The 54825-nt window shown below is 66.8% G+C and carries 58 protein-coding genes (2 of these 58 only partly in view); 21 read left to right on the top strand and 37 right to left on the bottom strand.

What is annotated here, in order from left to right:
- A protein-coding gene (locus AC0WR5_RS04630) for a thymidine kinase (protein WP_475867328.1) crosses the window boundary here: on the top strand, positions 1-476 show its 3' portion. Its footprint begins 115 nt before the window's first position; the window shows 476 of its 591 coding nt (coding positions 116-591); its start codon lies beyond the left edge, outside the window; its stop codon occupies positions 474-476.
- Positions 477-619: 143 nt separating this feature from the next.
- On the opposite strand, the gene AC0WR5_RS04625 is transcribed toward AC0WR5_RS04630, so the two are convergent.
- From AC0WR5_RS04625 to AC0WR5_RS04590, 8 genes are all read right to left on the bottom strand, one after another.
- Positions 620-2107 carry an aldehyde dehydrogenase family protein gene (locus AC0WR5_RS04625; protein WP_475867326.1) on the bottom strand — a complete coding sequence of 496 codons (1488 nt, stop codon included), beginning with the start codon at positions 2105-2107 and terminating at the stop codon, positions 620-622.
- Positions 2104-2448, bottom strand: coding sequence for a cupin domain-containing protein (locus AC0WR5_RS04620; RefSeq protein WP_475867325.1), 345 nt, complete (start codon positions 2446-2448; stop codon positions 2104-2106). Before AC0WR5_RS04620 ends, AC0WR5_RS04625 begins: the two co-directional genes overlap by 4 nt.
- Positions 2449-2452: 4 nt before the next feature.
- Complete coding sequence (locus AC0WR5_RS04615) at positions 2453-2809, bottom strand: cupin domain-containing protein (protein WP_475867323.1); 357 nt, start codon at positions 2807-2809, stop codon at positions 2453-2455.
- Positions 2806-4083, bottom strand: coding sequence for a nucleotide disphospho-sugar-binding domain-containing protein (locus AC0WR5_RS04610; protein ID WP_475867322.1), 1278 nt, complete (start codon positions 4081-4083; stop codon positions 2806-2808). The genes AC0WR5_RS04615 and AC0WR5_RS04610 overlap by 4 nt, the downstream gene beginning before the upstream one ends.
- Before the next feature lie 54 nt (positions 4084-4137).
- Entirely contained in the window at positions 4138-5193 is a 1056-nt protein-coding gene (locus tag AC0WR5_RS04605; protein ID WP_475867320.1) for an ABC transporter ATP-binding protein, read from the bottom strand.
- Positions 5190-5978, bottom strand: a complete 789-nt coding sequence (locus AC0WR5_RS04600; RefSeq protein WP_475867318.1) for an ABC transporter permease — start codon at positions 5976-5978, stop codon at positions 5190-5192. Before AC0WR5_RS04600 ends, AC0WR5_RS04605 begins: the two co-directional genes overlap by 4 nt.
- Positions 5971-6822, bottom strand: a complete 852-nt coding sequence (locus tag AC0WR5_RS04595) for an ABC transporter permease (protein ID WP_475867316.1) — start codon at positions 6820-6822, stop codon at positions 5971-5973. Before AC0WR5_RS04595 ends, AC0WR5_RS04600 begins: the two co-directional genes overlap by 8 nt.
- Before the next feature lie 73 nt (positions 6823-6895).
- On the bottom strand, positions 6896-7936 hold the full coding sequence (locus tag AC0WR5_RS04590) for a polyamine ABC transporter substrate-binding protein (RefSeq protein ID WP_475867314.1): 1041 nt from the start codon (positions 7934-7936) through the stop codon (positions 6896-6898).
- 193 nt (positions 7937-8129) lie between these two features.
- On the opposite strand from AC0WR5_RS04590, the gene AC0WR5_RS04585 reads away from it, so the two are divergent.
- Entirely contained in the window at positions 8130-9062 is a 933-nt protein-coding gene (locus AC0WR5_RS04585) for a GntR family transcriptional regulator (protein ID WP_475867313.1), read from the top strand.
- Positions 9059-10348, top strand: coding sequence for a nucleotide disphospho-sugar-binding domain-containing protein (locus AC0WR5_RS04580; RefSeq protein WP_475867311.1), 1290 nt, complete (start codon positions 9059-9061; stop codon positions 10346-10348). The genes AC0WR5_RS04585 and AC0WR5_RS04580 overlap by 4 nt, the downstream gene beginning before the upstream one ends.
- 99 nt (positions 10349-10447) lie before the next feature.
- Here the strand turns inward: AC0WR5_RS04580 and AC0WR5_RS04575 are convergent, their stop codons facing one another.
- A complete protein-coding gene (locus tag AC0WR5_RS04575) occupies positions 10448-12382 on the bottom strand; it encodes a TonB-dependent receptor plug domain-containing protein (protein WP_475867309.1) in 1935 nt (644 codons plus the stop codon).
- A gap of 277 nt (positions 12383-12659) precedes the next feature.
- Here AC0WR5_RS04575 and AC0WR5_RS04570 point away from each other — a divergent pair, with 277 nt between their 5' ends.
- The 5 genes from AC0WR5_RS04570 to AC0WR5_RS04550 all read left to right on the top strand — a co-directional run bounded on the left by AC0WR5_RS04570 (position 12660) and on the right by AC0WR5_RS04550 (position 18527).
- Positions 12660-13718, top strand: a complete 1059-nt coding sequence (locus tag AC0WR5_RS04570; protein ID WP_475867307.1) for a hemin-degrading factor — start codon at positions 12660-12662, stop codon at positions 13716-13718.
- Positions 13715-14566: a heme/hemin ABC transporter substrate-binding protein gene (locus AC0WR5_RS04565; RefSeq protein ID WP_475867305.1), complete on the top strand. Its 852-nt coding sequence runs from the start codon at positions 13715-13717 to the stop codon at positions 14564-14566. Before AC0WR5_RS04570 ends, AC0WR5_RS04565 begins: the two co-directional genes overlap by 4 nt.
- A 3-nt stretch (positions 14567-14569) precedes the next feature.
- Positions 14570-15628 carry a FecCD family ABC transporter permease gene (locus AC0WR5_RS04560; protein ID WP_475867303.1) on the top strand — a complete coding sequence of 353 codons (1059 nt, stop codon included), beginning with the start codon at positions 14570-14572 and terminating at the stop codon, positions 15626-15628.
- Positions 15625-16398 carry a heme ABC transporter ATP-binding protein gene (locus AC0WR5_RS04555; protein ID WP_475867301.1) on the top strand — a complete coding sequence of 258 codons (774 nt, stop codon included), beginning with the start codon at positions 15625-15627 and terminating at the stop codon, positions 16396-16398. The genes AC0WR5_RS04560 and AC0WR5_RS04555 overlap by 4 nt, the downstream gene beginning before the upstream one ends.
- 176 nt (positions 16399-16574) lie before the next feature.
- Complete coding sequence (locus tag AC0WR5_RS04550; RefSeq protein WP_475867299.1) at positions 16575-18527, top strand: response regulator; 1953 nt, start codon at positions 16575-16577, stop codon at positions 18525-18527.
- Positions 18528-18692: 165 nt separating this feature from the next.
- Here AC0WR5_RS04550 and AC0WR5_RS04545 read toward each other — a convergent pair whose 3' ends face one another.
- From AC0WR5_RS04545 to rocF, 4 genes are all read right to left on the bottom strand, one after another.
- Positions 18693-19028, bottom strand: coding sequence for a hypothetical protein (locus AC0WR5_RS04545; RefSeq protein ID WP_475867297.1), 336 nt, complete (start codon positions 19026-19028; stop codon positions 18693-18695).
- A gap of 92 nt (positions 19029-19120) precedes the next feature.
- Positions 19121-19540: a response regulator gene (locus AC0WR5_RS04540; RefSeq protein WP_475867296.1), complete on the bottom strand. Its 420-nt coding sequence runs from the start codon at positions 19538-19540 to the stop codon at positions 19121-19123.
- A 100-nt stretch (positions 19541-19640) separates the two neighbouring features.
- Entirely contained in the window at positions 19641-20714 is a 1074-nt protein-coding gene (locus AC0WR5_RS04535; RefSeq protein ID WP_475867294.1) for an ornithine cyclodeaminase, read from the bottom strand.
- Between the two features lie 15 nt (positions 20715-20729).
- On the bottom strand, positions 20730-21656 hold the full coding sequence (gene rocF / locus AC0WR5_RS04530; protein ID WP_475867292.1) for an arginase: 927 nt from the start codon (positions 21654-21656) through the stop codon (positions 20730-20732).
- Between the two features lie 116 nt (positions 21657-21772).
- Between rocF and AC0WR5_RS04525 the strand changes: the two genes are divergently transcribed.
- Positions 21773-22204: an Lrp/AsnC family transcriptional regulator gene (locus AC0WR5_RS04525; protein ID WP_475867290.1), complete on the top strand. Its 432-nt coding sequence runs from the start codon at positions 21773-21775 to the stop codon at positions 22202-22204.
- A 3-nt stretch (positions 22205-22207) separates the two neighbouring features.
- On the opposite strand, the gene AC0WR5_RS04520 is transcribed toward AC0WR5_RS04525, so the two are convergent.
- The 16 genes from AC0WR5_RS04520 to AC0WR5_RS04445 all read right to left on the bottom strand — a co-directional run bounded on the left by AC0WR5_RS04520 (position 22208) and on the right by AC0WR5_RS04445 (position 36896).
- Complete coding sequence (locus AC0WR5_RS04520) at positions 22208-23020, bottom strand: IclR family transcriptional regulator (RefSeq protein ID WP_475867288.1); 813 nt, start codon at positions 23018-23020, stop codon at positions 22208-22210.
- A 27-nt stretch (positions 23021-23047) separates the two neighbouring features.
- Positions 23048-23509: a flavodoxin domain-containing protein gene (locus tag AC0WR5_RS04515; protein ID WP_475867286.1), complete on the bottom strand. Its 462-nt coding sequence runs from the start codon at positions 23507-23509 to the stop codon at positions 23048-23050.
- 1 nt (position 23510) lies between these two features.
- Positions 23511-24758, bottom strand: a complete 1248-nt coding sequence (locus AC0WR5_RS04510; RefSeq protein ID WP_475867284.1) for an FAD-dependent oxidoreductase — start codon at positions 24756-24758, stop codon at positions 23511-23513.
- 9 nt (positions 24759-24767) lie between these two features.
- Positions 24768-25511 carry an SDR family oxidoreductase gene (locus AC0WR5_RS04505; protein WP_475867282.1) on the bottom strand — a complete coding sequence of 248 codons (744 nt, stop codon included), beginning with the start codon at positions 25509-25511 and terminating at the stop codon, positions 24768-24770.
- Positions 25508-27004, bottom strand: coding sequence for an aldehyde dehydrogenase (locus AC0WR5_RS04500; RefSeq protein ID WP_475867281.1), 1497 nt, complete (start codon positions 27002-27004; stop codon positions 25508-25510). The genes AC0WR5_RS04505 and AC0WR5_RS04500 overlap by 4 nt, the downstream gene beginning before the upstream one ends.
- Positions 27005-27011: 7 nt before the next feature.
- The gene (locus AC0WR5_RS04495) at positions 27012-27827 is read right to left on the bottom strand and encodes an aspartate dehydrogenase (RefSeq protein WP_475867279.1); all 816 of its coding nucleotides are present in this window, start codon (positions 27825-27827) and stop codon (positions 27012-27014) included.
- A gap of 3 nt (positions 27828-27830) precedes the next feature.
- Positions 27831-29501, bottom strand: a complete 1671-nt coding sequence (locus AC0WR5_RS04490; RefSeq protein ID WP_475867278.1) for a thiamine pyrophosphate-binding protein — start codon at positions 29499-29501, stop codon at positions 27831-27833.
- Positions 29502-29511: 10 nt separating this feature from the next.
- The gene (locus AC0WR5_RS04485) at positions 29512-30291 is read right to left on the bottom strand and encodes an SDR family oxidoreductase (RefSeq protein ID WP_475867276.1); all 780 of its coding nucleotides are present in this window, start codon (positions 30289-30291) and stop codon (positions 29512-29514) included.
- Positions 30292-30307: 16 nt separating this feature from the next.
- Positions 30308-31240: a VOC family protein gene (locus tag AC0WR5_RS04480; RefSeq protein WP_475867274.1), complete on the bottom strand. Its 933-nt coding sequence runs from the start codon at positions 31238-31240 to the stop codon at positions 30308-30310.
- Complete coding sequence (locus AC0WR5_RS04475; RefSeq protein ID WP_475867273.1) at positions 31237-32094, bottom strand: alpha/beta fold hydrolase; 858 nt, start codon at positions 32092-32094, stop codon at positions 31237-31239. The genes AC0WR5_RS04480 and AC0WR5_RS04475 overlap by 4 nt, the downstream gene beginning before the upstream one ends.
- The gene (locus tag AC0WR5_RS04470; protein ID WP_475867272.1) at positions 32094-32897 is read right to left on the bottom strand and encodes an ABC transporter permease; all 804 of its coding nucleotides are present in this window, start codon (positions 32895-32897) and stop codon (positions 32094-32096) included. The genes AC0WR5_RS04475 and AC0WR5_RS04470 overlap by 1 nt, the downstream gene beginning before the upstream one ends.
- Before the next feature lie 80 nt (positions 32898-32977).
- Entirely contained in the window at positions 32978-33973 is a 996-nt protein-coding gene (locus AC0WR5_RS04465) for an ABC transporter substrate-binding protein (RefSeq protein ID WP_475867269.1), read from the bottom strand.
- 57 nt (positions 33974-34030) lie between these two features.
- Positions 34031-34810, bottom strand: coding sequence for an ABC transporter ATP-binding protein (locus tag AC0WR5_RS04460; protein WP_475867268.1), 780 nt, complete (start codon positions 34808-34810; stop codon positions 34031-34033).
- A 32-nt stretch (positions 34811-34842) separates the two neighbouring features.
- On the bottom strand, positions 34843-35484 hold the full coding sequence (locus AC0WR5_RS04455) for a pentapeptide repeat-containing protein (protein ID WP_475867267.1): 642 nt from the start codon (positions 35482-35484) through the stop codon (positions 34843-34845).
- The gene (locus AC0WR5_RS04450; RefSeq protein ID WP_475867266.1) at positions 35484-36539 is read right to left on the bottom strand and encodes a Rieske 2Fe-2S domain-containing protein; all 1056 of its coding nucleotides are present in this window, start codon (positions 36537-36539) and stop codon (positions 35484-35486) included. Before AC0WR5_RS04450 ends, AC0WR5_RS04455 begins: the two co-directional genes overlap by 1 nt.
- Before the next feature lie 96 nt (positions 36540-36635).
- Positions 36636-36896, bottom strand: a complete 261-nt coding sequence (locus AC0WR5_RS04445) for a recombinase-like helix-turn-helix domain-containing protein (protein WP_475867265.1) — start codon at positions 36894-36896, stop codon at positions 36636-36638.
- A gap of 150 nt (positions 36897-37046) precedes the next feature.
- On the opposite strand from AC0WR5_RS04445, the gene AC0WR5_RS04440 reads away from it, so the two are divergent.
- The 3 genes from AC0WR5_RS04440 to AC0WR5_RS04430 all read left to right on the top strand — a co-directional run bounded on the left by AC0WR5_RS04440 (position 37047) and on the right by AC0WR5_RS04430 (position 39475).
- Positions 37047-37373 (top strand): hypothetical protein, encoded by a 327-nt coding sequence (locus AC0WR5_RS04440; protein ID WP_475867264.1) that lies wholly within the window; start codon positions 37047-37049, stop codon positions 37371-37373.
- Complete coding sequence (locus AC0WR5_RS04435) at positions 37370-37741, top strand: RidA family protein (protein ID WP_475867262.1); 372 nt, start codon at positions 37370-37372, stop codon at positions 37739-37741. Before AC0WR5_RS04440 ends, AC0WR5_RS04435 begins: the two co-directional genes overlap by 4 nt.
- A 252-nt stretch (positions 37742-37993) precedes the next feature.
- Complete coding sequence (locus AC0WR5_RS04430; protein ID WP_475867260.1) at positions 37994-39475, top strand: FAD-dependent oxidoreductase; 1482 nt, start codon at positions 37994-37996, stop codon at positions 39473-39475.
- Positions 39476-39630: 155 nt separating this feature from the next.
- On the opposite strand, the gene AC0WR5_RS04425 is transcribed toward AC0WR5_RS04430, so the two are convergent.
- The 6 genes from AC0WR5_RS04425 to AC0WR5_RS04400 are packed head-to-tail and all read right to left on the bottom strand — an operon-like array spanning position 39631 to position 45468.
- The gene (locus tag AC0WR5_RS04425) at positions 39631-41367 is read right to left on the bottom strand and encodes a nickel-dependent hydrogenase large subunit (RefSeq protein ID WP_475867259.1); all 1737 of its coding nucleotides are present in this window, start codon (positions 41365-41367) and stop codon (positions 39631-39633) included.
- Positions 41364-42725 (bottom strand): (Fe-S)-binding protein, encoded by a 1362-nt coding sequence (locus tag AC0WR5_RS04420; protein WP_475867257.1) that lies wholly within the window; start codon positions 42723-42725, stop codon positions 41364-41366. The genes AC0WR5_RS04425 and AC0WR5_RS04420 overlap by 4 nt, the downstream gene beginning before the upstream one ends.
- Positions 42722-43381 carry a nitrate reductase gene (locus tag AC0WR5_RS04415; protein WP_475867254.1) on the bottom strand — a complete coding sequence of 220 codons (660 nt, stop codon included), beginning with the start codon at positions 43379-43381 and terminating at the stop codon, positions 42722-42724. The genes AC0WR5_RS04420 and AC0WR5_RS04415 overlap by 4 nt, the downstream gene beginning before the upstream one ends.
- A complete protein-coding gene (locus AC0WR5_RS04410) occupies positions 43378-44520 on the bottom strand; it encodes a hydrogenase small subunit (RefSeq protein ID WP_475868882.1) in 1143 nt (380 codons plus the stop codon). The genes AC0WR5_RS04415 and AC0WR5_RS04410 overlap by 4 nt, the downstream gene beginning before the upstream one ends.
- Complete coding sequence (locus AC0WR5_RS04405) at positions 44520-44918, bottom strand: hydrogenase expression/formation C-terminal domain-containing protein (RefSeq protein WP_475867253.1); 399 nt, start codon at positions 44916-44918, stop codon at positions 44520-44522. Before AC0WR5_RS04405 ends, AC0WR5_RS04410 begins: the two co-directional genes overlap by 1 nt.
- Entirely contained in the window at positions 44911-45468 is a 558-nt protein-coding gene (locus tag AC0WR5_RS04400) for a hydrogenase maturation protease (RefSeq protein ID WP_475867252.1), read from the bottom strand. The genes AC0WR5_RS04405 and AC0WR5_RS04400 overlap by 8 nt, the downstream gene beginning before the upstream one ends.
- A 351-nt stretch (positions 45469-45819) precedes the next feature.
- On the opposite strand from AC0WR5_RS04400, the gene AC0WR5_RS04395 reads away from it, so the two are divergent.
- From AC0WR5_RS04395 to AC0WR5_RS04355, 9 genes are read left to right on the top strand one after another with little or no spacing between them, the layout of a single operon-like run.
- Entirely contained in the window at positions 45820-46086 is a 267-nt protein-coding gene (locus AC0WR5_RS04395) for a HypC/HybG/HupF family hydrogenase formation chaperone (protein WP_475867251.1), read from the top strand.
- Positions 46079-46447 (top strand): hydrogenase maturation nickel metallochaperone HypA/HybF, encoded by a 369-nt coding sequence (locus AC0WR5_RS04390; RefSeq protein ID WP_475867249.1) that lies wholly within the window; start codon positions 46079-46081, stop codon positions 46445-46447. The genes AC0WR5_RS04395 and AC0WR5_RS04390 overlap by 8 nt, the downstream gene beginning before the upstream one ends.
- The gene (hypB, locus tag AC0WR5_RS04385) at positions 46440-47177 is read left to right on the top strand and encodes a hydrogenase nickel incorporation protein HypB (protein ID WP_475867247.1); all 738 of its coding nucleotides are present in this window, start codon (positions 46440-46442) and stop codon (positions 47175-47177) included. Before AC0WR5_RS04390 ends, hypB begins: the two co-directional genes overlap by 8 nt.
- Complete coding sequence (hypD, locus tag AC0WR5_RS04380) at positions 47174-48274, top strand: hydrogenase formation protein HypD (RefSeq protein WP_475867246.1); 1101 nt, start codon at positions 47174-47176, stop codon at positions 48272-48274. Before hypB ends, hypD begins: the two co-directional genes overlap by 4 nt.
- Complete coding sequence (gene hypF, locus AC0WR5_RS04375; protein ID WP_475867244.1) at positions 48271-50502, top strand: carbamoyltransferase HypF; 2232 nt, start codon at positions 48271-48273, stop codon at positions 50500-50502. Before hypD ends, hypF begins: the two co-directional genes overlap by 4 nt.
- Positions 50499-51503, top strand: a complete 1005-nt coding sequence (gene hypE / locus AC0WR5_RS04370) for a hydrogenase expression/formation protein HypE (protein ID WP_475867243.1) — start codon at positions 50499-50501, stop codon at positions 51501-51503. Before hypF ends, hypE begins: the two co-directional genes overlap by 4 nt.
- Before the next feature lie 40 nt (positions 51504-51543).
- Positions 51544-51999 carry an Lrp/AsnC family transcriptional regulator gene (locus tag AC0WR5_RS04365; RefSeq protein WP_475867241.1) on the top strand — a complete coding sequence of 152 codons (456 nt, stop codon included), beginning with the start codon at positions 51544-51546 and terminating at the stop codon, positions 51997-51999.
- Between the two features lie 6 nt (positions 52000-52005).
- Complete coding sequence (locus AC0WR5_RS04360; RefSeq protein WP_475867240.1) at positions 52006-52638, top strand: LysE family translocator; 633 nt, start codon at positions 52006-52008, stop codon at positions 52636-52638.
- A 27-nt stretch (positions 52639-52665) separates the two neighbouring features.
- A complete protein-coding gene (locus AC0WR5_RS04355; protein WP_475867239.1) occupies positions 52666-53439 on the top strand; it encodes a lysostaphin resistance A-like protein in 774 nt (257 codons plus the stop codon).
- A gap of 6 nt (positions 53440-53445) precedes the next feature.
- Here AC0WR5_RS04355 and AC0WR5_RS04350 read toward each other — a convergent pair whose 3' ends face one another.
- Together AC0WR5_RS04350 and AC0WR5_RS04345 are read right to left on the bottom strand one after the other, a co-directional pair.
- On the bottom strand, positions 53446-54087 hold the full coding sequence (locus AC0WR5_RS04350) for an HD domain-containing protein (RefSeq protein WP_475867237.1): 642 nt from the start codon (positions 54085-54087) through the stop codon (positions 53446-53448).
- A gap of 71 nt (positions 54088-54158) precedes the next feature.
- Positions 54159-54825, bottom strand: the 3' portion of a protein-coding gene (locus AC0WR5_RS04345; protein ID WP_475867235.1) for a GNAT family N-acetyltransferase. It continues 152 nt past the right edge of the window; the window shows 667 of its 819 coding nt (coding positions 153-819); its start codon lies beyond the right edge, outside the window; its stop codon occupies positions 54159-54161.

Here is a 54825-nt window from a genome sequence, read left to right as displayed (position 1 = left end):
AATTCGACAACCGCGCCGGCGAGGGGCGGATCGGCTCGCGCATCGGGATCGGTGCCGACGCGGATACCTTTGCCGAGGGCGATGACCTCTTTGCCCGGATCGAGGCGCGGCTGGCCGAGGGGCCCTTTGCCTGCGTCTTCATCGACGAGGCGCAGTTCCTGACGCGCGACCAGGTCTGGCAGCTGGCGCGGGCCGTGGACGACCTGCGCATCCCGGTGATGTGCTACGGCCTGAGAGTGGATTTCCTGGGCGAGCTCTTCGAGGGCTCGGCCACGCTGCTGGCTCTGGCCGACGAGATGCGCGAGGTCCGCACCATCTGCCATTGCGGACGCAAGGCAACCATGGTGGTGCGCCGCGGGCCCGACGGAAAGGCGATGCGCGGCGGCAACCAGATCCAGATCGGCGGCAACGAAACCTATGTTTCCCTGTGCCGGCGGCACTGGCGCGAGGAAATGGGCGACGAGACCAGCGGCTGAGGCTGCGGGAGCCTCCGGCGGGGATATTTACGGCCAGATGAGAGAGCCGCCCCGCTTCCCGGTTAGCCGGCCCCGTCATCTGGCCAGAAATATCCCGGGGGAGACGCGCGGCACGCGCGGCGGGGGCAGAGCCCCCTCCCCCCTCAGACGTGTTTCCGCCCGCCCGACTGCAGGAACCATTCGTCGGGATAGGGATACCACCAGTCCTGCCGCACCGGCCTGTGATCCATGATCACCATCTTCGACCGGCGGAAGGCGTCGAGGCCCAGGCGCGAGAGCTCGCGGCCCATGCCCGAGGCCTTCCAGCCGCCGAAGGGCAGCGCGTCGTTGTCGATCATCGGGTTGTTGACCCAGACCATGCCGGCCTGCAGCCGTTCGGTAGCCTCCTGGGCCTCGGCCAGGTCAGTGGTGAAGATCGAGGCGCCGAGACCGAAGGCGCTGTCGTTGGCGCCCGCGATGGCGGAGTCGAAATCCGCCACCCTGCTGATCGCGGCGACGGGGCCGAAGCATTCCTCGTGCAGGATGTCCATCTCGGGCGTGCAATCGGTGAGGATAGTGGGGGCGTAGAAATAGCCGCTGGTCAGACCTTCGGGCATGCCGCCGCCGCAGACCAGCGTGGCGCCCTTGGCCAGCGCATCGGAGACCAGGCGTTCGACCTTGTCCCAGGCAGCCTGCGACACAAGCGGGCCGATCTCGGATTTCTCGAGCCCGTTGCCGACGCGCAGCGCCACCGTCTGGCGGCGGAACTCCTCGACGAATGCGTCGTGCACCGCATCGACCACGTAGAGCCGCTCGGTGGAGGTGCAGACCTGCCCCGTCAGGTGGAAGCAGCCGGTGACGGCGCCAGCGGCGGCCACTTCGAGCGGGGCGCTTGCAGTGATGATCATCGGGTCGGAGCCGCCGGCCTCGATCACCGCGGGTTTCATCCGGGCGCCAGCAGCCGAGGCCACGGCGCGCCCGCCCGCGACCGAGCCGGTGAAGGCCACGGCGTGGGTCAACTCGCTGTCGACCAGCGCGCGGCCCACCTCGGCCCCGCCGGGCAGGCAGGCCACGAGTCCCTCGGGCAGCCCGTCGAAGACCTTCATGAATTCCAGCGTCGAGAGCGTGGTGACCTCGGCCGGTTTCACCACGCAGCCGTTGCCCGCAGCCAGCGAGGCCGCGACCGTCCAGCACATCAGCAGCACGGGGAAGTTGAAGGGCATGATATGGGCCGAAACCCCCACGGGCTCGTAGCGCGCGTACTGGAAGCTGCCGGCCTGCGTCGTGCCGCCGATCTTGCCCGCGTCGTCGCGCGCCATCTCGGCATAGTAGCGAAAGACCGGGGCGACATTGGCGATCTCACCGATGGCATCAGGATAGGGCTTGCCCATCTCGCGGCTCATCAGGATGGCGCATTCGGTGAAATCGGCGGCGTCGATGCGGTTGGCGAGCTGATGCAGCGCCTGGGCGCGGGATTTCGCATCGAGCGCGGCCCAGCCCTTTTGCGCGGCATTGACGCGGGTGAGCACCCGCGTCAGCTCCTCGGGCGTGACCTCGGCGCGCTGGCCGACGATACCCAGCGTGGCCGGGTCGATCACGTCGTGCCGCTCGCCCTGCGAGGGGTGCAGGCCCGGTGTCAGGTAATAGCTCATCGGATCATGTAGACCTTCTTGACGGTCTCGTGGACGGTGCAGACGCCCTTCCAGTCCTGCGGAAAGAAGGCGGCGGTATCGGGGGTGATCTCGATCACCTCGCCGCTCTCGTGGACATAGGTGCAGCGCCCTTCGAGGAAGTGGCAGAACTCGTCGCGGGTGACGTGGCAGTTCCATTTGCCGGGGGTGCAGATCCAGAGGCCGCATTCGCTCTGCCCCTCGGGGCCCTTGTAGAGCAGCTTGCCGGAGGTGTGGCTCTCGCCCTCGATCATCGTGGGGATGATCCCCCAGTCGGTGGTCTCGGTGATCTCGAGGGGCTTTGTCATGACGGGTGTGGGCATGGGATCAGCTCAGCATGTAGATGTTGCGGATGGTATCGTGGATCGTGCATTCGCCCGACCAGCCGGCGGGGAAGAGCACGCAGGTGCCGGCGGTGACCTCGATCACCTCGCCCGCGTCGGAGAGGTAGGTCGCTTGGCCGGCCACGAAATGACAGAACTCGTCGCGCGGGATCGAGAGACGCCAGCGCCCGGGGGTGCAGACCCAGATTCCGGTTTCGGGGATATTGCCCGGCCCCTTGAAGAGGAGCCGGCCGGTGTTTTTCGACTGGCCCTCGATCATCTGAGGCTGATCGCCCCAGTCGAGGAGGTCGTCGAAGGTGGTTGCGCCGTGGATATGGGGGGCGGAGCTGTCCAGGGTCATTCGGCGAGGCCCACGAGGATCTTGGCGGCCTTTTCCTGGCCGTTCTGCGATTGCATGTGCGCGGAGGTGGCGGCGAGGCGCGCGGCCATGTCCTGATCGCTCAGGCAGGCCTCGATCTTTTCGATCATCTCCTCGTCGGTCCAGTCATAGCGCTCCGAGCGGAAGCCGTGGCCGGTTTCCTGCACCCGCATGGCGTTGTCGTGACCGTCCCAAACATAGGACATGATGATCGCCGGCTTGCCGAAGTAGAGGCATTCGGTGAAGGAGTTGTTGCCGCCGTGATGGATGACGGCATCGACCTGCGGGATGACCGAAGGCTGCGGGAACCAGCTGTCGATGATCACGTTGTCGGGGATGTCGCTGTATTCGTCCTTGTAGTCGCCGACATTGACCAGCGCGCGGTAGCGGGTCTTGCCGATGAGCGCGATCAGGCGCTTCAGCAGGTCGGTATCGCCGGCCCCGAGAGAGCCGAAGGAGACATAGAGCAGCGGGCCGTCGTTGTTGGCCTTGAAGGTCGGCACCTCGTAGGGGGCGTCCTGACGAACGCAGCCTTCGAGGTACTGGAATTGGGCCGGATCCAGCGGTGCGGAGCGGGTGTATTTCACCTGCTCGGGGTAGAGCAGCAGGTTCATGAAGGGCGAGGCCTCGAAGAACTGGCCGAGGGGGTACGGGTCTTCGCCGGTGGTGGCGAGGAAGGCGTTGAAATCATCGTGGATCGGCTTGATGACCTCCTCGAACTTCGCGCGGAAGGCGGCGTGTCCTGCGGTATCGGTCTCGGACATGCCCGACAGATGCGGCGGGATGTCGTCATCCTCGATCTCGTTCTCCGAGCAGGAGATGATGCGGACCCAGGGCACGCCGAATTGCTTGATCGCCGGGAAGAGGATGACGTTGTCGACGGAGATCACGTCCGGCTTGATCTTGGCCAGGATGGCGGGCAGGTCCTTCTCGGCCCATTTGGCGCTGTCGACGATCGCCTCCCAGCACTCCTTGACGTAGTTGTCGATCTGGTCGATCGGCGCCTTGCGGAAGTTGGGGATGTGGCCGTTGATGAAATCTTCCCAGAACTTAGCCATCTGCTCGGGCGGCATCGGCTCTGACAGGTTCACCGGGTGCGCCTCGAAGCCGTAGCCCTGGTAGACCTCGACAAAGCCGGGATCGGAGAGGAAGACGGCCTTGTGACCCATCCGCTCGACCGCCTGGGCGATGCCGACGGAGTTGAGGGCGGGGCCGAAGGCCGCTTCGGGGAAGAAGGCGAAGGTTTTCTGTTCCATGGTCGATCTCCTCTGTCGGGATGCCTCTCTGGCGGAGGCTGATGGTCGGGGGGCTCAGGCGGCAAAGACGCGGGTGTCGCGGGCGTGCCAGCCGAGGGTGACGGTATCGCCGGGGGCGAGCCTTTGCCCCTCGGCCAGATCGGCGGTGACACGCACCAGCACCGGCTGCGGCGAGAGCGGCGTTTCCACGTGCAACTGAAGATCGAGCCCGTGATAGGCCATGGCCGCGATGCGGCCGGTCAGCGCGTTTTCGGCGGCGTAATCGTTGAGCCGCAGGCGCTCGGGGCGGATGGCGGCCACCGCTGCCTCCGGCAGCTCTGCGGGCAGGGGCGCCACGATGGCGGTGCCGTCGCCGGCCAGCAGGGTGCCGGCCGAGTTGCGCACCGGCAGGAAGTTCATCACGCCGATGAAATCCGCGGCAAAGCGGCTGGCGGGATGCTCGTAGATCTGGTGCGGCGTGCCGACCTGCAGGAGGCCACCGTCTTTCAGAATGGCGATGCGGTCGGCCATGACGAGGGCCTCTTCCTGATCGTGAGTGACGACGATGAAGGTGATGCCGAACTTCGCCTGGATCCGCTTCAGCTCGAGCTGCATGTCCGAGCGCAGCTTCTTGTCGAGCGCGCCGAGCGGCTCGTCGAGCAGCAGGAGGCGCGGGCGTTTGACCAGCGCACGGGCCAGCGCCACGCGCTGACGCTGGCCGCCGGAGAGCTGATCGGGCTTGCGCGAGGCGAGGTGCGAGAGCTGGATCGTGGAGAGGATCTCTGCGACGCGGGCGGCGATCTCGGATTTCGGCAGCTTCTCCATTTCCAGCCCGTAGGCGATGTTCTTTGCCACCGACATGTGCGGGAAGAGCGCGTAGCTCTGGAACATCAGGTTGACGGGGCGGCGATGCGGCGGCGTGCGGGCGATGTCCTGCCCGTCGAGCAGGATCTGCCCGCCCGTGGGCATCTCGAAGCCCGCCAGCATGCGCAGCAGCGTCGTCTTGCCGGAGCCGGAGGCGCCGAGGAGGGCAAAGAACTCGTTCTCGGCGATGTCGAGGGAGACCCCGTCGACGGCGCGCATCTTGCCGAAGTCCTTTTGCAGGTCGCGGATGGACAGCAGGGTGCTCATTGGCCGGGAAGCCCCCCCTTGTTGAGGCGCTGGGAGAGCGTGAGGGCCACGACCGAGACGACCATGACCAGGGTGGCCAGCGCGTTGATTTCAGGGGTCACGCCGAAACGGATCATGGCAAAGATCTGCATCGGCAGGGTGATCGAGGCGCGCCCGGCCCCGGCGGTAAAGAAGGCGATGATGAATTCGTCCACCGAGAGGGTGAAGGCCAGCAGCGCCCCGGCGATGATCGCCGGCATCAGCACCGGGATCACCACCCGGCGCAGGGTGGTGAAGGTGGGTGCGCCGAGATCCGAGGAGGCCTCGACGATGGACCAGTCGAAGCTCATCAGCCGGGCACGGACCACCGAGCAGACGAAGGCCAGGTTGAAGACCACGTGGGCGAGGATGATCGTGTGCAGCCCCATCGTGACGCCGAGCAGCGAGAAGAAGCTGAGCAGCGCGATGGCCAGCACGATGTCGGGGATGATCATCGGCGCGAAGATGATGGTTTCGAGGAAGCGCCCCTTGCGGCGGCGGATCTCTACCCCGATGGCCAGAAGCGTGCCGAGGGCGGTGGCGACCACGGTGGAGACCAGGGCCACGATCAGCGTGTTGACAGCGGCATGGATGATGTCGCCGTTGCGGGCGAGCTCGCCGTACCATTTCGTGGAAAAGCCCGTCCAGGCGGTGGGCATGCCGCCCTCGTTGAAGCTGAGGGCGACGAGGACGGAGATGGGGATGTAGAGGAAGGCGAAGGTCAGGCCGAGGATCATCAACATGAGCGGCATGGGGGCGTTACGCATCAGGGCGCCCTCCCCCGGCCCGTTCGGTGGCGAAGGTCTGAAGCGTCAGCAGGCCCATCATGATGGCGATCAGGAACATCGAGAGCGCGGCGCCGAAGGGCCAGTCGTTCGCCGTGAGGAACTGGGCATAGATCAGGTTGCCGATCATCTGGAACTGGCCGCCGCCGAGCAGTGCCGGGGTGACGAAATTGCCGATCGACAGCACGAAGACGAAGACGAAGCCCACGGCGATGCCGGGAAAGGTGATCGGCAGGATCACCCGGCGGAAGGTCGTCCAGGCCGGGGCGCCGAGATCGCGGCTGGCTTCGGTCACCTCTGGGTTCAGGCGCGAGAGCGGCGCGTAGCAGGCCAGAATGACGAAGGGCAGGTAATTGTACACGAGGCCGATGACCACGGCGGTTTCGGTATAGAGCATCTGCGGCAGCTCGCCCTCGTAGCCCATGGCGCGGGCCAGGTGCACGATCAGCCCCTCGCGGTTCAGCAGCACCATCCAGGCATAGGTGCGCACCAGGTAATTTGACCAGAAGGGCAGCACCGCGAAGAAGAGCAGCAGCGGCTGACGCCGGCGCGGCATGGCGGCGATGGCAAAGGCCGCGGCATAGCCCAGGATACAGGCCAGCAGGGCCGCGATACCGGCGATCCAGGCCGATTTCAGGAAGATCCGACCATAGAGCGGGTCGAAGACGAGCCGCAGGTTTTCCGGCGTGAAGGTGTATTCGATACCGCCGTAGAGCCCGCGCCGGAAGAAGGCGAGCGCGAGGATCAGCAGACAGGGCACGACCATGAAGGCCGTGAGCCATGCCAGCGCGGGCGTCATGAGGAGGAGCGGTCTGCGGTCTTTCATGGGAGGCCTTTTGCCGCCCCGCCTTGGGCGCGGGGCGGCGTGACCCGGGCGGAAGGGACGCCCGGGCGGATGATCAGTTTGCCTTGATCTCGGAAACGGTGCGGGCATAGGCGCGCTGGCCCTCGCCCACGTCGAGAAGCTCCTCGTAGGAGGTGAGCTCCTCCGGCGTGATGCCCATGTTGGGGAAGCTCTCGATCAGCGTAGGGTCGAGGCTCTCCATCGCGGGCTTGTTCGGCACCTTGTAGAGGATGTTTTCGGCTGCCCAGGCGTGGTTCTCGGGCTCCAGCATCCAGTTGACGAAGTCGTAGGCCGCGTCCTTGTGCTCGGAGTTCTTGATGATGACCATCGTGTCGACCCAGAGGTCGGAGCCCTCTTTCGGGATCACGTACTTGATGTCGGTATTCTCGGCGATGCCGTAGTTGCACCAGCCATCCCAGGCCTGCACCATCTCGGCCTCGCCGGAGACCAGCTTGGCGTAGAAGGTGGTGTCGTCGTAGGAGAGCAGCGTCTCCTTGGCCGCGATCAGGTCCTGCTTGACCTTCTCCAGCTCGTCGGGATCGGTCGTGTTGACCGAAAAGCCCTCGGCCAGCTGAGCGGCGGCGAGCAGCCAGCGGTCGGTGGCCAGCATGGTGGTCTTGCCCTTGAGGTCGTCGGCGGGCGTCAGAAGGTCCCACCAGCTGTCGGGCGCATCGGCCAGCAGATCGGAGCGATAGCAGAGACCGGTGGTACCCCAGGCGTAGGGCACGGAGAAAGCATTGCCGGGGTCGTATTCAAGCTCGGTCGCGGCGGGGTAGAGGTTGGCCAGGTTCGGCAGCTTGGAATGGTCGAGCTCCTCGGCGATGCCGAGCTTGGAGAGCACCTGCGCGAAGGGGGCCGAGACGAAGACCACGTCATAGCCCGCGCCCTTGGAGGCGATCAGCTTGCCCATGATCTCTTCGTTGGTGGCATGCAGCACCAGCTCGGCCTCGTTGCCGGAGGCGGCATTGAAGGCATCGATGGCGTCGGGCGCCATGTAGCCATCCCAGTTGGAGATGACCAGCTCTTCGGCCTGGGCGACGCCGGCGGCAAGCGTCAGGCCCGCGGCGAGGGCCGCAAGGGACGTGGTACGGAGCATCGAGATGTCCTCCTGTTGAACTGTTGGATCGCTGCCCGGCACGATGACCAGGGCGGCGTTTTATGGGTGCGGTTCTTGTTGACCGCTATGGACGTCAGTATTCTTCGGTGCAAAAATACGTCAATCTGTATTCGCTGTTCTTTCTCACCCACCCCGGACAGGTGCCGGGATTTCACCCTCAGGACACATGCCGATGGCCGAGCCACGCAAGAATGCCCGCCAGAACCACCTGGCCCTGGCGAAACAGGTGATCGCCATCGCGCTGGAGCGTGGCATGAAGCCGGGCGAGCACCTGCCGGAACAGGCCTTCTCCGAGGCCTGCGGCGTGTCGCGCACGCCGATCCGATCTGCATTCAAGATACTGGAAGAGAATGAGATTCTGGAGCACCGCGAAGAGGAGGGCTATTTCCTCGACATGGGCGAGAGCGAGGGGCTGAGCGAGGCGGCGCAACGGTTGGAAGGCCTGGAAGACAGCCTTGCCACGCGGATCCTGGCAGATCGCGCCGCCCGGCGGATCAGTGACGTACAGTCGGTCAGTGCGCTTGTGCGAAGATACGGCACTTCGCGCACGACGGTACTAAATTCACTAAAAATACTATCCCGGGATGGAATCGTGACCCAACTGCCGGGTCGGTCCTGGGCCTTTCAGCCGATCCTGGACACCCCGAAGGCCATCGAGGAGAGCCTCTCCTTCCGCCTGTTCCTGGAACCGCAGGCCATCGAGGCGCCGGGCTTTGCGCTGGAGGCCAAGAAAGCCGGACTTTTACGCAGCCAGATGCAGGCGGCGCTGGAAATGGCCGAGGGACGCATCGGCAGCGGCAGCTTCATGCGGCTCGACTGCGAGTTTCACGGGCTGATCGCGGAATGCAGCGGAAACCGGTTTGCGCGCGGCGTGCTCATGGCCCATCACAACCTGAGGCGCGCGACCCAGAAAGACACCTCGATCCCGGATTTCAGATTGCGGCAATCCCTTGAAGAACACCTCGACATCCTCGATGCGCTGGAGCGCCAGCAATACGACATCGCGGCCGACCTGATGCGGCTGCACCTGCGCCGCTCGCGCACCCGCCGTCCGCAGGCCGCCAACCGGGGCATCATGCCCCTGATGCGGGGGCCCGGCGCATGAGCGGGCCGGTGGTGGCCTTCTTTCCCGAGGCGAGCTTCGGGGCCGCGCTGAACTGCGTAGGCATCGCGCAGGAGCTGGCGCGGATGGGGGCGGTGCCGGTCTTCCTCTGCCATCCGGGGTTCACCGGGGTCTTTGCCGATTACGGCTTCAAGGAATACCACCTGCCCGAGGCGCCCGGCGGAAGCGCGCAGGCCAATGCGCAGGCCAGCGAGGATTACTGGCAGGCCTTCATCAACACCCATCTGCCGCATTTCGACCTGTCTCCCCAGGCGCAGCTGGAAACCTACGTGGCGCCCACCTGGGAGGCGATCGTGGACACGGCGATCGCCGCGGAGCCGGGACTTCAGGCGCTGCTGGAACAGATCCGTCCCGACCTGATCGTGCTGGACAACGTGATCATGTTTCCCGCAATCGCGCGCGCCGGATGCCCCTGGGTGCGGATCGTCAGCTGTGCCGAGACCGAGATCCCCGATCCTGCGGTGCCGCCCTACCTCTCGGGGCTGGCCCCCGGCGCACCGGAGCGTCCGGCCTTCGAGGCGGCCTATCGCCGGGCGACCGAGGGCGCACACCGGCGCTACAACACCTTTCGCCGGCAACAGGGGCTGAGCCCTCTGCCCGAGGGGATCTTCCTTGAGGCGAGCGACCACCTGAACCTGCTGCTGTCACCCGAGGCGGTGCGCTACGACCGTGCAGAGCCGCTGGACCCGGCGCGGTTCAGCTACCTCGATGGCTGCGTGCGCGAGGAGACGCGATATGATCCGCCCGCCCTGCCCCGCGATGACGGGCCGCTGGTCTACATGGGCTTCGGCAGCCTGGGCGCCATCGACACCGACCTGACGCGGCGGTTGCTGGAGGTCTTTGCCACCCTGCCCGCGCGGTTCCTGGTGAACGTGGGCGGTTTCCTGGAGGCCTATGACCACGTGCCCGACAACGTCTACCTTGAGAGCTGGTTTCCGCAGCCGTCGGTGGTGGCGCAGAGCGCGCTGTTTATCCACCATGGCGGCAACAATTCCTTCTGCGAGGCGCTCTATCACGGGGTGCCGAGCCTGGTGATGCCCTATTGCTGGGACGGGCACGACAATGCCCGGCGTGCCGAGGCCACGGGCACCGGGCTACGGCTGGACCGGGCGAAATGGGATGCGGACAGCCTGAGGAGCGCGGTGCTGCAACTGCTGGACGACGAGGAGATGCGGGCGCGCCTGGCCGGGATCTCTTCGCGGATGAAGGCGCATCCGGGCACGCGGCAAGCGGCAGAGGCGATCCTGCGGCAGATGGCCCAGGCCTGAGACCTGCCCTGCCGAAGGCGACCGGAAGAATGCCCCCCGGAAACAGGAGGGCCCGGCCACCGAGGGGAAGCCGGGCCCGATCACACATGTGCGAAATCGTCAGAAGGATTTCGCCAGAGTGAAGACGAAATTACGCCCCTTGGCGTTATAGGTCGCCATGGCGGGCTTGTAGGTGACATCGAAGAGGTTCTCCACCCCGACACGCACTTCCAGACCGTCATAAATGCCGCCAAGCTGCGGCTTGTACGTGGCTCGCAGGTTGTTGACCGTATAGGCGGGATAATCGGTATCATCCAGCGTCAGATCGAAGGCATGAACAGTTTCCCAGCTGAGATCGAGCTGCTCGTTCCAGCGATAGCCGAGTGTGACCCGGACATCGTCCTGCGGACGATAGGACCATTGCTCCTCGGTGCCGCTCGAGGTGGTACCGATGTCGTCGATGAAGTTCGCATTGGCATCGACATAGAAGCCGTTCGCCATGGAATATGCGCCCTCGATCTCGATCCCTTCCATCTCGGCACTGCTGTAGCCGACGGCACTGGTCAGATCCCAGATATAGGTCTTGTAGGCGGTGACCTTCAGGGCCATCGCATCGCCGTCCGAGAACAGGTTCTCGCCGTCATAGGCAACGCCCAGCTCGAAATCCTGCGCCTTTTCCGGCTGGGTCATGAAGGCCGGCGTATCGTAGTCGTCGATGATCGGCAGGCTTTCGTTGTAGTAGGCACCACCGAAGAGCGCGAAGCCGTTGTCGAAGGTGTAATGCGCCGAGAGGCCACCGACGAGCGCGGTGTTGTGGTAATCGGGATCGCTACTGTCCGCCCCGTTCAGGTGCTGATCCTCGTAGCGGATCTGCGGCGACAGGGTGAGGTTTCCGATCGACATGTCGTCGACCAGATAGATCGCCCAGCGCTTGTCGCGCCCGCCCGGCGAGGCGCTGTCGGCATCGGCGCGCTTGCGGTCGATGAACTGTACGCCGGTGCGCAGGTCGTGATCGACGCCGCCGGTGGCAAAGAGCGCCTGGTTGCGGGCGGTGTAGGTGGTCGTCTCGTACTCGTGGGTCGAGTTGAGGAAGTCGTAGGTGAGGCCCGAGGTCGATTCGATCTGCTTGGTCTGATCGGAATAGGCCACGTCCGCGGTGATGTTGATCAGGTCGGTGGTGGGGCTGTCGTAGGTATAGCGCAGCACCGTGGTATCGTCGTCGACCCAGCGGTTCACGTTGCCGAAGAAATCGACCGAGCCGCTGAACATGTTGAAGGGCACGTCGAAGGCGGCCTCTTCGGTATGCGAGTACATCAGGCTGATGGCGTGCTCGTTGTTGTCACCGAAGGTGTAGCGCGCATTCACCAGCCAGGAGGGCAGCGTGTAGCCATTGTCGGTGCGATAGTCGCCGTTGCCGTCCTTGGTCTGATCCTCGGTGCGCCAAGTGTAGTTGGCGAGCACTTCGAACTGCTCGTCAAGCTGCCAGCCGAGGATGGTGGAGGTGGTGAAACCCTTGCCATTGCTGGAATATTGCAGCGTCTGCCGGCCGGCAAAGCCGGGTTCACCATTGGTGATGTCCGAGGCATTGATCGGCTCGAGCTCGATCAGGCCGCCGATCATGCCGGTGCCGTATTCGAAGGTACCGCCGGTACCGCGGGTGACCTTGACCTCGCGGAAGAGCATCGGGTCGGTATAGAGCTGTGTCGAGAGACGATAGATCTCCTCGCTGCCCTTGGTGGCGCCACCGAAGCTGATCCCGAGCTTCTGGTTGCTGCCGTAGGTGTTGGTGGCACCGAAGCCGCGGATCGAGATCCCGCCGCCGATGGGGCTGTCACCGTTGACCAGATTCACGCCCGGCGCGCTCTCGACCAGCTGAGCGATCGAGCCCGCCTGACGGTCGCGGATTTCCTCGATGTCGACGACGGTCACGGCATTGGCCGTATCCGTCTGTACCTCTCGTTTGCTGTCGACCACGATCGGGTCGAGCAGGATGATATCGTCGCTGTCCTGTGCCCGGGCCATCTGGGGGGCCATCATCAGGGGTGCCAGCGTCATTGCCGCACTGCTCAGGAGCAACGCGCGCAGGGGTCTGCGTGCAGGCATGTCCGTTCCTTCGGTTTTGTCTTTTTTGGGGGCGATGCTGGCAGATGCGCTGGCAATCTGACGGAGACGCAGCCTTTCGACGCGTCTCATCTCTTGCGCCGCGTAAAATAACCAATTAAATCTGTCAACTATATCGCCGCACCGCGGCACATAAATCGTGCCAGCGATGCCCTTCTGCATCGGCCAGCCAGAGTTCTCCCAGATCCGGCCGCCACAGAAGGACCAGAAAATGGACAAGACCCCGATATCCGCCCCCAGCCCGGAGATGATCCGCACGGCGCTGGCCGATACCACCCTGCGGCCTCGTGACCTGGCCGAGACGCTGGGCGTGGGCGAAGCCGCCCTGCTGGCGGCCCGCGTCGGCGCGGAGGTCACCCGGATCGAGGCGGACCCCGACCAGCTGATCCCCGCCTTCGAGCAGATGGGCGATCTGATGGCGCTGACCCGCAACGACTCCGTGGTCTCCGAGGTGACGGGCCGGTACCAGGACTATCGCCCGGGCGACCGGGCCGGTGGTGTCTTCGGGCCCCGGATCGACCTGCGGATCTTCCGGGCCCACTGGGTTCATGCCTTTGCTGTGGTGGCGCACACCAAGGCCGGCCCGCGCCTGTCGGTCCAGGTCTTCGATGCGGCCGGGGACGCCGTTCACAAGGTCTACCTGCCGCTGGGAGCCGATGCCGCCCCCTGGGAGGCGCTGCGTGACCAGCTGAAATTGCCGGATCAGTCCGACGCCCTGGCCTGTGCTCCGCGTCCGATGATCGAGGGTCCGATCATCCGCCCGGAGAGGGCCGAGGCCCTTGCTGCCGACTGGGACCGGATGTTCGACACCCACAAGTTCAACGCGCTGATCACCTCCTACGAGATCAACCGACTGGGCGCCTATCACATGGTGGGGGCGCCGCGGGCACGGCGGCTGGCGATTTCGGCTGCCTCGGAAGCGCTGCACCGGATGGGCGATACCGGGACACCGGGGATGATCTTCGTGGGCAACCGCGGTTGCATCCAGATCTTCTCCGGGCAGATCGGCCCGATCAAGACCATGGGCCCCTGGCTGAACGTGCTCGACCCCGGCTTTGACATGCACCTGCGCGGCGATCACGTGGCCGAGGTCTGGGCCGTGACAAAGCCCACCAACCGCGGCCCCGCCGTTTCCCTCGAGATGTTCGACCGGCGCGGCGCGCTGATGGCCCAGGTCTTTGGGCACCGGACGCTGGAGGTGGATCACAATGCCGCCTGGATGGACCTCGTGGCAAAGCTACCCGAACTCGACCTGGAGGCGGCGGAATGAAAGGGGGCATTCGCCTTGCCGCGGCCCTGATCGCGGCCCTCACGGCCCTGCCCGCCCAGGCCCAGGAGCAGCCGCAGCGGATCGTCTCGATCGGCGGCGCGGTGACCGAGATCGTCTTTGCCCTCGACCAGCAGCACAGGCTGGCCGCGCGCGACACCACCTCGACCTATCCGCCCGAGGCGGAGCTGCTGCCCGACGTGGGCTATATCCGGCAACTGTCGCCCGAAGGCGTGCTCTCGGTCAGCCCCGACCTGATCCTGGCCGAAGAGGGCGCCGGCCCGCCCGAGACGGTGGACCTGCTCGATCATGCGGGCATTCCCTTCGTGACGGTGCCTCAGGGCTATGACGCGCAGGCGATCCTGGACAAGATCACCACCGTTGGCGCGGCCCTGGGGGTGGAGGACGACGCCCGGGCGCTGGCCGACCGGATCGACGCCGAGCTGTCCGACGCCCAGGCTGCCGCGGGCGATACCGGGCTGAAGGTGATGTTCATCCTGTCGAACCAGGGCGGGCGTATCATGGCCTCGGGCACCGGCACCGCCGCCGACGGCATCATCCGGATGGCCGGGGCCGAGAACGCCTTTCCCGATTTCCCCGGCTACAAGATCCTGACCGACGAGGCGATCGCGGAGGCGGCACCCGATGTCATCCTGATGATGAGCGGCGCCGGCAGCGACCATGACACGGCTATCGACGAGCTGATCGCCAGCCCCGCCATCGCCACCACTCCGGCGGCCAAGAACCGCGCGGTGATCCGCATGGATGCCATGTACCTGCTGGGCTTTTCGGTACGAACGGCGGATGCGGTGCGAGACCTGAGCGCCGCCCTGCAACAGGCGGGCGGCTGAGCCATGGTGGCGATGACCGAACAGATGCCGCAAAGTGGAGACCGATCGCAGCGCGCGCGACGGGTGACCTGGGGCCTGCTCGCCGTGTTGCTGGTCACCGGCCTTCTGAGCCTGACGGTGGGGGCCGCCGGCACCTCTCTCTGGGCGGTACTGACGGGCAGCGACCAGGTAACGCTGGCCGATCGGATCGTGCTCTGGCAGATCCGGGCCCCGCGCATGCTGATGGGCATGGGCGTGGGGGCAGCACTGGCGGTCTCGGGGGCGATCATGCAGGGCCTCTTCCGCAATCCGCTGGCCGATCCCGGGCTGATCGGGGTCAGTGCCGGGGCAGGCCTGGGGGCCATCGTCGCCATCGTGCTGGGCGGGCTGCTGCCCGTCACCTTGACCGGGATGCTCGGCTATTACCTGATCCCCGTCGCGGCCTTCATCGGCGGCTGGGCCAGCACCATGGTTCTCTACCGGGTCGCCACACGGGCCGGGCGCACCTCAGTGGCGGTGATGCTGCTGGCGGGGATCGCCCTCGGCGCGCTGACCGGCGCGCTCTCGGGGATCCTGGTCTACATGGCAGACGACAAGCAGCTGCGCGACCTGACCTTCTGGAGCCTCGGCTCGCTGGCCGGCGCGACCTGGCCCAAGGTGCTTGCCGGGCTGCCGCTGATGCTTCCGGCTCTGGTTGCGGCGCCCTTTCTCGCGCGTGGGCTGAACGCGCTGGCCCTGGGCGAAGCGGCCGCGTTTCACCTCGGGATCCCGGTGCAGCGCACCAAGAACATCGCCATCCTGACCGTGGCGGCCGCCACCGGTGCAGCCGTTGCGATGTCCGGCGGCATCGGCTTTGTCGGCATCGTGGTGCCGCATCTGTTGCGGCTGATGTCAGGCCCCGATCACAAGCACCTGCTCTTCAACTCGGCCTTGCTGGGCGCCACGCTGTTGCTGGTGGCCGACATGATCGCCCGCACGATCATCGCCCCGGCAGAGCTGCCAATCGGCATCGTGACGGCGGTGATCGGTGGCCCGTTCTTCCTGTGGATCCTGTTGCGGCAACGCGGAGTGGTGGACCTGTGAGCCTGATCGGAGAGGAGATAACCGTTACCCGGCGCCGCAAGCAGATCCTGCACGGCGTCGATTTCGCGGCCCAGGCCGGCGAGGTCACTGCCATCGTCGGCCCGAACGGCTCTGGCAAGACGACGCTGTTGCGGGCACTGACAGGAGAGATGCGCCCCGATAGCGGACGGATCACGCTGGAAGGCGCAGTGGTCGAAGAGACACCGCCATGGCTGCTGGCCGAGATGCGGGGCGTGCTGCCCCAGGCGACACCGCTGGCCTTCCCCTTCAACGTGGCCGAGGTGGTGCGCATCGGCTGTGCCCCCGGCCACGATCCCGCCCTGCCCGCGCGTGCGCTGGCCCGGGTCGGGCTGCAGGGCTACGAGGAGCGGTTCTATCAGGAACTCTCGGGTGGTGAGCAGCAGCGGGTGCAACTTGCCCGGGTGCTGGCACAGGTGCCGCGGCCGGTGGAGGACGGACAGGCGCGCTGGCTTTTTCTCGACGAGCCCGTCTCGGCGCTCGATATCGGCCACCAGTTGCAGGTGATGCGGCTGGCCCGCCGGTTCGCCGACGAGGGCGGCGGCGTGGTGGCGGTCATGCACGACCTGAACCTTACAGCCATGTTCGCCGATCGCATCACCCTGCTGCAAGAGGGCCGGGTTCTGGGGGACGGACACCCCCGGGAGGTGCTGACAGATACCCTGCTGAGCCGCGCCTACGACTGCCCGGTGCAGGTGGGCGTCAGTCCGCCCGGGGGGCTTTTCCTGCTGCCGCAGAGCGCCGGGGCCTGAGGACAGGGCCACACGGGAATAATTTGCTGGCAACCTTTTGCGTGTTATGCCTGAAAGCGGAAGCGTGGTCCGGGAGGACCTTGCGCGTGCGAGAGACGCCGCAAGGGGACCACGATCTGCCCCGGGAGCATCGCACGATGCCCCGGGGCAATAGGCGCAGGAGGAAAGGACAACCGTTGAGCCATCCCCATCCGGAGGACGACCTGACGCAAGAGGAGCCGCCGCTCCGGATCCTGCAGCTGTTGCAGGCGCGTTGGATGCGTGCGGTGCTTCTGACTCTGGCCCTGATCTGCGTGCTGGCCATTCCGGCGCTGAACCTGCTGACGCGCAGCCAGCAGAGCGAGGGCCAGGTGGCCGCCCAGCAGCTGCCGGACGCCCTGCAACGGCTGGAGCGGTCGCTGGGCTATTCCGGGCTGATCCACAACTTCAAGAACGCGGTCCTGCGCCCGGACGAGATCAAGTATTACGAGGCAGCCGCAGCCAACTACGATACCGCCGTCGCTTCGCTGGACGAAATCGCGGGGCTGGTCGGCGTGCTGGGCCGCGATCTCACCTTTACATCACTGCGCCAGACCCTTGAGAATTACCGCCGCAACCTCGACGTGGCACGGCAGGCCGCCCTTGATGGCCTTTCGATCCATGCGGTCGACGAATTGGTGCGCATTCCCGACGAGGACGCGACGCTCGCCCTGGAGGGAATCCACGCCGAGGTGGGCGATGCCCTGCAGGACTGGCTTGCGAAAGACAACCGACGGGCCCAGCTGCAGATGGCGGGGCTCTCGGCCATGCTCTTCCTGGTCGCAGCCGGCGGGATCGTCTTCCTGCTCGTCACCTACATGGCAGAGCGCGAGCGCGAGCGGCAGGCCTATGAGCTGAACAATCGCCTGGCCTCTCTCGGACAGCTGACCTCGGGCATTGCCCATGACGTCAACAACATGCTGGCCACGATCTATTACGCGGTCGACCTGACCCTGGGCGACGATCTTCCGGAGACCTCGCGGACCTTTCTGAACAGCGCAAAGCGCGCGATCGACCGGGGCCGCGACCTGACCTCGCGGCTGCTCAGCTTTGCCCGGCCACAGCCCGGAGATCCGCAGGTCCTGCTGGTCGAGGAGATCTTCCAGAATGTCCTCGGGCTGGCAGAGCCGCAGCTCGGCCCGGACGTGACACTGTCAATCCGCCTGGAGAAACCCGGGCTGACGGTGCATTGCGATCAGTCGCAACTGGAAAATGCGCTGCTGAACCTGGTGTTGAACAGCCGCGACGCGATTACCCACTCCGGCACCGGCCATCAAATCACCCTGTCCGGGCGCCTCTTTGCCAGGGCCGATTTGCGCAGTGCCGGCCGGGAAGGCCTGTCGCAGGCGGGGCACTCCACCCAGTCGGGACGGCGGGCGATGGAGCAGCACGAATCGCATTTCGCGCTGCTTGCGGTCGAAGATGACGGCCCCGGCATGCCGGAAGAAGTGCGCCGCCGCGCGCTCGAGCCCTTCTTCACCACCAAGGCGGCGCATTCCGGCACCGGGCTGGGCATGTCGATCGTCTATGGCTTTGCCCGCGCCTCGGGCGGCGAGATGCAGATCCTGACCAGCGAGGGGGCCGGCTGTGCGGTGCGGCTGATCCTGCCCCGCGGCAGCGCCCGGCAGAGCACAGAGCCCAGCGGCTCGGTGGCGAAAGCTGGACCCCGGACAAGCCCCGGAAAGATCGCGGGCAAGGGCCGGCGCATCCTGCTTGCCGAGGACCAAGAGGGCCTGCGCAAGATGCTCTCCGCTTCGCTCCAGCAGATGGGTTACGAGGTACTGGAGGCTGCTGACGGGGTTGAGGCGCTGCAGCGCGCAAAGCGTGGAGAGAGGGTCGACCTGCTGCTGACCGATGTGGTGATGCCGGGCCGGATCGACGGGTTCGAGCTGGCGCGCAAACTCCGCGAGATGCATCCCGGCCTGCCGATCCTCTACCTGACCGGGAATGCCGGCCCGAACCTCGGCGCGCACGTCAAGGTGCAGGCCCCGGTGCTTCGAAAGCCCTGCCCGCCGGACAGGCTTGCCGCGGAGATTGCCCGCGCGCTGAAGGGGGAAGCTCAGGCGAGCGAGGCAGAAGACATGGCCGGACAGCAGCGCCGCAGGGGCTGAGCCTGAAACCTGTGATCAACTGCCGGCCAGCCAAGGGATCGCTTGGCCCTTGGGGGCCTGTCCGGGTGTGCCCTGTGCCGGCTCCTCGCCCATCATGCCAGCGACATGCGCGCGCAGCAGATCGGGCGCCACCGGCTTGGACAGGCAGAGGTCGGCCCCGATCCCTTAGGCGATCTGCAGGAAATGGCCCTGTCCTGCGCCCGCGACCAGATTGAAGCCCGATATGGCGATCACCGGCACATCCCGCGCCGTGCCGCCCTGCGGCGGCGCCAGGCGGTTGCGCAGATGCCCGATCAAGCGCAGCCCCCCGTTCGTGCTAAAAACGCCGTTATCCCTGACGAAGATATCGCTGATGACCAGGTCGAAGGCCACCTCGGCGATCACCTGCATTGCGATGTCCGCGTTTCGCGCGATGGTGATTTCGCGCCCCTCTGCCCTGAGGCATTCCCTGATCAACCAGGCCAGCTCCTGGTCATCTTCCATCAGCAGGATCTTCTTCATGTCCTCTCCGTCGCATCGCCCGAACGTCATTCCGGAACAATGAAGCGAAAGCTCTTAACTTATTGATAACGCTGATTTACCGCCGCAAACCCTTACTCATGCTCGGCAATGAGGCGATTGATCTGTTCAGCCAGGAACATCGGATCGAGCGGCTTGCGCAGGCGCAGATCCGCGCCAAGTTCGCCGGCCAGCTTGAGGAAATGGCCGTCGGACGGCCCACCCAATACGCCGGAGACCGCAATCACGGGCACGTCGAAGGCGGTGGCCTCGCTGCCGCTGCGCTTGCCGTTGCGAATAAAGCCGATCAGCCGCAGCCCGCCGTTGGCCACGAGCACCTCGCTGCGACGCACGAACAGGTCGGTGATGATCAGGTCGAAGGACTGCGCCCCGACCAGCGTCATCGCCTCGTCCGCGTCACCGGCCCGCGTGACGTCAAAGCCCTCGCGGATCAGGATTGCGCCCAGGAGCTCGGCCTGATCGGCGTCGTCCTCCATGAGCAAAATGCGTTTCATGGGCCCTCCGGCACTCGCTTTCCCCGAGCCAAGTCTAGGGCAGAGAAGGGCTTGAGGCCAGCCCTGACACCGCGGCAAGGCCCCCGTCGGGAAATACCCGTCAGGCGCTGCGCATCAACATCCCGAAGAGGTCGCGCGGATCATCGGGATCAGCCAGCATGTCGAGCGGCTGGGCAAAGCCCGTGCCTGCGACCCGGTCGAGGACGAAACGCAGCGCCGAGAAATCCTCGATGGCAAAGCCCACCGAGTCGAAGAGCGTTATCTGCTCCGGACGAAACCGCCCCTCTGCCTCGCCCCGCATCACCTGCCAGAGCTCGGTCACCGGATGATCCGGCGCAAGCTGCTGGATCTCGCCTTCGATGCGGGTCTGCTCGGGGTATTCCACGAAGATCGAGGCCCGGTGCAGGATGTCGGGATGCAGCTCGGTCTTGCCCGGGCAATCCCCCCCGATGGCATTCACGTGCACGCCCTGCCCCACCATGTTGTCGGTCAGGATGGTGGCATTGCGCTTGTCGGCGGTACAGGTGGTGATGATCTGCGAACCTTCGACCGCCTCGGCAGCAGAGGCACAGGCCGTGACCTCGAAGCCCTGCGCCAAGAGGTTGCGCCGGGCCTTTTCCGTGGCGGCCGGATCGATGTCGTTCAGGCGCAGCCGGTTGATGCCACAGAGGGCCCGAAACGCCAGCGCCTGGAACTCGCACTGGGCGCCATTGCCGATCAGTGCCATGACCTGGGCATCGCGCGGCGCGAGGTATTGCGCCACCAGCGCAGAGGTGGCTGCGGTGCGCAGCGCCGTAAGCACCGTCATCTCGGACAACAGCACCGGATAGCCGTTGGCGACCGAGGACAGCACGCCGAAAGCGGTGACGGTCTGATAGCCCTCGCGCATGTTCTTGGGATGGCCGTTGACGTACTTGAAACCATAGTTTTCGGCATCGGCGGTGGGCATCAGCTCGATCACCCCGTCGCGCGAATGACTCGCGATGCGGGGGGTCTTGTCGAACTCGGGCCAGCGCTTGAAATCGGCTTCGATATAGCCAGCGAGGCCTTTCATGAAGTCCTCGATGCCGGTCGAGAGCACAAGCCGCATCATGTTGTCGACGCTGACGAAGGGCACATAGGCCAGGGCAGAGGGCGCGGGGCGGTCGGTTGCGGTCATCATCTCGTCCTTCATGGCAATATCCTTTGGTCAGTAACTGCGGGTGATTCGATCAAGCACGCGACGGCCGAAGAGGCTCGCAGTGAGGTCGCACATCAGCCGCGCTGTGCGGCCCCGATCGTCGAGGAAGGGGTTCAGCTCGACCAGGTCGAGCGAGCGGACAAGGCCGCTGTCGCAAAGCGTCTCCATGATCAGATGCGCCTCGCGGAAGGTTGCGCCACCGGGCACCGTGGTTCCGACGGCCGGCGCGATCTCGGGATCGAGGAAATCCACATCGAAACTGACGTGGAGCAGCCCGTTGGCGGCGCGCACCCGCGCAAGGAAGGCTTCGAGCGGGGGCAGTACGCCGGTCTCGTCGATGCGGCGCATGTCGTGCACCTCGATCCCGCTGTCGCGGATCACCAGGGCCTCGGCCGGATCGACGCTGCGGATCCCCATCATGCAGATCTGAGCCGGGTCCACCGGCTGGACCAGCGGCGGATAGGCCTCGCAGCCGGGCCGCCCGGTGAAATAGGCCACTGGCGTACCGTGCAGGTTGCCACTCTCGGTGCTCTCGGGACTGTGCAGATCGGGATGCGCGTCCAGCCAGAGCACGAAAAGCGGCCGCCCCTGCCCCGCGGCATAGCGCGACATGCCGGCCACGGTACCGGCCGACATCGAGTGATCGCCGCCGAGGAATACCGGCAGGTCATGCGCGGTGGCGGCCTCGAAGGCGGCACGCTCCAGCACCTCGATCCAGGCCCGGGTTTCTGCCAGATGATGCAGCGCCGGGTTGGCGTGGCCTTGCGGCGCCTGGGGATTGATCGACAGATCGCCGAGGTCGGCCACCTGCCAGCCGAGCCCCGTAAGGGCCTCGGGCAATTCCGCGGTGCGCAGGCTCGCGGGCCCCATGACGCAGCCACGCTGCGAGGCTCCGGTTTCCACGGGAGCGCCGATCAGGCAACAGCTTCGGGTCATCGTCTCTCCTCTGGGCAGGTTTCACCCAAGAATGCCTTTGGAGAATGGCGATTTCGCGTGCTATATTGCTCTTATTGAGCCTTAATTCATCCATAGTGGCGGATTGATTTATCAATATGGCAAGTGAACTGACACAGACCGACCGGGCCCTGATCGGCGCACTTCGGGCCAATGCACGCGCCTCGGTGACCGAGTTGTCGCATCAGCTCGGCCTCTCGCGCAGCACTGTGCGCAACCGGCTCGGCCTGCTCGTGGCCGAGGGACGCATCCGGCGGTTCACCGTGGAAACCGATGTGGACGTGGAGGGCGAGGTCAGGGCAATATCGCTGATCGAGCTGCAGGGCAGCCTGTCGCGGAATGTCACGCGCACTCTGTCGCGCATTCCAGAGGTCGCGACGATGTACTCGACAAACGGTGCCTGGGACCTTGTGGTGGAGATCCGCACCGACAGCCTGGCGCGCTTCGATCAGGTGCTGAGGGAAATCCGCGAGGTCCCGGGTGTGGCCAACAGCGAAACCTGCCTGCTGCTCAGCCACGTGGCGGGCTGAGGCTCAGCGGGCGGCGCTCTGAAACCCGCTCCAGCCGAGATCGCCGGAGATGGCCGCCGCGCAGGCCCGGATCGCGGCCTCCGTCTGACGCGCCTGCTCTGTTCCGACGGTGAAATCGGTGTTTGACCCCGACAGGTTGATCGAGGCGATGACCGTACCGGTGTGATCGTGGATCGGCACCGCGCAGGATCCGATCATGGGCTCGAAGTTGCCGTCGCTCCAGACGATGCCGCGCGCCCGGTCCTCGCCCAACTGGCTCAGCAGATCCTGAAGCGTGGTGGCCGTGACCGAGGAATATTCTGCCAGGGTCTGATCCGCATACATCTCCACCACCTGCTCGAGCGGGAGATAGGCCAGCAGCATCCGCCCCATGGTCGTGGCATGGGCCGGCAAACGCGACCCTTCCTGGACGTTGCTGACAAGCCGGGCGCGCGGAACCTCGCGCAGCATGTAGACCACGTCGCGCCCGTCGAGCACCCCGAGATGCGCCGACAGATGCGTCTCATGTGCAAGCTCGGCCAGCCGCGGTCGGGCGGCCCGCAACACGTCCCGGTTCGAAAGGGCACCCACGGCAAGACCGAGAAGGCCGACGCCCAGTGCATACCCCTTGCCCTCGCCCTGCCACTCGATCATGCGCTCGTCCGCCAGCGTGTGCAGCAGGCGGATCAGCGTCGTCCGGTTGATACCAAGGGCCTTGGACGTCTGAGAGATGTTGGTGCAGCCATGGCCTTCGCCGATGTGACGCAGTACCTTGATCGCCCGCACGACGGGCGGGACGCTGTAGGTCGGGCTGCTGTCTTCGTCGTGGTCGGTCATGGCGCTCCTCCCGATCAGCTTCTCGTCTCAGCTCTCGGCAAAGAGCGCTTCGGCTTCCGCCAGGCGCGCATCGGCCCAGGGCAGCGCCAGGTCTTCGGCCATGTCGCTGCCCATGGCGTCGTGGACCGCGCGCGCACCCACCTGGGTGGCGCCGAAACGGGTGAGCAGGGCGGCCATCTTCTCCGATCCCTCGTTGTAGGTCTCGTAGCTGCTGTCGCCGAGCCCGAAAATCGCGAAGCGCACTTCGCTCCAGTCGGGCTTGGCCGCCTCTGCCGCATCGGCAAAGGGCTGGGCCGAGGCAGGCAGGTCGCCGTCGCCATAGGTAGAGCAGACCACGAGATAGAAGGTTTCCGGTGTCAGGTCTGCCGGATCGGTGTCTTCGAGGTTTGCCATGCTGACCACGTGGTCACCCTGCAGGTGCGCCTCGATATCCTCGCAGAGCATCTCGGCATTGCCGGTTTCGGTTCCATACAGCAGTTGGACTTTCATCTCAGCTCTTCTCCATTTGGCCCAGGGCATGGGCCAGCATCTCTTTCAGGTCGGTCAACTTGGCGCGTACCCGGCCGGGCGGGCCGGCTTTATTCTCTGCGGCGTCGATCCGCAGCCAGCCTTCGTAGTCCGTCAGGTTCGGGAAACGGGCCTCCAGGGCCTTGTGCCCCGCATGCTCGGCCTTCGGCATGGCGGCAAGATCGCTCATGATCCGGTCCGCCAGAAGCTGTGCCGCCTGCCGGTTCTCCGGAATGGTGCCGCGCGGTCCGCGACAGAACCAGCCCGTCAGGTAGAGGCCCGTCTCTACCACACCGGCATTGGCGTCCTGCGAACGCGAGAGCAGCGCATCGCGCACGCCCGGCGCATGGGCCTCGAAGCCGATGGCCGTGACGACCGTGTCGCAGCCGAGGCTCAGGGTCTCGTCGCCACGCCGGAAATCGGCACCGGCCACCCGGCCCTGCTCCTCGACGAACCGCTCTGGCGTCCAGCCGAAGTGGAAGGTGACACGATGGCTTGCATCGGCGACATCCGCAGGCAACGATGCCAGCGCCTCGAGCCGAGGATCCTCTTGCCCCGCAGAGAGCTCCAGCCCCTCCATGGCAAAGGAGACGTGCGGCAGCCTGGCCAGCTCCTTGACCATGACCGGGTCGAACTTGGCCAGGTGAGCCGGCGAGCGGCCGAAGATGTCGATCTGCTGGACGCCGGAATTGGCGATATGATCGCTGTGGCGCTGGTGCAGGTCGGAGCCGTGGAAATCGGGTTCCCGCTTGGACAGGATGCGCAGCACGTCCATCGCGACGTTGCCCTGCCCCACGATCGCCACGCGCTCGCCCAATTCGGGCAACGCGCCGACCTCGTCAGGATGGTCGTTCCAGTGACGGGTCAGCTGGCCGGCACCGATGACACCGGCAAGGTCCGCGCCGGGCACATCCGGCACCCGGTCCCTGGACAGGCCAAGCGCCAGGACAACGACGTCATAGGCCGCGCGCAGGTCCTCCAGAGGCAGCCCCTCGTCACCCAACATGACGTTGCCGATGAAGCGCACGCCCTGCTTCTCGAACAGGCGCGCGAACTGACGGGTCACACCCTTGGTACCCTGGTGATCGGGCGCCACGCCATAGCGGACGAGGCCATAGGGCACCGGCAGGCGATCGATGATGTCGATCTCAACGTGCTTGTCCAGCTTGCGCAGCGATTGTGCCACGTAACAGCCCGACGGCCCCGAACCTACGATCGCGATCTTGGCCATGTCTACTCCCTATCTCAGGTGGAATCCGTGATCGACCGGCAGTATCTGACCGGTCAGCGTGATTGCGGACTCCGTTACCAGAAAGGCTGCGACATCCGCCACCTCGCCGGTGCCTTGCTTGCCGGGAACGGCGCGGCGTGTCTCATAAAGCTCATGTCGTTCGGCGGGCACGTAGTCGGTGCTCTCCGTCGTCAGGATGCCGGGCGCGATGGCGGTGACGCCCACGCCCTCCGGCCCGAGCTCGCGCGCCAGCGAACGGGTCATCGCCATCACGGCGCCCTTGGAGCTGGTATAGCTGAGCAGGTTCGGCGCGCCCCAGAGAGCGGTATCGGAGGCGAGGTTCACGACCCGCCCCGAGCCGCTGGCGATCAGCGCGTCGGCGCAGGCCCGGATCATCAGCCAGGTGCCGCGCACGTTGACCTGCATGACCTTGTCCCAGGTGGCGATGTCGATATCGCGGAACCCGATACCGCCGATCCCCGTGGCAATGGCGCCATTGTTGATCAGCCCGTGCAGGGGCATGGTCAGCCCTGAGCCAAGGGCCGCGATGGAGGCCGGATCCGACAGGTCGGCCAGCCGCAGCTCGCCTCTACCGCCCGCCGCCGTCAGTGCATCGAGGCTCGCCTGCCCCAGCTCTTGGTTGAAATCCGACAGGATCACATACGCACCCTGCCGGGCACAGGCCAATACGATGTCACGGCCAAGGCCGCCCCCGGCACCGGTAACGAGGATGTTGCGTCCGGTCAGGTTCATTTCACGATCCTCGCCCATGGATGCGGTTCGCCGGTCAGATCCGCGTAGATGCCCTTCTGCCGCTGCCAGGCCCTCAGGCCCTCGCGGCCCTTTTCCCGGCCCATGCCGGAGGCCCCATCGCCGCCGAAAGGCGTGGAGATCGAGAACTGCTTATAGGTGTTGATCCATACGGTGCCGGCGCGGATCGCGCGCGCAATGCGCCAGGCCCGGGGGAAATCCTTCGTCCAGATACCGCAAGCCAGGCCATAGTCGTTGTCGTTGCCCTGCGCGATCACGTCGGCCTCGTCCTCGAAGGGCAGCACCACGAGGACCGGACCAAAGATCTCCTCGCGGCAGGTCCGGGCGTCATTGCCAAGGCCGGCGATGATCGTGGGGCGCAGGTAACTGCCCTTGTCGAAGGCCGGGCCCTCGGGGCGGGTGCCGCCGGTCAGGATCTGGCCACCCTCTTCGCGGGCCGTTGCGATATAGCTCTCGACGTTGGCACGGTGTTCTTCGCAGATCAGTGGCGCCACCTGGGTTGCCGGATCGTCGGGCGCGCCCACGACCAGCTTCTCGGTCGCGGCCACCAGGTCCGCAACGAAGCTGTCATAGATGCTCTTCTGCACGAAGAGGCGCGAGCCGGCGATGCAGCTCTGCCCCGACGAGGAGAAGATGCCGAAGAGGATCCCGGCAAGGGCCAGGTCGCGGTCGCAATCGTCAAAGACGATGGTCGGAGATTTGCCGCCCAGCTCGAGGCTCATGGGCATCAGCTTCTCGCCCGCCTGGGCGGCCAGCCGGCGCCCCGTGACCGTTCCACCGGTAAAGGCCACGCGACCGATGTCACGGTGTTCGACCAGCAGGCTGCCTACCTCGCGCCCTGCCCCCGGCAGCACCGAGAGCAACCCCTTGGGCAGGCCCGCCTCCTCGCAGATCTCGGCAAGGACGAGCGAGACCATCGGCGACCAGCTCGAGGGTTTCAGCAACACGGCATTGCCTGCAGCCAAGGCAGGCGCGACCTTCTGCGCATCAGAGGCGATGGGGGAATTCCATGGCGTGATCGCCGCGACGACACCGATCGGTTCATGCAGGCTCGCCGTCATCGCGGTGGCACGCTGAACCGTCAGCTCGTCGTCCGCGGTTTCCAGCACGGCGGCAAAATAACGGAAGGTGCCCGCGGCACTGGCCGCCAGCGCGGCAGTCTCGCCGCGGGTCTTGCCTGTATCGCGGCTCTGGACGTGGGAAATCCGCGCGATGTTCGCCTCGATACCATCGGCAATGGCATGTAACAGGCGCGCCCGCTGATGGGGCAGCATGTCACGCCAGGCCGGGTCCTGCTGCGCCGCCCTGGCGCGGGCGATGGCCCGTTCGCCATCGCTGCGCGAGGCGCCTTTCAGCACCAGGTTGACCGATCCGTCATGCGGGTAAACCGAGGTGATCTCGGCCCCCTCGCCGGTTTCCCACACGCCCCCGATGAAGAGGCGGCCGTCGGGCAGTTGATGATCCATATCCTTCATGACGTCCTCATACGGTGATCGGGGTGACGTGGTTCAGCACGTTCCGCGCCAGGGCATAGACCGTGGACACGGATGTCTTGGGATTGTCCGGAGAGGGCTTGCCCTCCAGCGTCACCGAGAAATCCAGCGCCCCCGAGCGCACCGTGAATTCGTGAATATTGGCCGAAACGTCCGGGTCCGCGACCATGCGCACCCGAGTGGCCGAAAACCCGGCGCCGGCCAGGGCGATGGTGGCCGCAACATTGGCGTTCTTGGGATAATCAGTGGCGGCCTCGCGGGCCGTGCCCTCGTAGAAGGTGGTCGCCTCGCTCAGGGCGTCCAGGTCCAGCAGTTTTTCGGCCGGGGTGCCCTTCCAGGCCATCGGCGGCTTGCGCGAGGTGTATTCCACGCTGTCGATGCCGGAGAGCCGCGCGGCGGCGAGCATGTCGATACCGCCGACGGCGCCGGAGCTGAGATGCGCCTGTGTGCCCCCCTGTCGTGCGGCCTCGCGCACCCGGGCAACCGTCTCGGGATCGGCCAAGGCACCAACCGAGACGATGAGCACGGGCCGGCCGGCCTTCAGGCAATCCAGCACCGAGCTGCGCACCGCGGCATGGGTGGCCGCCTCGACCACCAGGGCCGGGCGGGAAGCGAGGAAGCTCTTCACATCCTCATGCACCTTTACCGGCAGCTCGCCCGCGACCGTGTCAAAGGCCGCCCGCGCCACGTCGCCCCGACCGGGGCGCGCCAGCACATCGACACGTGCCGGCGGCTCCCCCTCTGCGTCCAGCACCTTGAGCAGCGTGGTGGCGATGTTGCCGTATCCGATCAATCCCAGGTGCATGGCCTACTCCGCCTTGCCTGCAGCACCGGCCGGCGGACCGGCAAAGGCGCGGGCAAAGGGCCCGATGGCAGTCATGTCGACCTCGAGCACAACCGGGCCGGGTCGCGCGACGGCCGCATCGAAATGTGCCTCGAAGTCCTCGATCGCGGCGACCTTCATGTGCGGCATGCCAACAGAGGCACAGAGTGTCTCGAAGCAGGGCGTGTTCAGTGCCGAATAGTGCCGCCGCCCCTCGTATTGCGCATCCTGGATGTTCTGGATCACGCCGTATGCGCTGTCGTTCATCAACACGTAGACCAGCGGCGCCTCTTCCTGCACGGCAGTGATCAGCTCGGCGATGCCCAGCATCGCACCACCGTCCCCCACCAGCGTCACCGCCTTGGGACCGTCAGAGGCGAGCGCCGCACCGATCCCCATGGCGATGCCCTGGCCGATCCCGCCGCCAAGGGCATGGACGCCCAGGCGCGGTTCGGCGATCTGCACGTAGCGGTTGCCGAAAGTGGAATTGGAGATCGTCACGTCGCGCACCCAGGGGTGGGCGCCGTTCAAAACCCGCTGGTGCAGCACATCGGCCACCTGGCGGTACGGGCCAAGCATGGCGCGCAGTTCGCCCTCGGCCGTGGCGCGCGCCACGGCGATTTCGTGCGAAAGGTTCGGATCCGTGTCGAGCTTTGCCGGCAGCAACGCCAGCAGGCGGGTCAGCGTATCGCAGGCATCACCGTGGATCATCGCCTCGACAGGGTAGTTCCGGCCGCCCTGGCTGGCTTCCGCGTCGATCTGCCATATCGGCGGCAGCGGCATCAGGTTGTCCTTGGTCTCGTTGCCGCGCAGGCGCGACCCGACGACGACCATCAGGTCGCAGGTTTCATAGAGACGGATCGCCTGGGGCGTCATGTTGAAGGCGCCAAGGGTGGCCTTGTGCGTCTCGGGCACCACACCGCGACCGTTGGTCGAGGTCACGGCACCCATGCCGCGGTCCACCAGTTCGGTTGCCGGTGCCTCTGCCCCGCGCGCGCCGCCGCCCAGCCAGATCATCGGGCGTTTCGCGCCCTTTATCGCCTCGGCCAGCGCCTCGATCTCGGACTGGTCCGCGATGGGCCTCACCACCGCAGGCGTGCCGATCTTCGCGCCGCCTGCCAGCGGGCTGCGCTGAACGTCCACCGGCACCTCGAGGCTGACCGGACCGGAGGGCGCGGAGAGCGCGGAGCTGACGGCGGCCTTGATCACGCCGAGGGCCGCGTGGGCGTCCCAGATGCGGAAGGTCGCCTTGCTGACACCTTTCAGCATCTCGCGCTGGGTCGGCACGTCATGGATCGGCGCGCGGTCGCGGTCGGCAAACTTGGTGTCGACCTGGCTGGTGATGTGCAGAACGCGGCTGCCTGCCGTCAGCGCCTCGACCTGGCCGCCGGCCGCATAGCCCGCCGCGGTTCCGGTCGATGTCATCACCACGCCAAGGCCACCCGAGACACGGGCAAAGGCATCGGCCATGTTCATCGCCCCCGCCTCGCCACGCGCCGGCACGAAGCGGATCCGCCCCTGCCGCGCAACCGCATCGAGGATGGGCATGTTGTGGATCGAGATGACCCCGAACAGGGTCGTCACGCCGAGATCCGCCAGAGCCGTCGCGATCAGGTCGCCCACGGTCTCGGGCAGGGCCGGTGCTGCGGCAGGCATCGCCGCCACCTCAGATGTATCTTGAAACGCCGCCAGAGATTTCAACTTGAGCTCCTGTGATATAGGACGCGGCCGGCGAGGCCAGGAAGACCAGCGTACGCGCTGCTTCTTCCGGCTTGCCAAGACGGCCAAGAGGGATTTTCTTCTTTGCGGCAAGAGCCGCGAACCAGTCCTCGCGGCTCTGGCCCTGATCTTCGCGCGCTTCGAACCGGCGCTGCCACTGGTTGCTGTCCACCAGACCGACGAGGATGGAATTGACCCGGATATCCGGCGCCAGTTCGACCGAGAGCGATTTCAGCAGGCTCTGCACCCCGGCCCGCGCAGAGGAGGTGCAGACCATGTGCGGCTCCGGCTGATAGGCCAGCAGCGAATTGGTGGCGACGATCGCGCCCGCGCCGCTGGCCTTCAGCATCCCCTGAAAGGCCCGCACAGGGCGGATCTGACTGAAGTACTTCAGCTCGAGTTCATCGCGCCAGGCTTGGTCATCGGTATCGGCAAAGGTAGACACCCTGCCCTGGCCAGCGTTGTTGATCAGCGCCACGGCACCGCCGAACCGATCCTCGACGGCGGCTGCAAAGGCACTCACCTCCTCCGCCTTCAGCACATCGACGGGCCGGTGCAGCACACGCTCGGCGCCATGGGCATCCGCCATCGCCTCGGCCACCGCCTCGAGCCGCTGGGCGCCGCGGGCACAGAGCGCAACGTTGGCGCCCTCAGCAAGCAGCTGCCATGCGGTCGCGAGACCGATGCCAGAGGAAGCCCCCGTGACCACGACGGTCTTGTCGGTCAATCCAAGATCCACAGGCTCACTCCGCGCTCTCGGGCGGAAAACCCGGATCGGGCCGGCCCATCATGCAGGCACGCTGCGCCGCGGTCGGCGGGCCGGCGGTCATCCATTGGTCCATCTTCTCGGGATCGTCGCGCGACCAGACCTGCGGCTCGTGGGTCACCTCGTCGATCTTCTGCACTTCGGAAGTGAACTCGATCACGAAGCCTGAGGGCGAGACGAAATAGGCAAAGCAGTTGTCGCCCGGCCCGTGGCGGCCCGGTCCCCAGGTTGGCACCACGCCGTTCTGCCGCATCCGCCCGATCGAACGCATGTACTCGTTGATGTCGCCGGTCTCAAAGGCCACGTGGTTGACGCTGGCATAGGGCGCGCGGACGAGCGCGATGCAATGGTGATCAGCCCCCTCTTCCACGTCCGCCGCTGCGCGCAGGAACACCATCTGGTCGGCGGAGTAATCGCTGACGCGGAAGCCCAGGACGTCTTCATACCAGGCCTGCACGCCCTCCATGTCGGGGGTGTTCAGCACGCAGTGTGTGATCTTCTGGGGATGGGCGTACTTGTCCTGCTTCTCCAGCATCTCGAGATCGCAGGTGAAACGAAGCCGGCGGAAATCCGGGTCCAGCATCTCGAAGCCATAACCGCCGATCACGTCGTCGAACATGCCCGGCGCGCTCAGCACATGGGCACCCTTGGCCGTGACCTGCGCATGCAGCGCATCCATGCTGCCGCGGTCGGGCATGCCGAGGTGGATGTATTCGATGCCATAGTCCTTGCCGTCCTTCAGCGCATAGATGAAGGGTTCGGTCCCGGTGCCCCGCATATAGATGATGCCGTCGGCCTGCTTGGCGACACTCAGGCCCCAGCTTGTCTCGTAGAATTTCACCGTGTTGGTCATGCCCGGCGCGCGCATCACGACGCTGCGCAGATGACCTGCCCTGACAATATCACTCATGAGGCCCTCGTCTTTCCTTCGGTCTTCTCGGTGTCCAACTCGGACAGGATTTCTATCAGCGCGGCGGCGAATGCCTCCGGCGCTTCGGCGTGCAGTGCGTGGCCCGCACCCGGGATCACCCGGAGAGGCGCCCCTTTCAGGGCCGCCAGCGCGCGGTCGGTCTGGGCGCGCGGTGTGACCACGTCGCCAGCCCCCCAGATCACGCCCGCCGGCGCGGTGACCTGCTGCAGGCTCTGTTCCAGCCGGCCCGAGGCCAGCATGCGCACCGCCTGACCGTAGCCCGGCATAGTCACGGCCGCCATCGCGGCCTGCACGCGCGGCAGGGCCTCCGGATGGGCGTCCTTTTCGGCCACCAGGCGCGGCGCGCGGGCGGCGGCAAAGGCCGCGGCCCCCTCACGGTCCAGCGCCTCGAGCCGGTCGGCCGCCGCGTCGGACAACGGGCCCCCGACGGGGAACCCATGACCACAGGCCGCCGCGCCGAGGATCAGTGCCTCGACCCGCTCGGGGTTCTCGGCCGCGAAACGTGCCGCCATCAGCGTGCCGAGCGAATGACCCAGCAGGGTGACCCGTTTCAGCGCCAGCGCATCAAGCAGCGCCAGCAGCGCCGCGGCATAGGCGCCCTCCTCCGGCCATTCGGCGGCGAGCGGATCGGATCCGGCATAGCCCGGCGCGTTCCAGGCGATCACGTCCCAGTCGCCCGGCAGATGGGGCAGCATGGGCGCGAAACTCTCGCCGCGCGATCCGATGCCGTGCAGGCAGACCAGCGCCCGCCCCGGGCCCCGGCGGCGCAGGTAGGTGATACGCGCCGCCTTGCCGGTCTCGAACACCGTGGGATATGTGGCCGTGACGGCCATCACTGATCGCCCCGGTCAAGGTAGTGCAGCACCCGCTTTTCGATATAGGCGACCACGAAGTAGAGCAGGATGCCGATGATGGTCAGCAGGATGATCGAGTCGAAGACCATCGCCGTGTTTGCCTGGCCTTCGCCATAGGTCAGCAGGAAGCCGAGGCCGCTGTTGCCGCCCACCAGTTCGCCCACCGTCACCCCGATCACGGCCAGCGTCGAAGAGATCCGCAGACCGGCAAAGAGGTTGGGCAGCGACCAGGGCATCTCGATCTTCAGGAAGATCTTCCAGCGGCTCATGGAATAGACCTTGGCAAGGTTCACCAGGTCCTTGTCGACCGTCTTCATGCTCTGCAGCACGTTCACCAGGATCGGGAAGAAGACGATCAGCACGGTGACCAGCAACTTGGGGATGGCGGTATAGCCGAACCACATGATGAACAGCGGCGCAAAGGCCACCTTGGGCGCGATCTGAAGCGCAAGGATATAGGGCGAGAGCACGCGCTCCCAGAGCCGGGACATGCCCAGCAGGTAGCCCGAGACGGCGCCGAGAATGCTGCCGAGGGCAAAGCCGATGATGGCCGAGACCAGCGTCGACATGAAATTCGCAAGCAGGCTGTCCTGCCGCCACATGCGGCCGAATTCTTCCATGCATTGTGTAAAGGTGGGGATGATGTACCGCGGAATTCCCAGAGCGGGCGGAAGGAACTGCCAGATCGCCAGAAAGATCAGGCCGAAGCCGACCATCAGACCGATCTCGAGAGAGGAGCCGGATCTGCGGCGGGCCGCGGGATTGGTCGCGTTGGTACTCACGCTTCTGTCCTTTTTGGAGGTCTTGGAGGAGCGCCCCACGGGCCGCTCCGTGCTCAGGGTTTCTTCCGCGGTAACGCTCATTACTCTGCTGCCGTCACGAAGGTGTTGTCATAGTAGTCTTCCGGATCCTCGATCGAGCCGACGATGTCGTGCTGCAGGTAGAACTCGGATACGGCCTTGACCCGCGCGGGGTCGAACTGGCCCAGCATCGACATGTCGTCGACGGCATAGACCTGCGTGCCATAGCGCTTCATAACGTCGGTCAGGAAAGCTTCCTTGCCTTCGAACTGCGGCATGGTTTCCGCCAGAAGCTTGGCCGAACCCTCGGGGTCGGTCATCACGTCCTGCAGGCCATGCAAAGTGGCCTGAACAAAGCCACCGACGACTTCCGGGCGTTCCTCTGCGGTCTTCTCCGAGGTCAGCACGGCCTGTGCCATGGCCGGGAACATCTCGTTGATCGAAATCGTCGTCAGGTCGACGCCAGCCCCCTCGATCGAGGCGGCCCAGTCCGGGGTGCCCGAGATCGCGTCGAGATCGCCCGAGATCATAAGCTGTACCATGCCGCCGGCGCCCACGGCCTCGATGTCGACGTCATCCTTGGACATGCCGTTGGCCGCCAGGGCTGCCAGCAGGTTGTAGTAAGTGGTGTCCTGGTAGGCCAGAACGCCGATCTTCTTGCCGGCCAGGCTCTTCATGTCGGTGGCTCCGCTGTCGTTGCGGATCAGCATCTGCGTCAGGGCCTTGCCCCCCAGCAGCAGGACGCCCTCGACCGGCAGGCCATTGGCGCGCACGATGATCGGCGTGTCGCCAATGCCGCCGCCGAGGTCCGCGTTGCCCACGGCAACCTGCTTGGCCACGTCCGCGCCGCCCTTGCCGATCACCCAGTCCACGTCGAGGCCCGCATCTTCATAATAGCCCTTGGCGCGGGCCACCTGGAACGGCGTGAAGGCCGGCAGGAAGTCGGGCGCCGGGAAGAGATAGGTCATCTTCTCCAGCTCCTGGGCCTGCGCCGCCGGCACGACCGCCAGCGAGGTCAGAGCGGCCACGGCGGCTGCCTTGATGAAAGTCATTTTCATTTCGGAGGAACTCCCTGTGTGTTCTCTGTTGGTTTTTCTTCTTCTGGTCTTCGGGTCTCAGGCGTCTTCGTTTTCCAGATGCAGCGCATCGAAGAGCCGTTTAACGTAGACGCCCGCCTGCGGTTCCAGGCTGCGTTTCAGCGGATCCGTGCGGTGCGGCAGGTCGATGGCGAACTCGTCGATCACCCTCCCCGGACGGCCCGACAGGACCACCACGCGATCCGACATGATCACCGCCTCGTTCAGGTCGTGGGTGATCAGCACGCTGGTCACGCCGGCCTCAGCGATGATACGGGCAAAGTGGCCTTGCAGGCGCAGCTTCGTCTGCGCGTCCAGCGCACTGAACGGCTCATCGAGCAGCACCAGCTCGGGCTCGATCGCCAGCGTCCGGGCCAGGGCCGCCCGTTGACGCATACCGCCCGAGAGCTGGTGCGGATAGCTTTCGGCAAAGTCCGACAGGTGCATCCGCTCCAGCTCGGCCATGGCACGCCGGCGACGCTCGGTGCGGTTGAACTTCTTCTCCTCAAGGCCGAATTCCACGTTCTTGACGATCGTGCGCCAGGGCAGGAGCAGGTCCTTCTGAAGCATGAAGCCCACCTCTGGGCGGGTGCCGGTGACCAGCTCGCCATCGATGCGCACCTCGCCCTCGGTCGGCCCGTAGAGCCCCGAGACCATGTTGAGGATCGTCGACTTGCCACAGCCCGAAGGCCCCACCACCGCGACCAGTTCCCCCGGCGCCACCGAAAAGGACATGTCGGTCACGGCGGTCACGGAATGGCCGGTCTTGTGGTCGGTAAAGACCTTGGTGATATTCTTCAGTTCGAGACTGGATGTCATTGTTGTACCGCCCTTTTCATGTTGGGGTTCCGTCAATTCCAGACGTATCCGAAGCTGCGGATCTGGCGCGCCAGCGGCTGGGCCGGCGGCGCGGAGGGGCCGGCGGGCGCGACAGTGATGCCGCGCAGCCAGTTGCGCCCGTGAACTTCCATGCCCTTGGCCGAGACCCGGCCGAGGAAGGCCGCCCCGTCGCCCCAGAAGCCGCCATAGGCCTCGGTGCCATCGAGCGAGACCGGTCCTTCGAACCGGGCGCCGGCCATCGAGAAACTGCCCAGCACCTGCACCCGGTCCAGCCAGGCCGGTCCGTGGCAGGTGGCGGCATCCAGCACCAGCGTGCCGCGGCTCTCGGCCCGCGTCAGTGTCAGTTCACCGGCAAACTCGGCGCCGTCGAAACGGGCATCATGGGCAAAGAGCGCCTCGCGCGCCTGCACAGGCGCGGTGAAGCGGCAGTCGCGGAACCAGGTCAGCCCCCGGAACACTGCCGCTTCCAGCTTGACCGGTCCCTCGAAGACCGAACCCGTCAGGTCGAAACCGCAAGGTTCCCGCCCCGAGAGGTCGAGCGCCCCGGTCACCCGGCTGCCCGTCAGGTCCACCGCCCGACCGGCCTGAAACGGAGCGGATATCGCCTCGATCAGGGCCTCGGGGGACAGGTCTTTCAGGCCGTCGCGTGCCATCAGGCGGTTTTCTTTCCTGCCGCCTCGCCCGCATCCAGCGCCTTGAAATGCTCCTTGGCGCGGCGCACCATCATCTGCCGCTGACGGCTGACGCCGATGTCGTGCTGATAGAGCATCTCGCGGCGCCGTGCGTCGGCGGGAATGCTCTCCAGCATCACGCGGTCCTGCTCCAGGACGAACCAGTGACGGTCTTCCAGGAAGGCGCGATACAGGAAACGCCAGCTCTCGGCGGCCAGCCCCTTCACCTGCCGGCAGCGCCAGAAGAAGGAGTGATGCGTATCCTCGTCGATTGCCGTGGCAAAGCCGATGATGCGGAAGGGACCACCCGGACCGGCCCCGTCGGGATAGGGAATGTCGAGGCGGAAATACATCACGCCCTCGTCCATCACGACCTCGGTCTCATCGAGGTTCACGCCCTTCTGACCCATGCGCTCGATGCGGAAGCCCTTCTCGGTGCGTTCCAGGTTCATCGTGTCCTGCTTGGCGCCGTACTGAAGCGTGAAGCTGTCGGAATGCAGGTAGATCGCGTGCATCGGGTCGGCCGCGTTGTCGAGGCTGAAGCGATAGGAGCAGTCCCATTTCACCATGCAGGGAAAGACCTCCCATTCGCCGTTGGTGAACTCGACCGGCGGCACGAACTCGGGCGCCTCGGGGCGGTCGGCAGAGGGCAGGTAGATGAAGATCGCACCGCCGGCCTCGGCCGTCTCGTAGGAGGTCAGCGCCTTTCGGCCTTCCAGCGCGCAATCGGGCATGGCGGGCACGCGGGCCACGGTGCCCTCGCCATCGACCATCACGCCGTGATAGCGACAGGCGATATTGCCCTCCTGCACGACACCCAGGCTCAGCTTGGCGCCGCGGTGGGGGCAGAAATCCTCGACGCAGCGCACCTTGCCGGCACCGTCGCGCCACATGACAAGGTTTTCGCCCGCGATCTTGCGCGCCAGCGGCTTGCCTGTCTTGACCTGAACAGAGGTCGCAACAGGCGTCCAGAAACCCCGCAAACCCTTGTTGATGCACTCGTCCACGCGGTCGCGCGATCCGGTTGCTGCTTCCATCGTGCTGTCTCCCTGGTTCAGGCCCCGGCGCCGTCGTCAGCCCCGCCCTGTCTCGGTATGGCTTGCTTGGTATGGCTTGCTTGGTATGGCTGGCGCTCAGGCGCCTATCCCGTGTTCGGCATGGGCCGCGTCGTGGCTGGCGTTGATTGCCTTCAGCTCTGCCTCGAACACCGCGAGCGTCCAGGCGCCGGCCTCTCCCGAGGGGCGGGCATCGCCGCGTGCGTTCAGCTTTTCCACGACCTCTGCGAAGTCATGGCAGCCGGTTTCGTAAATGCGTTCCAGTGCTTCGGCGAAGGTGGCCTCGGCCTCGGTCAGCGGGCGGCCCTTGGATTGCCCCTTCAGTGCAGGATCCTGCATGTCGCTCCCCCGTCAATTTGAGCGTGTTCCCGTGGCCGACAGCTTAAACTGTTCAATATAGACCACTGTGTTCCTATTTGAAATTAATCCGATTCAGGCTATCGTTGGCAAGAACTTTCCGAGCGAGCCGCTCAAAAAGCAGGAGGCCCCATGTCCGAAACCGTGATGCTCACCGTGTTCCTGAAACACGATCAATCCAAGAATCTTGAGCAAATTCAGAGCCATCTGTCCGAGCAGGATTGGTGGCAATCCTTCCCGCCCGAGGGTGCCGAAATTCTGAGCTGGAACGTGGTGATGGGCATCGGGCAAGTGGTGACGCTGCGGATGGCGCCGGAGATTTTGCCGAAAGTGAACGTCGAGCTGGAAAGACGGGCCTGGGGAGTCTTCGAGACGGAGTTCTATCCGACCTATGATTTCGTGCCGGTGAGAGAGCGCCTGGGACGCGAGGATGCGGCGCGCAAGGAGGCCGCGAAATGAGGGAGATCACCGCCGAGACGGTGCCCGGCGCGGTGCCGGGGCTGTTCACCAATGCCATCGAGGTGGACGGGATCGTCTATATCTCCGGGATGCATGCAGGTGGCGCCGAGGTGCCCGAGGACATCGGCGCCCAGGCCCGTATCGCCTTGAAAAGGGTAACGGATCTGGCCGAGGCCGCAGGCAGTGCCCGGATCGTCAAGATCACCGTCTACGTCACCGACATGGCCGATCGTGCCGCCGTGGCCGAGGCCCGGAGGGAGGCTTTCACCCAGGCCCCCCTGCCCGCCGCGACCATGTTGCAGGTCAGTGGATTCATTGATCCCAGGCTGAAGATCGAGGTCGAGGCGGTGGCCCATCTGCCGCGCTGAGGCCACTTTGCGCCGCAGCGCAGCAAGAGTCTGAAAAAGCGGCGAAAACCCCTTGCGGTATCGCGTCGGTATCACGTCGGTATCACGTCGGTACTGCAGTGCAGCATCGCTCGGCCGGAAATGGCCGACGCCTCCCTGGGCGACGCCCTTCTGCGGCGATGCCTGCAATCGATTGCGCCAGATCAAGGCAGCACTCCGTCACAGCGCGTATCATTCATCTCATATACCGATATTCATCGAAGGAGTGAGGATATGGCTAGCGAAACGAGAACCTGTGATGTCCTGGTTCTGGGCGCCGGTGCGGGCGGCCTTGCCGCCGCGCTGACGCTGGCCATTGCCGGCAAGAAAGTCCTGGTGCTGGAAAAGACACCGGTCACCGGCGGACGTGCGAATTACGCCGAGGGCGTGTTCGGCGTGGAAACCGAAATGCAGCGCGAGAACTGGGTGAACCTGAAGCGCGACGAAACCTATCGCGAGGAAATGGAAGAAACCCGCTGGTCGGCCAATGCGCCGCTGGTGCGCCGCTTCCACAACAAGTCGGCCGAGACGATCGACTGGCTGATGGAACAGGGCGTGGAATTCGAAGGCCCGGAAACCATCGAATGGACGGCCAACCGCACCTGGCACATCGCCAAGGGCCACGGCCGCGAGCTCTGCAAGAAGCTCTTTGAACGGCTGGAGACCTTCCCCAACGCCGAGCTGATCCGCAACATCTCGGCCAAGGAGCTGATCACCGATGACGCCGGCCGCGTTGTTGGGGCCAAGGCCTATACCAAGGACGGCGACGAGATGGTCGTGACCGCGCCCGAAGGCGTGATCGTGGCCACCGGCGGCTTTGCCAACAACCCCGAGATGATGGCGAAATACACCGAGGCCCCGAACCCGGTGCAATATGCCCCCATCGGATCCGAGGGTGACGGCATCAACATGGTGCAGGCTCTGGGCGCAGACCTCGATTCCATCGGCGCCACAATGCTGCTGCCGGCGCTGGATCAGCACGTGGCCAAGATGGGCTGGGAGCAGATGAACCTCTGCATCCTGGGCTGGCAGCCGCGGGCAATCTGGGTCGACCTGCAGGGCGAACGCTTTACCGCCGAGGACGTGGCCGTGGATTTCATCCATGCCGGCAATGCCGTGCACCGGGTGAAACACTCCTGGACCATCATGGACGAGGCCACCCGCGACTACCTGATGAACAAGGGGCTCGACGTGGGCCTTGGCGTTCTGGTGCCGGCCACGACCAAGGTCGGGGATTTCGACAAATTCGTCGACTATGGCCTGAAGAATGCCGAGGGCGCCGTGGTGGTGGCCGATGGCCTCGAGGACCTGGCGAAACAGACGGGCATGCCGCTCGCCGCGCTGAAGGACACCTTCGAGACCTACAACTATGACGTCGACCACAACAAGGACAGCGGATTTGCCAAGGACGAACGCTACCTGACCAAGCTGGAAACCGGCGGCAAGCTCTATGCCTTCCGCATGACCTACGGCATCCTGACCACGGTGGGCGGCATCCGGATCAACAAGTTCCTGCAGCCCGTGAAACCCGATGCCACGGTGATCGAGGGCGTCTGGGTCACCGGCAACGACGCCGGCGGCATCTCGGCCCGCGACAGCTACACGCTCGGCGCGGCCTCGGGCACCAGCTTCGGCTTTGCCGTCAACGGCGGCCGGATGGCAGCCCAGCAGATCATCGAGCAGACGACCAGCAAGGTATCCGCCGCCGCGAAGTGATCCGGGCCCCCTGTGGCCGGTCCCTGTGGCAAGCCCCTGTGGCAGGCCCCTGTGGCAGGCCCCTGTGGCGAGACAGAAAAAGACCCCCGCCGGAGCGATCCGGCGGGGGTTTTCGCATCCGGCCGAAAGGGAAACGGACACCGGATGGAAAGCGGTCAGACCAGCTTGACGCGCACGATCTCCTGGCTGTCGGCGCCCAGCACATGGGCGGCACAGGCCATGCAGGGATCGAAGCTGTGGATGGTGCGCAGCACCTCGAGCGGCTGATCGGGTATTTCCAGCGTATGATCATCGAGCAGCGCCGCCTCGTAGGGCCCGTGCTGCCCCATCGGGTCGATGGGCCCGGCGTTCCAGGTGGTGGGCACCACGGCCTGATAATTGGTGATCTTTGCGCCGTCGAAGGTGATCCAGTGCGCCAACGCGCCGCGCGGCGCCTCGACATAGCCCACGCCCTGGGCGCTTTCGGGCCAGTCGGCGGGGCGCCAGGCGCGGCCGTTGAACGTGCTGACATCGCCGGCGGCGATATTGGCGAGGAGTTTCGTCAGCCAGTCCTGCATCCGGTCGGCCATCATCCGGGCCTCGATCCCCCGGGCCAGGATCCGGCCCATGGTGGAATACATGGCATTAAAGGTCAGCCCGAGCGGTTCGAGCACCGCATCGGTCACCTTCTGCGCCTTCTCGTTGCCGCCCGCGCGCATCAGCACGATGCGGGCCAGCGGGCCCACCTCCATCGGCTTTTCACGCCAGCGCGGCGTCTTCAGCCAGGAATAGCCCTTCTCGGGATCCAGGTTCTGGAACGGCGGCTGCGGCCCGTCGTAGGAGAAGGTCGTCTCGCCCTTCCAGGGATGCAGGCCTGCATCCTTGCCCTCGGTATAGCTGTACCAGCCGTTGGAGATGTACTCCCTGATCTGGTCCTCTGCGCCCAGGTCGATGGGATGGATGGTGGAAAGATCACGATCGAGCACCACGCCGCGCGGTACGCCGAAGCCGTTGTCGATCGTGCCGCCGAAATCGCCATAGGCGAGGAAGTTGCGCGTGCCCTCGCCGCGGGTGAACCACTCCGGGTAATAGGAGGCGATGAGCTGCAGGTCCGGCAGGTAGACCCGCGAGACGAAATCGCTCATCTGGGTGATCAGCTGCTGCACCTTTTCCAGCATGGTCAGGTTGACGGCGGTGCCATCGCCGCCGCCGGGCAGGTCGCCCTCGCCGGCGGAAATGGCACAGGGCACGCCGCCCACGACAAGGTTCGGGTGCGGGTCCTTGCCGCCGAAGACGGTCATGATCTTGCCCACCTCGCGCTGCCATTTCAGCGCATCGAGGTAATGCGAAACGGCGATCAGGTTGACCTCGGCCGGCAGCTTGTAGCCCGGGTGATCCCAGTAGCCATTGGCAAAGATGCCGAGCTGACCGGAGGTGACCAGATCACGGATCTGGGCCTGGACGGCCTTGAAATGGCTGAGGGAACTCGCCGGATAATCCTGCGCGGCGGCGATGGCGGCGGCCTGCGCGGGGTCGGCATCCAGCGCCGAGACCGGGTTGATCCAGTCGAGCCCCTGCAGGTGGTAGAAGTGGATCACGTGGTCCTGCACCAGCTGGCAGCCGGCCATCAGGTTGCGGATCAGCTCTGCGTTCTCGGGGATGGTGAGGCTCAGCGCGTCCTCGACCGCGCGGACGGAGGCCAGCCCGTGGACCAGGGTGCAGACGCCGCAGATCCGCTGGGCAAAGGCCCAGGCATCGCGGGGGTCGCGGCCCTTGAGGATGATCTCGATGCCGCGCACCTGGGTGCCGGAGCTGAGCGCCGAGGTGACGCGGCCCGCGTCGTCGACGCCGGTCTCGATCCTCAGGTGCCCCTCGATCCGGGTCAGGGGATCGATGGTGATGGTCCTGCTCATGTGGTCTCTTTCTCGTCAAGCTGTTCGGCCACCAGGTCGAGCAGGCTGCCGACGCCGGTGTCGGTGCCGGCGTCCTTGAAGCCGTGCTGGAAGGTCTGGCGGCAGCCGGTGCAGGTAACATAGACCGTCTCGGCGCCGGTCTCCTTCACCTGCCGTTCCTTGATGGCAAAGGCATGGGCGCGCAACGGTTTCGCCCGCCCGATCAGCGCCACGCCGCCGCCCCCGCCGCAGCACCAGCTGTCGGGGCCGTGGTCGGCCAGCTCGTGCAGATCGAGGCCCAGCGCCTTCATGATCGTGCGCGGCGCATCCGAGCGCCCGGAGCGGCGCGACACCTGGCATGGGTCGTGGAAGGTGATGGGGCCGCGCTTGTCGGCATCGACCGGATGCACCTTCAGGCTGCCGTCGGCCAGGCATTCGGCCAGGTATTCCGACATGTGCAGCACCCGGAAGGGCAGCTCGTGGCCGACGGTATTCGCGGCCTCCCAGCGCATCTCGGTATAGGAGTGGCCGCATTCCGGCATGATCAGCACCTTGGCCCCCACCCTCGTGGCGGCCTCGACGATGGCTTCGGTCACCAGCTGCTGGCCCACCCGGTCACCGGCGGTGAGCGAGGCGTTGTCGGCGTCGAAGCCGTCAGTGCGGAAACACCAGGACACGCCGATATGGTTCAGCACCTTCGCCGTGGCAGCGATGGACTCGGGGTACATCTTGACGTCGATGGAGGAGATCGTTGGCACCACCTCGGCCTGGTCCAGGTCCACCGGGATCTCGACGGCGTATTTCTCGGCGATGCCGGCCAGCATCTCGTGGAAGCCGTCGGTGGTGATCCGGTAGGGGCTGCCGGTCTCGCGCTCGCCCTCGGCCAGGGCGCCCAGGTAATCGGAGGGCACGAGGCCCGCGTCGAACATCCCGTGGCGCGCCTTTTCCACCAGGTCGGCGATGTCGATCCCCGCCGGGCAGACGAGCGAGCAGCGCCCGCACATGTTGCAGCTGTCGTAGAGCAGTTCCTGCCACTCCTCGAGCTGTGCCAGCGAGACCTTGGGCGTCAGGCCGAACAGGCGGAAGAAGGGCGCAAAGGGCCCCATCTGCCGGTTGTAGGCCTGCTTGAAGGGCTCGATCTTCCAGATCGGGGTGTATTTCGGATCGCCGGTCTCGACATAGAACTGGCAGGCCTCGGCGCATTGGCCGCAGTGCAGGCAGGCCTCCATGTAGGTGGCCGCCTCCGGCCCGAAATCCGAAATGAAGCCGCGCATCGCGGCATCGAGGCGGGTCTGGTCCTCCTGCTCGCGGCTCTCCTTGATCCGTCGGGTGCCGCTGCCGATGTTCGGCGCGATGGACGGTGGCATGTGGCTGCTCATGTGGTCGCCCCCCTCTTGCCCAGCTTGGCACCGGAGACGGCCCGGCCCGCAAAGACGAAGACCACATGCGACAGCTTGCCGAAGGGCAGCCAGATCATCAGCGCCTCGACCGTCAGGATGTGCCAGGTCAGCAGCGTGGTGTAGGAGACGATGGTCTCCTCGGCCAGCAGGATGCCCGTCAGCACCGGCAGGAGCGTCAGCAGGATGCTGAGGTAGTCATCGAAGTTCGACAGGAGCCGCAGCACCGGGTGGGTGAAGCGGCGGATGAAGACGAGAAGCAGCGTGACCAGCGTAACCGCGCTGGCGATTGCCACGATCCCCTTTGGCAGCGAGGGCCAGCCGAGGCCCGTGGCCTGTTCCACCAGCAGGATGTGGGGCGCCCCGCCGAGCAGGATGATCATCAGCCCGAGGTGCATCGCATAGCCGATGAAGACGGTCACGAAGGTGCGGCCCACGAAGGCCCGGCGCGGGATGGAGCGGGTGAAGATCTCGTTCACCGCGCCGCCGAAACGGCCGCGGCTGCCCGCTCCCGGCGCAGAGAGATCGGGCCGGCGCGGCAGCAGCAGCACGCCGGTGATCCGCCAGAGCAAGCCGCAGATCATGATCAGGGTGGACCAGTAGAGCGCCGGCCCGCGCGCAAACTCCAGCAGGGTCATTCCTTGCCCCCCTCTTTCTCCGCCTTCCATTCCAGCGCCAGCTGCCGGTCGACGCTGGCCCGGGCGCGCCGGGCGGCAAAGGCCGCGGCCCCGCCGATGCCCACGCCCACGGCCGCCGCCGCCCCCACCGCGCCCCAGGGCGGCCCCTCGCCGCCCGAGAGCGAGGTGTAAAAGCTGCCCTGATCCCAGAAATCCGGCTCGGAACAGCCAAGGCAGCCGTGCCCGGACTGGATCGGAAAGGAGGTGCCGCCGTTCCATTTCAGGCTGGCACAGGCGTTGTGCGTGGTGGGGCCCTTGCAGCCCAGTTCGAACAGGCACCAGCCCTGCTGGGCCCCCTCGTCGTCGAAGGAATGCGCGAACTTGCCCTGATCGTAATAGGGCCGGCGATAGCATTGATCGTGGATCGAGGTGCCGAAATAGGCCAGCGGACGGCCAAATTGATCCAGGTCCGGCAGCTTGTTGAAGGTGAGATAGTTCACCAGAACGCCGGTCAGCACCTCGGGGATCGGCGGACAGCCGGGGATGTTGACGATGGGCTTGCCCTGCACCAGGTCCACGACGCTGACGGCGCCGGTGGGATTGGGCGCGGCCTTTGGCAGCCCGCCGTAGGCCGCACAGGTGCCGATGGCCAGCACCGCCGCCGCGCCTTCGGCCAGCTCGGCCAGCATGTCGATATTGCTGCGTCCGCCCGACATCGAGTAGACGCCGTTGTCCATCACCGGTACGGAGCCGTCGATGGCCAGCAGGTATTTCCCGTGATTGGCGGCGGCGGCCTCGCGCAGGGTCTGCTCGGCGGCTTCGCCCGCGGCGGCCATCAGGGTTTCCTGATAATCGAGCGAGATGAACTCGAAGATCAGCCGGTCGATGCTGGGCGCCTCGCTGCGCAGCAGCGCCTCGAGGCAGCCGGTGCATTCCTGGAAGGACAGCCAGATCAGCGACTGGCGACGGGCCTGCGAGAGCCCCTCGGCAATCGCCGGGGCCATGCCGGGCGGCAGCGCCAGGCTGGTGGCCATGGCGGCGGCGAATTTCAGCAGGCTGCGCCGGCTGATGCCCCGGCGCGCCAGGTGGGCGCCGAGGGTTTCCCCGCTTTTGTCACTGCACGTAGCATTCACGTCTTTCCGGAGCGGCTCGCGATCCATCACAGTCCTTTCCCGCTGGCCGGCCCGGTCAGCCGCACCACCGTGTCTTCCATGTCCGTCTCGGCGGCCATGACGATGCCGGGCACCGCCGCCGCCTCGATCAGCCGCGCCACCATGCGCCCGCTGCGATCGCGGTGCTCGATCAGCCAGAGGCCCGGGTGGGCGGTCTCGCGGATCATGCTCTCGCCGTCGATCTGCAGGGTGATGGTGATCTCTCCACGGCCCAGTGCCTGATCCAGCGCCGAGAGGTCGTCCTGCGACATCGGCAGGCGCATCAGGTCGATGCTGCCGCGCTTGCCCTCGCGCAGGCAGTTCTTCAGCAACAGCCCGGCCTCCATCATCAGGGCGCGCACCATCGGCGGCTTGCCGTGCAGGGCGGTGGGCGTCATCTCATCCATGGGCAGGGTCCTTCATCGTTTCTTGCCGGGGAGCATTCTGTGAAACCTTGGGGGAAGGCCTGGGCAGGCTGGCGCCTTCGGCCTGGCCCTCGGCGCCCCACTCGCTGACCAGGCGGACGATCTCTGTCACGGCCTGCGGAATGGCGGCGGCCACCGGATCGGTCAGACTCTCGCCCCAGTCGGTATTGCCGGGCTGCACCGCCACGATGGCCAGGCGCGCCGGCAGGGCGCCCTCCAGCCGCACCATGCCCAGCAGGTCGATCAGCCCGGCCTCGTGGGCCGAGCTGCGCCCGCCCCCCTCGAACCAGCGCTGCAGGTCCTGCGGCAAGAGGGTGCGCACCGTGCCGGGCGCAGCGCCCAGGTCGGCCGCGTCGACGAGGATGCAGGCGCGCTGACCGGCGATCAGCCCGGCCAGACGAAAGCCCATGGTGCCGCCGTCCACGGGCGTCATCCCCGGCAGGTCGGCCGCGCGCAGCGCCTCGGTGACGCGCACCCCGATACCATCGTCGCGCAGAAGGGTATTGCCGATTCCGATGACCGTCACGCTCATGCCACACGCCCTCCGATCACGAGGGCACTGCCGCGCAAGCATAAGGAGAACCCCTTCGGCCCCTGCCCCCGTCGACACGGGAGAGGGGCGGAAAAATGAGCAATCGTGCGCACGATTGTCTCCTTCGGGACTGTGACTGTGGCTCCGGGTGCAGGGGGCAAGAGGCCCCGGATGCGCCTGCGGCTCCGGCAAGGCTAGCACTGTGGCGAGAGGATACGTTGATCTGGGTCAAAGCAGAATCCGGCCGATGGGCAGAGGCTAGCACGCGAAATATGGTGTATCCGTATGAAATGTCCTAAAGCATAGTGACGCAAGCGAAATTCCGCCTCAACCGCAGGACGAAAACCGCCGATGTGCCTCGCCATCCCCATGCAGATCACCCGTATCGACGGGTTCACCGCGCGCTGCGCCATGCAGGGCGTGGAACGCGATGTCAGCCTTTTCCTGATGCAGGAGGAGCCCGTGACGGTGGGGGATTACGTGCTGGTGCACGTGGGCTATGCGATCCAGCGGGTCTCGGCCGAGGAGGCGCAGACGAGCTGGGAGCTCTTCGATGCGATGCTGGCGGCCGAGGACACCGCCCGGGACGAAGCCGCCAGAGAGACCAGCGGTGCATGAGCTCTCGATCTGCCAGGCGCTGATCGCCCAGCTCGAGGCGCTGCCGGAGGCCGGCCGGGTGAGCGCCCTGCGCCTCTCCATCGGGCCGCTCTCGGGCGTCGAACCGGCGCTTCTCTCCCGCGCCTTTCCTTTGGCCGCCGCCGGCAGCCGCGCGGCGGGCGCCCGCCTCGAGATGGAAACACCCCCCGTCCGGATCCGCTGCCGCAGCTGTGGCGCGACGGGCGAGGTGCCGCCCAACCGTCTGCTCTGCCCCGCCTGCGGCGACTGGCACTGCAGCGTGACCGGCGGAGACGAGATGACGCTGCTCTCGGTCGAGCTGACCGAAGCGGCGCCGCAGATGAAGGAGACAGACAATGTGTGACAGCTGCGGATGCAACGTGACCCCGGGCAATGCCCAACTGGCCCATGACCATTCCCATGCCCATGGCACCAGCGCCGTCGAGGTGCTGAGCGGGTTGATGGACGCCAACGACCGGGCCGCCGCCCACAACCGCGCCCATTTCGACGCCCATGGCCTGCGGGTGATCAACCTGATGTCCTCGCCCGGCTCGGGCAAGACCGCCCTGCTCGAGGCCACGATCCGCGCCCGCCCCGATCTGCGCATCGCGGTGATCGAGGGCGACCTGGAAACCGAGAACGATGCCGCCCGGATCCGCGCCCAGGGCGCCGAGGCCGTGCAGATCACCACCGGATCGGCCTGCCACCTCGATGCCCACATGGTGCACGAGGCGCTGCACCGGATCGACCTGAGCCAGGTCGACCTGCTGTTCATCGAGAATGTCGGCAACCTGGTCTGCCCGGCGGGCTTCGACCTGGGCCAGCATGCCAACGTGGTGCTGCTCTCGGTGACGGAGGGCGACGACAAGCCGGCGAAATACCCGGTGATGTTCCGCGCGGCCGACCTGCTGCTGCTGACGAAAAGCGACCTGGCCGAGCATTTCCCCGATTTCGAGAATACCCGCGCCGAGGGCTACCTGAGGGCGCTGGCCAATCCCGCGCCGGTGCTGCCCGTGGCCGCACGCACGGGCGCCCTCTCGGCCTGGCTCGACTGGATCGACGGCATGACCGCCGCCGCGAAAGCCGCCGAATGAAGAGCGAAGACCCGAAACTCTGGCTGGAACGCATCCGCGCCCTGTCCCTGCCGGACCGCGTGCGGATCATGAACGTCTGCGGCGGGCACGAGCGCACCATCGCCATGGCCGGCATCCGCTCCGTCCTGCCCGAGGGGGTGGAGCTGATCGCTGGGCCGGGCTGTCCGGTCTGCGTCTGCCCCGAGGAGGACATCTACGACGCCATGCGGCTGGCGCTCGACCACGACGTGATCCTGGTGGCCTTCGGCGACATGCTGCGGGTGCCGGTGAACGCGCCGAAGAGCGGCCCGCGCTCGCTCGAACAGGCCCGCGCCGCCGGTGCCGACATCCGCCCCATCGCCTCGCCCGCCGAGGCGCGGCGCATCGCCGAGGCCAACCCCGATCGCGCCGTGGTCTTCTTTGCCGCCGGGTTCGAGACCACCATGGCGCCCGTTGCGGCGCTCATGGCCGAGGGGCTGCCCGACAATCTCTCGATGCTGCTCTCGGGGCGGCTGACCTGGCCCGCGGTCGAGATGCTGCTTGCCTCCGGCGAGGCCAATTTCGACGCGCTGATCGCCCCCGGCCATGTGGCCACGGTGATGGGGGCGGCGGAATGGCGTTTCGTGCCAGAGGCTTACCTGATCCCCACCGCCGTTGGCGGGTTTTCCGCCACGGCGCTGCTGGTGGCGATCTACTCGGTGCTGCGGCAGATCAGCGAGGGGCGCTGTTTCCTCGACAATTGCTATCCCGCCATCGTGCGCGAAGATGGCAACCCCGCCGCCCGCCGCATGATCGACAGCCAGATGCAGATCACCGACGCCCCCTGGCGCGGCATCGGCGCCATTGCCGCCTCGGGCTATGCGCTGCGCGACCCCGCGTTCGACGCCCATGCCCGCTTCGACATGACGCGCGACGAGACCCGTCGCCGTCTTGGTGAAATGCCCCCGGGCTGCGATTGCGCCGGCGTCGTCCTGGGCCGCATCCGGCCCAGCGACTGCCGCCTCTATGGCCGCGCCTGCACCCCGGGCAATCCGGTCGGGCCCTGCATGGTCTCCGACGAGGGCGCCTGCCGCATCTGGTGGCAATCGGGCGCGCGTCCCGCGCTGGCGGCAAAGTGAGCGAAACCCGGCTCTGGCGGATCGGCGGGCGCGTGCAGGGCGTGGGCTATCGCCCCTTTGTGGCGCGCCTCGCGGCGCGACTTGCCCTCTCGGGCTGGGTGCGCAACCGCATGGGCAGCGTCGAGGTGCTGGCCCGTGGCGCGCCTGATGTGCTGGACGTTTTCGCCGCCGCATTGATCCATCAGGCCCCGCCGCTGGCCCGGCCCGAACTGCTCGGGGTAGAGGCCGCGGCGGAGATCCCCAAGGGCTTCGAAATCCGCGAGAGCACCGCTGGCCCGGCAGAAATCCACCTGCCGCCCGACAGTTTCTGCTGCCCCGACTGCCTGGCCGAGCTTGCCGATCCCGGCGCCCGTCGGCACCGCTATCCCTTCGTCACCTGCACCCAGTGCGGGCCGCGCTACACGATCATCCGCGCCCTGCCCTATGACCGCGCCCGCACCGCCATGGCGGGGTTCCCGCTCTGCCCCGATTGCGACGCCGAATACCACGACATTACCGATCGCCGCTTTCACGCCGAACCGCTCGCCTGCCCCGCCTGCGGGCCGCAGATCCGCATGGGCGATGCGGTGGGAGAGCATGCCCTGCAGGCCGCGCTGGCCCTGCTGCGGGCGGGCGGCATCCTCGCCATGAAGGGCTTGGGCGGCTATCTCCTGCTCTGCGATGCGGGGGATGCCTCCGCCGTCGCCCGCCTGCGCGCGCGCAAGCACCGCCCCGCGAAACCCTTCGCCGTCATGGCTTCGGACATGGCCGCGCTTGCCGCCTGCGTGGCTGCGACACCCGAGGAAGAGGCCCTGCTCACGGGCCCTGCCCGGCCCATCCTGCTGCTGACGAGGCGCGAGGGCGCGCCGCTCGCCCCCGGCATCGCGCCGGGCCTTGGCGATCTGGGCGTGATGCTGCCCCCTTCGCCGCTGCACCTGCTGCTGGCCGAGGGCTTCGGCGCGCCCCTCGTGGCCACCTCCGGCAATGTCTCGGGCGAGCCGATCTGCATCACGGAAAGCGAGGCAGAAGAGCGGCTTGGCAGCATTGCCGACGGTTTCCTGCACCATGACCGCCCTATTCTGCGCCCCGTCGACGATCCGGTGTTTCGCCCCCTCGGCGGCAGGCTCCGCCCCCTTCGTCACGGCCGCGGCACGGCCCCGGTCGAGCTCGACCTGCCCTTTGCCCTCGACCACCCGGTGCTGGCGCTCGGCGGGCAACAAAAGGTCACGCTCACCCTGGCCTTCGGGCGCCGCGCAATTGTCTCCCAGCACCTGGGCGACATGGAGAGCGCCGCCGCGCAGGACCTGCTCTTGCGCACGGCAGAGGACCTTCAGACGCTTTACGGTGTGCGGGCCGAAGAGGTGATCCGCGATGCCCATCCGGGCTATGCCACCAGCCGGCTGGCAGAGGGCTTCGGCCTGCCGGTCACGCCCGCATGGCACCACCATGCCCATGCCGCAGCGCTGGCCGGAGAGCATGGAGCCTGCGATGATGAAGCAGACGCGCCCTGGCTGATCTTCACCTGGGATGGCACGGGCCTCGGTCCGGACGGAACCGTATGGGGCGGTGAGGCCCTGCTGGGCCGCCCCGGCGCCTGGACCCGCGCCGGAACCCTGCGCCAATTTGCCCTGCCGGGCGGAGACACCGTGGCCCGCGCGCCCTGGCGCGCGGCCGCCGCGCTACTCTGGGAGACGGGCGCGGATCACCACCCGCCCGAGGATCCGGCGGGCCTGCTGCACGCCGCATGGGCGCGTGGGATCAATGCGCCGCGCAGCTCCTCTGCCGGGCGCCTCTTCGATGCTGCCGCCGGGCTGACGGGGCTCTGCCGCACGGCGAGTTTCGAGGGCCAGGGCGCCATGGCACTGGAGGCCGCCTGCACCGGCCCCGCAGATCCGGTGGCCCTGCCGCTCAGCCGCAAGGGCGGAACATACGTCACCGACTGGTCGCCCCTGCTGCCGGTATTGCACTCGGGCCTGCACTCGGGCCTGCCGGTGGGGGAGCGCGCCGCGATCTTCCACGCCAGCCTTGCCCGCGCCTTGGCCGAGCAGGCCCGCGCCATCACCCGCGAGCACGGCCCACTGCGCCTCGGCCTGACCGGCGGCGTGTTTCAGAACCGCCGCCTGACCCGCTTGATCCGCAACGACCTCGCGGGCGAAATGGAGGTTCACCTGCCCCGCTTGATGCCGGTCAATGACGGCGGCCTCAGCTTCGGACAGCTTGTCGAGACACAGTGGAGAAACCCGCGATGACAGACCGCCACATCACCCTCGCCCATGGCAACGGCGGCCGCCGCATGCGCGCCCTGATCGAGGAGGTCTTTCGCCAGGGCCTGGGCGCCGCCGCCCCCGAGAGCACGGATGACGCCGCCCCCTTCGCCATGCCGCCGGGCCAGCCGGTGATCACCACCGACGGCTTCACCGTTCAGCCACTGGAATTCCCGGGCGGCGACATCGGCGCGCTGGCGGTGCATGGCACGGTCAACGACCTCGCCGTTTCAGGCGCCGATCCGGTGGCGCTGACGCTCGATGCCTTCATCGAGGAGGGCACCGAGATAGACCTGCTGCGCCGCCTCACGGCCTCCATGGGCCGGGCCGCGCGCCATGCCGGGGTGCAGGTGCTGGCCGGCGATACCAAGGTGCTGCCGCGCGGTCATGGCGGCGGGGTCTACTTCGCCACTACCGGCGTGGGGGTGCGGGCCCCCGGCCTCGCCCTCGGCACGGCGCACATACAGCCCGGCGACGCGATCCTGGTCTCCGGCCCCCTGGGCGATCACGGCACCGCGGTGCTGCTGGCACGCGAGGATTTCGGCCTGTCGGGAGAGTTGCGCTCGGATGCCGACAGCGTGCTGCCCCTGACCCGCGCCATCCGAACCCTGCCCGGCCTGCGCTTCATGCGCGATCCGACGCGCGGCGGGCTGGCCACCGTGCTGCACGAGGTCGCCGCGGAAACCGGCCTGAACCCGCAGCTGAGAGAGGAGGCCCTGCCGGTGCGCGCCGCCACCCGCACCGTCTGCGAGATGCTGGGCTATGACCCGCTGTTCCTGGCCTGCGAGGGCCGCGTGGTGGCGATTGTCGCCGCCGATGCGGCCGAGGAGGCCCTGGCGCTCTGGCGCGGCCTCGACACCGGACAGGACGCGGCATTGGTCGGTCACATGGCACCGGGCCCGGCGCGCGTCACGCTGACCACGGCCCTGGGCGGCACCCGGGTGATCCAGGAGCTGGAAGAGGATCCCCTGCCGCGAATCTGCTGATTTTCTTGCAAATCAAAACCAAACCACACATATTGCGGTAATGGACGATATTGACCGCATAATCATCACCCTTCTTGCACAGGACGCACGCCGATCCCTGGCCGATATCGGCACCACGGCGGGCCTCTCGGCCTCGGCGGTGAACGAACGCATCCGCCGACTGACCGCCAGCGGCGCGATCCGCCGACTTACCGTCGACGCCGACCCGGAGGCGCTCGGCCTGCCGGTGCGCGCCTTCGTCTGGGTGGCACTGGCCCCCGAGGCCGAGGAAGGCGCCTTTCGCGCCCTGGCCGAGAGCCACCCGGCGATCTCGGAATGCCACCACGTGACCGGCGCCTGGAATTACCTGGTGCAGATCCACGTCGCCTCGCTGGCGGGCGTCGAGGCCTTTCTCGACGAGCTGAAATCGCACCGCCTGCTGGCGCGCAGCGAAACGATGATCGCGCTTTCCTCGCCCGTCCCCGGCCCCTATGCGCCGAAAACGCCACCGCCATGACTGACCATGACTGATCCCGCACTCTTGCCAAAGGCGCTGCTGATGGGCCTCGCCGTGGCGGCGCCGCTGGGCCCCATCGGTGCTCTTTGCATTACCCGCACGCTGGAGCGGGGCCTTGCCGCGGGTCTGGCCGGCGGTGTCGGCACGGCACTGGCCGATGCGCTCTATGCCGCCGTGGCCGCCGCCGGGTTCGCGGCCTTCGCCGCGGCGCTTCAGGCGATCGACCTGCCGCTGCGCCTGCTGGGCGGCGCGGCGCTGATCTGGCTGGGGCTGCGCAGCCTGCGCCCCTCCACCGCACCCGCGGCCCGGGCGCCGAACCGCGCGCTCCTGGGCACCGCTGCCACCACCTTCCTGCTGACCCTGGCGAACCCGGCGACCATCCTGACCTTTGCCGCGATCTTCGCGGGCCTCGGCCTGGCGAACAGCCCCGGCGCTGGCAATGCCGCGCTGGTGACCCTCGGCGTCTTCCTCGGCTCGCTCGCCTGGTGGGTGCTGCTCTCGGGGGGCGTGGCCCTGGCCCGGCACCGGCTGCCGCCCGCCTTCGCAACCTGGACGGCCCGGGCCTCGGCGGCGATCCTGACCGGCTTCGGCCTCTGGGCCATCGCTTCGGTGCTGGCGCCACTGTTGCTGTCGCGATAACCTCGGCGGAACCCGAAAGGAGCGCCGATGCAAACCCGCCTGCCCCCGCTGGGCCTGACCCTGCTGACGCTGGTGATCTGGGCCTCCATTACGCTCCTGATGGGGCTCGTGATCCTGCCTCCGGGCACCAATCCGCTCGAGGAGATCGGTCGCGCGCCCGCCTGGCAGATTCTCACCGCCGGGCTCTTCGCGCTGCTGGTGGCGCGGCTGGCCCGCTGGCGCAGCCCGATCCTCGGCCGCCCCGCCCCGCGCAGCCTGCGGCTGGCCTGGTTCCCGATGCTCTACATCCTGGTTCTGCTGGGCGGCGCCATCGCCACCGGCCTGCCGCCGCTGCAGACCACGGCGATCCTGGCGCTCAATTGCCTCTTCGTCGGCTTTTCAGAGGAGCTGATGTTTCGCGGGCTGGTCTTTCCGGCGCTGCGCCGGCATCTCTCGGTCTGGCCCGCCGTCGTGATCGGCGCGGCGCTCTTCGGGGCGATCCACGTGCTGAACGCGCTGATGACCGGCTACGTGCTGCTGGCCACCACCCAGGCCATCGCGGCGATGATCTCGGGGCTGCTGCTCACCGCGCTTCTGCTGCGCACGGGCGCGCTCTGGGTCTCGATGCTCTACCACGCGCTGTGGGATTTCTCGCTGCTGATGGTGCAGCAGGGGGTACCCATGCCCGATCAGCCGATTGAGGATCAGCTGGCCCTGCCGCTGCTGCTCTTCGTGCTGCCGAACGGACTCTGGGCGCTCTGGCTGATGCGCCACGCCGGGCGGTACCGCCTGCCCGGCGATCCGGCGCCCGTCTCCGCCTGAGCCTGCTCAGGTCCGGGCCGCCGCCCCTGCCGCCCGGGTGCCCGCATCCACCACTTCGCGGATCTGCCGCAACAGCGGGTGCCGGTCGGTGCGCTCGCGGCCATAGCCCAGGTTGAAGGCATAGTCGAAACCCGGCGGGTTACGGCCCTTCTGGTGCTGCAGCATGGTCTCCAGCTTGTCGAAGCCCTTGGCCATCACCGCCTCGGGCGTCTGCCCCGCGGCATATTCATCCCAGAGGGCCAGGATCTCGGCGCGCAGGTCCTGCGGCAGAGGGGCGCAGAGGGTGATCAGGTCCGCGCGCTCGCGGGCCGCGCGGCCGTCGTCCGCGCTCTGGTCGGTGGCCGGGATGTCGCCGCTGATCGCCTCGCCCAGGTCATGCAGGATGCAGAGCTTCAGCAGGCGTGTCAGGTCCACGCCCGGCATCTCGCGCTCGAAGAGCAGCACCATCAGGCAGAGCCGCCAGCTATGCTCGGCGGTGCTCTCGGGCCTGCCCTGCCCGGTCACACCGCTGCGCAGCGTGTCCTTCAGCGCCTCGGCGGCCTGAAGAAAGCTCAGGATGGCGCCCAGGCGCCCAGGATCCATGGCGGGGGCGTCGTCGGGAGCGTCGTGGGGGCCATCGTGATGCGGCAGGGGCGATTTCTGTGTCATGCCGCCATCCTGCGCCCAACCGCGGCTCGGCTCAAGGGGATGAATGTTTCATGGCCGTGCGGGCGCGCGCATCAGCCCAGCTCCATCGTGGCAATGGCCTGCACCCGGGCGTCTGTCGCCGGGGCGGGCCCGCGGTACATCCGCGCGGTCTCGAATGTCATTTCAAAGCCCTCCGCGGTCAGCCTGTCGCGCAGGGCGTCATTGGCCTCGGGCAGGTCGATCAGGAAGGGCCCCTCGGGAAAGATCGCCGCAGCCTGCCGGATCAGGGCCATGGCGGCGCCGGCATCCGCCGCGATCACCGGGCCGATCTTGGCGCCCTCGCGGCAGGCCCGGATGGTGGCAAAGCCCTGCAGGTCCGCCTGCGCCACGCTCTGCCGCGTCGGCCCCGGCATCAGCCAGCCCGACAGGAAACCCGCCCGCTCCGCCCCGCCCGCCGCCGCGTCGAGCGCGATCAGCGCCGGGATGTCCGCCGCCGTCACGTCGCGCAGCCCCCCGCTCCGCGCGGGCGCGATCCGCCCGGCATGGCGCCGGGTGGCACCGGCGCGCACGAAACCCGACCTGGCATAGTTCGCCTGTTGCGCCGCCACCCCGTCGAGGCCCACCGTGCGCGTTCCAGCATGGTCCAGCGCATGGCGCCACAGGGCATGACCGATGCCCTGTCCGCGCCAGTCGGGATGACAGAGGTAGAGGCCGAGGAAGGCGAGGCTCTCGCAATGGTTCACCACGCTGATGCCCGCC

This window comes from Pseudooceanicola sp. DL12, assembly GCF_056270665.1.
This window is presented reverse-complemented; position numbering and strand designations above follow the sequence as displayed.

Coding starts and splice junctions, on each gene's coding strand:
- AC0WR5_RS04400 (WP_475867252.1), bottom strand. CDS start 45,468: ATGAGCGTGACGGTCATCGGAATCGGCAATACCCTTCTGCGCGACGAT.
- AC0WR5_RS04445 (WP_475867265.1), bottom strand. CDS start 36,896: ATGCAGGATCCTGCACTGAAGGGGCAATCCAAGGGCCGCCCGCTGACC.
- AC0WR5_RS04510 (WP_475867284.1), bottom strand. CDS start 24,758: ATGGCCAAGATCGCGATCGTAGGTTCGGGGCCGTCGGGCTGTTACGTG.
- AC0WR5_RS04415 (WP_475867254.1), bottom strand. CDS start 43,381: ATGACCCTGCTGGAGTTTGCGCGCGGGCCGGCGCTCTACTGGTCCACC.
- AC0WR5_RS04610 (WP_475867322.1), bottom strand. CDS start 4,083: ATGGAACAGAAAACCTTCGCCTTCTTCCCCGAAGCGGCCTTCGGCCCC.
- AC0WR5_RS04515 (WP_475867286.1), bottom strand. CDS start 23,509: ATGAAAGTCCAACTGCTGTATGGAACCGAAACCGGCAATGCCGAGATG.
- hypB (WP_475867247.1), top strand. CDS start 46,440: ATGTGTGACAGCTGCGGATGCAACGTGACCCCGGGCAATGCCCAACTG.
- AC0WR5_RS04455 (WP_475867267.1), bottom strand. CDS start 35,484: ATGGCACGCGACGGCCTGAAAGACCTGTCCCCCGAGGCCCTGATCGAG.
- AC0WR5_RS04535 (WP_475867294.1), bottom strand. CDS start 20,714: ATGAAGGACGAGATGATGACCGCAACCGACCGCCCCGCGCCCTCTGCC.
- AC0WR5_RS04615 (WP_475867323.1), bottom strand. CDS start 2,809: ATGACCCTGGACAGCTCCGCCCCCCATATCCACGGCGCAACCACCTTC.
- AC0WR5_RS04560 (WP_475867303.1), top strand. CDS start 14,570: ATGGTGGCGATGACCGAACAGATGCCGCAAAGTGGAGACCGATCGCAG.
- AC0WR5_RS04625 (WP_475867326.1), bottom strand. CDS start 2,107: ATGAGCTATTACCTGACACCGGGCCTGCACCCCTCGCAGGGCGAGCGG.
- AC0WR5_RS04430 (WP_475867260.1), top strand. CDS start 37,994: ATGGCTAGCGAAACGAGAACCTGTGATGTCCTGGTTCTGGGCGCCGGT.
- AC0WR5_RS04605 (WP_475867320.1), bottom strand. CDS start 5,193: ATGAGCACCCTGCTGTCCATCCGCGACCTGCAAAAGGACTTCGGCAAG.
- AC0WR5_RS04420 (WP_475867257.1), bottom strand. CDS start 42,725: ATGAGCAGCCACATGCCACCGTCCATCGCGCCGAACATCGGCAGCGGC.
- AC0WR5_RS04580 (WP_475867311.1), top strand. CDS start 9,059: ATGAGCGGGCCGGTGGTGGCCTTCTTTCCCGAGGCGAGCTTCGGGGCC.
- AC0WR5_RS04525 (WP_475867290.1), top strand. CDS start 21,773: ATGGCAAGTGAACTGACACAGACCGACCGGGCCCTGATCGGCGCACTT.
- AC0WR5_RS04405 (WP_475867253.1), bottom strand. CDS start 44,918: ATGGATGAGATGACGCCCACCGCCCTGCACGGCAAGCCGCCGATGGTG.
- AC0WR5_RS04490 (WP_475867278.1), bottom strand. CDS start 29,501: ATGCCTGCCGCAGCACCGGCCCTGCCCGAGACCGTGGGCGACCTGATC.
- AC0WR5_RS04590 (WP_475867314.1), bottom strand. CDS start 7,936: ATGCTCCGTACCACGTCCCTTGCGGCCCTCGCCGCGGGCCTGACGCTT.
- AC0WR5_RS04545 (WP_475867297.1), bottom strand. CDS start 19,028: ATGAAGAAGATCCTGCTGATGGAAGATGACCAGGAGCTGGCCTGGTTG.
- AC0WR5_RS04360 (WP_475867240.1), top strand. CDS start 52,006: ATGACTGATCCCGCACTCTTGCCAAAGGCGCTGCTGATGGGCCTCGCC.
- AC0WR5_RS04450 (WP_475867266.1), bottom strand. CDS start 36,539: ATGGAAGCAGCAACCGGATCGCGCGACCGCGTGGACGAGTGCATCAAC.
- AC0WR5_RS04620 (WP_475867325.1), bottom strand. CDS start 2,448: ATGCCCACACCCGTCATGACAAAGCCCCTCGAGATCACCGAGACCACC.
- AC0WR5_RS04540 (WP_475867296.1), bottom strand. CDS start 19,540: ATGAAACGCATTTTGCTCATGGAGGACGACGCCGATCAGGCCGAGCTC.
- AC0WR5_RS04465 (WP_475867269.1), bottom strand. CDS start 33,973: ATGAAAATGACTTTCATCAAGGCAGCCGCCGTGGCCGCTCTGACCTCG.
- AC0WR5_RS04435 (WP_475867262.1), top strand. CDS start 37,370: ATGAGGGAGATCACCGCCGAGACGGTGCCCGGCGCGGTGCCGGGGCTG.
- AC0WR5_RS04425 (WP_475867259.1), bottom strand. CDS start 41,367: ATGAGCAGGACCATCACCATCGATCCCCTGACCCGGATCGAGGGGCAC.
- AC0WR5_RS04585 (WP_475867313.1), top strand. CDS start 8,130: ATGGCCGAGCCACGCAAGAATGCCCGCCAGAACCACCTGGCCCTGGCG.
- AC0WR5_RS04410 (WP_475868882.1), bottom strand. CDS start 44,520: ATGGATCGCGAGCCGCTCCGGAAAGACGTGAATGCTACGTGCAGTGAC.
- AC0WR5_RS04495 (WP_475867279.1), bottom strand. CDS start 27,827: ATGCACCTGGGATTGATCGGATACGGCAACATCGCCACCACGCTGCTC.
- AC0WR5_RS04475 (WP_475867273.1), bottom strand. CDS start 32,094: ATGGCCGTCACGGCCACATATCCCACGGTGTTCGAGACCGGCAAGGCG.
- rocF (WP_475867292.1), bottom strand. CDS start 21,656: ATGACCCGAAGCTGTTGCCTGATCGGCGCTCCCGTGGAAACCGGAGCC.
- AC0WR5_RS04365 (WP_475867241.1), top strand. CDS start 51,544: ATGGACGATATTGACCGCATAATCATCACCCTTCTTGCACAGGACGCA.
- AC0WR5_RS04520 (WP_475867288.1), bottom strand. CDS start 23,020: ATGACCGACCACGACGAAGACAGCAGCCCGACCTACAGCGTCCCGCCC.
- AC0WR5_RS04570 (WP_475867307.1), top strand. CDS start 12,660: ATGGACAAGACCCCGATATCCGCCCCCAGCCCGGAGATGATCCGCACG.
- AC0WR5_RS04355 (WP_475867239.1), top strand. CDS start 52,666: ATGCAAACCCGCCTGCCCCCGCTGGGCCTGACCCTGCTGACGCTGGTG.
- hypE (WP_475867243.1), top strand. CDS start 50,499: ATGACAGACCGCCACATCACCCTCGCCCATGGCAACGGCGGCCGCCGC.
- AC0WR5_RS04575 (WP_475867309.1), bottom strand. CDS start 12,382: ATGACGCTGGCACCCCTGATGATGGCCCCCCAGATGGCCCGGGCACAG.
- AC0WR5_RS04395 (WP_475867251.1), top strand. CDS start 45,820: ATGTGCCTCGCCATCCCCATGCAGATCACCCGTATCGACGGGTTCACC.
- AC0WR5_RS04440 (WP_475867264.1), top strand. CDS start 37,047: ATGTCCGAAACCGTGATGCTCACCGTGTTCCTGAAACACGATCAATCC.
- AC0WR5_RS04350 (WP_475867237.1), bottom strand. CDS start 54,087: ATGACACAGAAATCGCCCCTGCCGCATCACGATGGCCCCCACGACGCT.
- hypD (WP_475867246.1), top strand. CDS start 47,174: ATGAAGAGCGAAGACCCGAAACTCTGGCTGGAACGCATCCGCGCCCTG.
- AC0WR5_RS04505 (WP_475867282.1), bottom strand. CDS start 25,511: ATGAACCTGACCGGACGCAACATCCTCGTTACCGGTGCCGGGGGCGGC.
- AC0WR5_RS04600 (WP_475867318.1), bottom strand. CDS start 5,978: ATGCGTAACGCCCCCATGCCGCTCATGTTGATGATCCTCGGCCTGACC.
- AC0WR5_RS04595 (WP_475867316.1), bottom strand. CDS start 6,822: ATGAAAGACCGCAGACCGCTCCTCCTCATGACGCCCGCGCTGGCATGG.
- AC0WR5_RS04460 (WP_475867268.1), bottom strand. CDS start 34,810: ATGACATCCAGTCTCGAACTGAAGAATATCACCAAGGTCTTTACCGAC.
- AC0WR5_RS04565 (WP_475867305.1), top strand. CDS start 13,715: ATGAAAGGGGGCATTCGCCTTGCCGCGGCCCTGATCGCGGCCCTCACG.
- AC0WR5_RS04480 (WP_475867274.1), bottom strand. CDS start 31,240: ATGAGTGATATTGTCAGGGCAGGTCATCTGCGCAGCGTCGTGATGCGC.
- AC0WR5_RS04500 (WP_475867281.1), bottom strand. CDS start 27,004: ATGAAGGATATGGATCATCAACTGCCCGACGGCCGCCTCTTCATCGGG.